Genomic DNA, 40,504 nt, shown 5'->3' with positions numbered 1-40,504 from the left:
TGGTGTTCATGGCGGCGATAATATAGATAATTAGACCAGTCGTCTAGTGTCTTGGTGGCTAGTGGTTGTCTATGGTGTTGAATCAGAGCTTCAGATCACTGTGTATTTCACGTATCAGGCAGCGCGCCTATTCGCGGCACCAGGCGCTGCAGAATACCCAACTTACCGGCAGCTTGTTCATTGGCGTTATTCTCCGACAATCGCTGTCGCCAAGGTTTAAAATTCCACCCAAAAAGATTAGGATCCGGGGACTTACCACGGCTTGACGGCTACTTGCGACTGGCTTTTTAGACATAGAGTCGCAGAGTTTCTGAATCAATGTGGCGCTTGGCTTCTGTGCCTGGCCGCCAAAGTGCGGTCGCCGACCTGAATGATGATCGCTGTGTTGTTATCACTGTGCTTAACTGGCTGTTGGTGAGTCGCAGAACGGAATGCTATCATCCGCCACTGGAAATAGAGTTAATGCTCTAGAGGTGTCAATGAAACTGATCATCACACTCCTGCGCCTGTCGGATAGGGGATGTTTATCCCGTCGTGGCGTTGAGTTACACAGGCGCTTGCTGCTTGCGCTGGCGTTAGTGGCGCCCTTGGCCCATGGCCAAAGCTTTGATGAAGCCTGGCAGCAGCTGCAACAGGTAAGCGATAAGCTGGCGGCATCCAGTGCCAAGGTAGACCGTGCCCGCGCCGAGCGCGACGCCGGGGAAGACATGAACCTGCCAGAGCTATCCCTGCACGGCAGTTACACCCGTCTGGAAAAGCCGCTGGAGATGGATCTTCGCGATCTCAACCCGCTGGCATCCCTCGACCCCAAGACCTTGCCGCCTGCCCTCGGCGCTGCCCTTGGCAGTATTCCCGGTGAACTCTTTATTACGCCCTTTACCGAGCAGGATATTTTCCGCGCCAGTCTGTCGGCTATGTGGCCGATTTACACCGGTGGGCGCATCAGCGCCGCCCAGGGCATCCACGAAGCCCATCTAGCCGAAGAACAGCAACAGCGGGAACTGACGCGGCGCGAACTCTTTACTACCCTGGTGGATCGCTATTATGGCGTGATGGTAGCGGCCGAACTTGCCCGCACCCAGGACAAGCTGGTGGTGTCGCTTGAAAAGCACGTGGAGCATGCCAGGAAGCTTGAAGCCCAGGGGCAAATTGCCAAAGTGGAACGCCTCAATGCCGAAGTGGCGCTGGATAACGCCAAAGTGCAGGCCTCCAGCAGTCGCCGCCAGTATGAAATCACCGAGCTTGCGCTGCGAAGCTTGCTGAAAACTGCGCCTGCGCCCTCGTCAGCGCTGTTTATTGCCCAACGTGAACCCTCGTTGCCGTACCTTGCTGAACTCACGCAAAAAGGTCATCCGGCGCTGAAGTTGTTGGATGCAAAAGAAGCCCAGGCCAATGGCCTGATAGAGGTTGAGCGCGGCGCCTATAAGCCCATGGTATTTCTGTACGGCAATTACACCCTCTACGAAGATGACAGTCTGTTTGCCAAAATGGAGCCGGACTGGATGCTGGGGGTTGGTTTTAAGATGCCGTTGCTGACCCGCGATGGCCGCAGTGGCAAGGTGGAAGCCGCCAGGAGTGCTCTGTTGCAGGCCCGTCATACCAAGGCGCAGACACGCGAAGACTTAAGTTTGCTGCTGGAGCAAAGTTATCGCCAGTTAAAGCAGGCGGAAGAAGAGTATCGTGCCCTGGCCAGTTCCCGCGAACTGGCGCTGGAAAACCTGCGTTTGCGTGAGCTGGCCTTTAATCAGGGCATGTCCACCTCCATCGAACGGGTGGATGCAGAGCTGAAACTCACCGCCGTGGATACCCAGCAGCTGGGTGCCAAGTTTCGTTATGTGCAGGCCTATGCGCGGCTGATGGCCATTTCCGGCCAATTGGATGAATTTATCGGCCAGACCAAACAGGTGGCTATGGGAGATCAACAATGACGACGAATACGCGCCTGATGGCACCTACAGTCCGGGGCCAATTGGATGAATTTATCGGTCAGGCCCAGCGAGCGTCTGCCACCATGGGAGAAAAGCAATGACAGTCAACCGTTTGCTGGCAACTTCTGCACTGGTCGCGTTGGTGATTGCCCTCGGCTGGGGGCTGATGCTGGCTCACACTCCTGCCAAGGCCTCGTTGCAGGGGCAAATCGAAGCCCGTGAATACCATGTGTCGTCCAAGGTGCCCGGCCGCATCGAACAGGTGATGGTGCGCACCGGCGATACAGTGGTGGCAGGGGACTTGCTCTATGTGATTGACAGCCCTGAATTGAATGCCAAGTTGATGCAGGCCGAAGGGGGCCGCGATGCCGCCCGTGCCATGCAGCTTGAAGCCGATGCAGGTGCCCGCAAGCAGCAAATTGCCGCCCAAAAAGAGCAGTGGCTTAAGGCCAAGGCAGGGTTGGCGCTTGCCAAAACCACCTTCGATAGGGTCGATAACCTGTTTCAGGAAGGTGTTGTGCCGCGGCAAAAGCGCGATGAAGCCTACACTCAGTGGCAGGCGGCCAAATACACAGAGCAGGCGGCTCTGGCGGTGTATCAGATGACCGAAGAAGGCGCACGGGAAGAAACCAAGGCGGCCGCCGCCGGTAATGCCCGCATGGCCGAGGGTGCAGTAAAAGAAGTCAGCGCCATTCTGGCCGACAGTCAGATGCGCGCCCCCCGTGGTGGCGAAGTGTCTGAGGTGCTGCTGCAGTCCGGCGAGTTGGCACCGTCCGGGTTTCCGGTGGTGAGCCTGGTGGACATGAGCGATGCCTGGGCCGTGTTCCAGCTGCGTGAAGACATGCTTAAGGATGTGAAAAAGGGCGACGTGAAGCGCCTGTACATTCCGGCGCTTGATGCCAGCGCCGAGTTTAAGGTGAAGCACATCGCCGTGATGGGCGATTTTGCCACCTGGCGCTCCACCGAGAGTGGCCACGACTTTGACCTGCGAACCTTCGAGGTGGAGTTGGTGCCTGAGAAGTCCATCGACGGCCTGCGCGCCGGCATGTCGGCGATTTGGGAATAAGCATGCGAGCCTTGCTGCGCCGGGAACTGACATCGCTGTGGCAAAGCCCCTGGCAGTTGGCGCTGGTGAGCTGGCTGCCGATTTTATCTATGCTTGCGCTGTGGTGGCTGTTCAGTGCTGCGCTGCCACGGCAGTTACCTGTGGCCTGGGTCGACCTGGATAACAGCAGTGTCAGCCGTGAGCTTGGCCGTCATGTGGCGGCAAGCCCGGTGGCAAGCCCTGAGTCCTTTACGCATCTTGATGATGCGATAGCTGCCATGAACCGCGCCGAGGTGTACGCGCTGGTGGTGGTGCCTGTGGGTTTCAGCCGCGAGCTGATGACCGGTGGCGATCCTACCCTGGATGTGCGTTACAATGGTCAGTTTTTGCTGGTGGGCAAGCTGCTGGCGGCCAATTTACAACTGGCCATTGCCGATGCCATGAAGCCTTTGGCCTACACCAAGCAGCTTGCCGCTGGCGCCAGTCCCCATCAGGCCAGAGTGAATATGGCGCCGATTGAAACCCAAACTACGGCGCTGTTTAACCGCAACAACAACTACGTGGGCTTTTTGGTGCCGCCGGTGCTGCTGGCCCTGTGGCAGCTGATGGCCATGTTGGTGTTTGCCAATGCCCTCAATCGGGAGCTGGCAGACGCGCCAGAAACCCCACTGAGCGCCCGCCTTGTTGCCAAGTTTGTGTTTTATACGCCATTGCTGTTGGCTCAGGGGCTGTTTATTCATGCGCTGCTGTTTGGTTTTCTGGCCCTGCCGGTGGCGGGTTCGCCTTTGTGGCTGGTGCCCGCCATGCTTGCTACCTTGCTGGCCATTTTTCTGATAGTGGCGCTCATTTTTCTTATCATGCAGGAAGCCGCGCGGGTGGTGAGTTTTTGCACCGCGCTGTTCGCCCCGGCGTTCGCCTTTATGGGGGTAACCTTTCCGGTGCACGATATGCCTGCGGCCGCCCAATACTGGCGGCTCTTGATGCCATCGAGCCACTATATCGACTCTCATATCGCCCTGGTGAGCTACGGTGTCAGCGGCACTGAACTGCTGCTTAAACTCAGCTCTTTCGTGCCTTTTCTTCTGCTGCTGGTGCCGATTTATGCGCTGGCGGGCAGGGGGCTGCGGGCGAGCGACATGGCCAAGGTTGTGAATGAGGAGCCAGCCCTATGAGCCTGCTGCGACTCATTTTGTGTGAGCTTAAAGCCATTGTCAGTGATAAGGCGATTGCCGTGACCCTGTTCGGTGGGGTGTTGTTTTATGCGGTGCTTTATCCCTTGCCCTATCTGCATCAGGTGCCCACGGAGCAGGCTCTGGTTGTGGTGGATTTGGATAACACCAGCTTAAGCCGCACCCTGGTTCGCCATGCTGATGCCAGTCCGAAAATCCGGGTGGCAGCAGGCGCTGGCAGTGTGGCAGAGGCAAAAATGCTGATTGCCAGCGGCGACTTTCATGGTCTTTTGGTGATCCCCCTAGGCTTTAAGCGAGACCTGCTTTTGGGGAAGGGCGCGACCTTGAGTTATGGCGGCGATGCCAGTTACTTCCTGGTGTACTCGGCGTTGGTGGAAGGTCTGGTGTCGGCAGGGATGGATGCGGCCAAATCGGTGCAGCTGCTGGGATTACTGAGCCGCGGCGAGTCCTTTACCGGCGCCACCCTTTCGCTTGCGCCCATGCACCTAAACGCGGTACCTGCCTATAATCCGAGCCTGGGTTACATCCCCTATGTGGTGCCCGGGCTGTTTCTGCTGATTTTGCATCAGACACTCTTGATTGGTACCGGCATTTTGGGTGCCGGTCAGTGGGGCGGCAGTGGTCAGCCCGGTGCGAAAGGCGAAACAGGCGAGAGCGGTTATTGGACTCAGGTTTCGCCCCTGAAACTGCTTCTGGGTCGCAGTCTCGCTTTTGGACTCTTGTACCTGGGCTTCGGTGGTTTTTACCTTGGCTGGTGTTATCACTGGTATGGGGTATCTGTGCAGTCTAGCCTTGGTCAGATGCTGTTGTTTGCTCTGCCGTTTTTGCTTTCTACCCTGTTTGCCGGTATCGCGGCCAGTTGCTTGTTCAGCCGCCGTGAACTGCCGACGCAGGTGATGCTGCTGGCTTCTATGCCCATTTTGTTTGTCAGCGGCTTTGTTTGGCCGCTGTCGCTTATTCCTGAACCCTTGGTGCTGGTATCCAAGGTGATTCCGGCGGTACCTGCGATTTTCGGTATGCTGAAACTCAATCAGCTCGGCGCGGGATTTGCGGCGGTGATGAATGAGTGGCTTATTCTGTGGGGGCTTGCGGCTGTGTATTTTGTGCTGGCATTCGCGGGGCTCAGGTGGCGGCGTAATCGGCAGTAGCTTCAATGGAAACTGAGCCAACAAGCTGGTTGCCGATATCATCATCGAGCAATAAAAAGCCCCGCATCGCGGGGCTTTTTATTGAAATAGCTAAAGCTTACTCGGCCATACCTTCACGCAGGTATTTGTGCAGCTCTTTGGCTGCCTTGGAATCGAGCGCCCTGGCTGGTTCGGGCTCTTCCTTTGCGGCTTCGGCGGCAACCTCTTTGGCCAGAGCACGCACCAGCTGACGCAGTTTTTGCCTGTCCAGAGCCGGATGAGCCTCAATCAGCGCCTGAATTTCAGCGTCACCTTCGCTCAGCAGTCGGTCACGCACCTTGTCCAGCACGTGCACCCGGGCCGCTTCGGTATTGTTGCGGTTAGTCACCTTATCCAGTGCTGCCGTAATGGCGTCACTGTCGAGATTACGCATCAACTTACCGATAAACTGCACCTGACGACGGTGCGCCTCAGTATTGGGTTTAATTTTTTTAGCGGCCATAAGGGCATCGAGCAGGCTTTCATCCAGCTCGAGTTTGTCCAACTGGCTCTTGCTCAGGCTCAGCAGGCGTTTGCCCAGCTCCTGCGCCGCATGGGATTCCTTCTTAAAGGACGTCTTACTGACGTAATCATCGTCCTCATCGTAAGGCTGTTTGAAATTCTCGGGATCGCCGACGACATTCATTTACTCAAAACCTCTTTTACGCAATCCGGCAATATTACCATTAAGCCGTTAAAGGCGCGAATATGTCCGCTCAATAGCAGTGAAAAGTCGCCATTTCAGCCGGAATTGTGGATGTGATTTGCAGGTGGCCTTTGTTATGCTTAGCCCCATTACGACGTTAACCAGAGTAAACCAGTGTCATCGAACAAGATTGAAGTGGAAATGGAGGCCCTGAAAGACGCAGTGGCCATGGCTTTGGAATATGCCCATACGCTGGGTACCAGTGCCGCCGAAGTGGCGATTTCCAAACAGCAGGGCCTGTCGGTGTCGACCCGCCTCAAAGAGGTGGAAACCGTCGAGTTCAATAAGGATGGCGCCCTGGGGATCACTGTATTTCGTGATGGCTGCAAGGGCAGCTCGTCCACTTCTGACTTAAGCCCTGACGCCATTCGTCAGGCGGTAAAGGCGGCCGATGATATTGCCCGTTATACCTCCTCTGATCCCTGCAATGGTTTGGCCGATGCTGCGCTGATGGCGAAATGTTTTCCGGATCTGGACCTCTATCATCCCGAGAGCCTGACTCCGGATGAGCTGACAGAGCTTGCTGTTCGCGCCGAGGCGGCAGCGCTTGAGGCCGATCCGCGCATTAAAAACTCCGATGGCGCCAGTGCCAACGCCCACACGGGTATTAAGGTATATGGTAACAGCCACGGTTTCCTCAATGGTTACTGCTCGTCCCGTTACTCTTTAAGCTGCGTGGTGATTGGCGAAGAAGACGATGGCAATATGCAGCGGGACTACGACTACAGCATTTCCCGCCGTTATGGTGAGTTGCTGGCCCCTGAATTGGTGGGGCAGAAGGCCGCCGCTAAAACCCTAAGTCGCCTTGGTGGCCGTAAGATTGCCACCGGCAAGATGCCGGTACTCTTTGCCCATGAAGTGGCCACTGGTCTGATTGGCCACCTTATCAGCGCCATCAGTGGCTCAAGCCTTTACCGTAAATCGAGCTTTTTGCTGGATTCGCTGGATACCCAGGTGTTCCCCGAGTGGCTCAGCATCCGCGAAGAGCCGCATCTGCTCTCAGGCCTTGCCAGTGCCCCCTACGACAGTGAAGGGGTGGCCACGGTCGACAGAGACATTATCCGCGATGGCGTGCTGGCGACTTATCTGCTTACCGCCTATTCATCCCGTAAGCTGGGCATGACCAACACGGGTCATGCCGGTGGTATATACAACTGGACCTTAAGCGATAGCGGCATGGACTTTGACGCGCTGGTGCGCCAAATGGGTACCGGCCTGATTGTCACTGAAGTGATGGGGCAGGGGGTAAACATGGTGACCGGTGACTACTCCCGTGGCGCGGCCGGCTTCTATGTGGAAAACGGTGAAATCCAGTATCCGGTGGAAGAGATCACCATTGCCGGAAATCTGAAAGACATGTACCGCAGCATTCAGGCGGTGAGTCAGGACAGAGACCTGCGCTCTTCTATCCGTACCGGCGGCATCTTGCTGGATGCCATGAAGGTAGCGGGCAACTGAGCCGTAAATCACCGTATTCAAGCCCCGCTGTGCGGGGCTTGATATTTTGGAGCCAGCCATTGCGGTACCGCTGAGTAATGCCAGCAGGATGAAAGTGCCTTTCTTCCATATTCAGGTTTTTGATTAATTGTATTTTCATTCGTTTTTCAGTGTTGGCGTTGCACTGCTTTTATCGAATGGGAAACATAAAAAATGTTTTGCAGTGACACATTGGATCTGGATCTTGTGCCTTTGATTGCCGTATGCTTGGCGCGTTTTTAACCAAGAGGAAAAACCATGGCAAAAGCGCACGACCACGGCCGCGGCGACATCCGCGATAACGCCATCAAGGCACTGGTTACATCAGAGCTGTTCCGCCAACGGGTGGAAAAACCAAAGAAAGGCAAAGGCTCTTACAATCGTAAGGCACGCAACCAAAAGGGGCATCAGCACAAGGGCGATGCCCCTTTTGATTTTTTGGGTCTGTGTTTGCTGCGTTGCTGATAGCGCCTGCTTTTTCTTCAGTTTTTGGCCATAAAAAAACGGGCACAGGGCCCGCTTCTTCATTCGATAACCTCAGTAAACAACACTGAGTATCAGTCTTCCAATGCCACCAGTTCGGCCCAGAGATCGTGCTCGTCAGACGCTACTATGCGGGCGCGTACCATATCGCCCGGGGTCAGTTCGGTTTCACCGTTGATAAACACCATGCCGTCAATTTCAGGGGCATCGGCGTAAGAGCGGCCGATGGCACCTTCTTCGTCCACGTCATCAATCAGAATATCCAGCTCGCGGCCAACCAGACGGGCCAGGCGCTCGGCGCTGATCTCGGCCTGCACTTCCATAAAGCGCTCGTATCTGTCTTCTTTGACTTCTTCACTGATAAGCTCACCCAGGGTATTGGCCACAGCGCCTTCCACCTCGGAGTACTTGAAGCAGCCAACGCGATCCAGACGCGCTTCACGCAGGAAGTCCAGCAGCATCTGGAAATCTTCTTCGGTCTCGCCGGGGAAGCCGACGATAAAGGTCGAACGAATAACCAGATCCGGGCAGATCTCACGCCAGCTCTTGATGGCGTCAAGCTGACGATCAACGCGGCCGGGGCGCTTCATCATCTTGAGTACCCGTGGGCTGGCGTGCTGCAGCGGCAGGTCGAGGTACGGCAGAATGAGGCCTTCGGCCATCAATGGGATCAGTTCGTCAACCCAGGGGTAAGGGTAAACGTAGTGCAGACGTACCCAAGCGCCCATTTTGCCAAGCTGGCGGGCGAGGGTGGTGATGTCCTGCTTCACTGGCATACCGTTCCAGAAGTCGGTGCGGCCGCCCTTGTCTTTGCCGTAGGCGGAGGTGTCCTGACTCACGACCAGAATTTCCTGTACGCCGCTCTCGACCAGACGCTTGGCTTCATCGAGCACGCTGCCTACGCCGCGGCTGTCCAGATCGCCACGCAGCGCCGGAATAATACAGAAGGTGCAGCGGTTGTCGCAGCCTTCGGAAATCTTCAGGTACGCGTAGTGCTTGGGAGTCAGCTTGACGCCGGTCTGGGGAATAAGCGAGGTGTAAGGATTGTGCTCAGGCTTGGGCACATACTTGTGCACGTGATTGAGTACCGCTTCATAGCTGTGGGGGCCGGTGATTTCCAGCACGTCCGGATGTACTTCGCGGATTTGGTTTTCCTTGGCGCCCAGACAGCCGGTAACCAGTACCTTGCCGTTTTCTTCCAGTGCTTCACGGATAGCATCTAGCGACTCTTCCACGGCAGCATCGATAAAGCCACAGGTGTTCACAATCACCAGATCTGCGTTGTCGTAGCTGTTGGTCACTTCGTAGCCGTCGATTCTGAGCTGAGTCAGGATACGCTCTGAGTCCACCAGGTTTTTGGGGCAGCCCAGGCTGACGAAGCCAATGCGGTTGCCGCTGGCGGTATCTGCGGTGGCCTCAGCCTCTGCGGCCAGAGTTTTGGCTGGCGTTTCGAGGGTGGTGGTCTGCTTGGGATCAAAGGTTTCTACTGTCTTGTTCAAGGCGCGCGTTCCAAAAATGACTCAGGTGTTCCGGGCCCGTGACCCGTTGCTTGATAGAGCTTAGCGGGTAACCGGCAAAAAAGTGCGCGCGATTATACCGCAGATGCATTAAAGGTACAGGGTGTGTGGCGAAAATTTGTTCACATTAAGGCGGGAAATTTTTTTGAAAATAAATAACCCCTTTTTCTGAAAGGCCCGTTTATAAGGGCAGAAAGAAATGAACACCAAGGAGTATTTCATGAAAAAAACACTGACTGCATTGTGTCTTGGCGCCCTGATGACGGGCTCGGCTTTGCCTGTTGTTGCGGCTGAATTTCCGACTCTGGACACCACAGGTGTGGCTGAACTTACAGTAACGCCGGATGTGGCTATTATCCAGGTCGAAGTGGTGAGCAAGGGCAAAGAGCCGCTGGATGTGAAGCGCAGTTCCGATAAGGCGGTGGCGGGTTTTATTCGTCGTCTTGAGGCTGCAGGTGTCAAGCGTGAACAGATTGAAAGCGCCAATCTGATCATCAACCCCGATTACAAGTTTCACAAGGATGCCGAACCTCAACTGCTGGGCTATAGCGCCAATCGACAGGTCACTGTGCGTATCACGGATTTGGCTCGGGTAAACGATATCCTCGATTCTGCGCTGACCTCCGGCATTAACCGGGTCGGCAACATTCGTTTCGAACTGAGCGATGACATGGCGGCGCGTGAGAAGGTGCGTCAGCTCGCCATTGATGATGCCCGTACTAAGGCCGAGGCGCTGGCCAAGGGCTTTGGCGCCAAAATCCAGGGAGTGTGGCATATCCGCTATTACGATCAGGGCCCGGTTCGCCCGGTGATGTACAAGGCCGCAGCAATGGAAGCCGATAGCGGCGTGGGGGAGAGTTATCAGTCTGGCGACATTACCCTGTCGGATCGGGTTGAGGTGACTTACCGTCTCCGTGACTGAGTTTTTGTGATGTAAATCTCAAAACTGAAAGGGGTTAAGGTAGGTGCAATGGAAATGACCTACCTTTTGTTCACGTTTTTTACAATTTATTGATCTGTATCAGCTAACAATAGTTACATGTATTCATAATGCATCTATAAATTTAAAGCCCATCGAGGGCTTTAGCTTAAGACTGGATGTCGAGGATTCCCTATGAAGAACCTGTTGTTAACTCTGCTTATTCCCTTCGTTTCTCTGTCTGTTTCTGCCGCCGATATTGAGGCAGGTAAAGCTAAGTCAGGCTTGTGTGCTGCCTGTCATGGTGCAGATGGGATTTCTTTCGCACCTATGTATCCAAACCTCAAAGGTCAAAAAGCAGCTTATCTGGAAAAACAGCTAAGGGCTTTTAAAGATGGCAGCCGTCAGGATCCCACTATGGCTCCCATGGCCGCTCCTTTGTCTGATGAAGACATTGTGAACATTTCTGCCTATTTCGAAAGCCTGAAATAAATTCTGCGGGGCGTAGCGTGTGAAAAAGGCTGCAAGGCTTTAATCACACGCTACGCCCATTTGATTTGAAGCGATTTCATGGTGGATGGGATTATGGTTTCGCGCTTGCTTATATGGATGCTGCTCAGTTTTGGACTGACGGGGCCGGCGATGGCGTTGTTCGTCAGTGAGCCTAAAGCGCCAGATCCTATCATCCGTTCACTTTTTCCCAATGCAACTTCACTCTCTGACAAGAGTGGAGAACTGAAGGTCAGACGAATAAGCCAGGGAGAACAACTGCTTGGTTATGTGTTCGAGACCAACGATATTGCGCCTTTACCTGCATATTCCGGTGAGCCGGTGAATGTGCTGGTGGCAATAGATCCCCAGGGGCAGTATCTGGGGGCTCGTGTGCTCGAGCATCATGAACCCATTATTCTTGCCGGTATTCCTGAGTTCAAACTGGATCAGTTTGCATCCCAATATCAGGGGTTGTCTGTCAGTGACAACATCAAGATTGGTAAAGGGGGGCGTGAGGATCAAAAGGCCATCGATGGCCTTTCCGGTGCAACTGTAACCGTTATGGTTATGAATGTGGCCATTACCAAAGCTGCGTCCAAGGTTGCACAATCCCTTGGGATCCTGGCGGCAGCCGATTCCGCTGTTGCGCCAAAAGCCGCGGTGAATCTTGAATTTTTTGAAGCTGCGGATTGGTTAACCCTGACAGGAAATGGGGCAATACGCCGTTTGTTGCTCAGCGAAGGGACGGTTGATGACGCCTTTATTGGTACAGAAGCTGAATCGGTTGAGAAACCCGCCGCGGATGAACGGGATCATGTTTTTGCTGAACTCTATTATGCCTTGGCGGATGTGCCAACCATAGGTCGTAACCTGTTGGGTGACAGTGAATACCAATATTTGATGGAGCAGCTGCAACCCGGTGAGCATTATTTACTGGTGTTGGGCAACGGTTATTCTTTTAAAGGCTCCGGATATGTTCGGGGCGGTATTTTCGATCGTATCCAATTACATCAAGGGGATACTGCAACTGCTTTTCGGGATCTGGACCATAGCCGGATTACCGATCTTTACCTGCCGGGGACACCTCACTTCAGTGAAATGTCCGTATTTCGAATTGGCGCAAATGTCGACTTTGACCCAGGCAGTCACTGGGAGCTTGAGTTGTTGGTCAGGCGCCAGATAGGCGCAATCGACAGCACATTCGCCAGTTTTAAAGGCGGTTATGAATTGCCGGAATCTTATCTGAACCGCCCTGTGCAGGCCGTTGCCGAACCTGAACTCAGTTTGACTGATGAGATTTGGCAGGATAAGCGCCTTGAAGTATACGCCTTGGTTGGTCTGATGTTGGTTTTGCTGGGGATTTTGTTTTTCCAGGATCTGTTGGTAAAACATCCTACCTTTTTACACAGACTCAGACGTGGCTTCCTGCTTGTCACTGTGATTTTCGTGGGTTGGGTCTGGGGCGGGCAACTGTCCGTTGTCAACGTATTTACCTTCCTGGGAGCCCTGGCATCAGAGTTTCATTGGGAGCTGTTCCTGATGGATCCGGTGATCTTTATTCTGTGGTGCGGCGCAGCCGTGACAGTGTTGCTGTGGGGGCGTGCTGTTTACTGTGGCTGGTTATGTCCTTTTGGTGCCTTGCAGGAGTTGGTCAACAGTTTCGGGCGCTATATCAAATTGCCACAACTCGAATTGCCTTACTCGGTACACGAGCGACTTTGGGCGATTAAATATCTTATTTTGCTGGGCTTATTTGGATTATCCCTCGACTCATTGGCCTTGGCCGAGCAATTTGCCGAGGTTGAGCCCTTTAAAACAACCTTCTTGCTCAAGTTTGACAGGGAATGGCCATTTGTGGCCTGGGCAGTTTTTCTTATCTTGATAAGCCTTTTTAATCGCAAGACTTTCTGCCGCTACTTATGCCCACTGGGTGCTGCGTTGTCAGTGGGAAATGGGGTCAGGCTGTTCAGCTGGCTTAAACGTCGCCCAGAGTGTGGTGACCCCTGTAAGACTTGTGCCAAAGAATGTGAAATCCAGGCGATAGCACCGGATGGCGTGATCAATATGCGCGAATGCCATTATTGCCTGGATTGTCAGATGACCTATTTCAATGCGGAAAAGTGCCCGCCCTTAAAAAAGCTCGCTTACAAGCAGGCCAAGTACAAGGAAGCACCCATAGAAGCCAGAGTCGTGACCGATTGAGGTCAGAACCTGCACTCAATTGCAATGCCAAGGAGACACTCTAATGCAACACGAAGATCAAAAAGATAAACAGTTGTCAGATATGGGGCTGGAAAACGCTGAACGCAGACGCTTTATGGGTAAAACTGCCCTGCTGGGAGCCGGTGCCGTTGCCGCTCCTATGTCGGCTGCCATGTTTGCTTCCATGGCGAAAGCCAAAGCCGCTGAAGCCTCAGAAAACAGCCCATTCGTTCATCCGGGTGAGCTGGATGAGTACTACGGGTTCTGGAGTGGCGGCCATTCGGGTGAAGTGCGGATCATGGGGTTGCCTTCCATGCGGGAGCTGATGCGTATTCCGGTGTTTAATACGGACAGCGCCACCGGCTGGGGACTGACCAATGAGAGTAAGCGCATCAAGGGTGACAGCGCGAATTTGATGTGCGGTGACTCTCACCACCCCCATATGACCATGACCGATGGTCGTTATGATGGCAAGTATGTGTTTATCAACGACAAGGCCAACTCCCGGGTGGCGCGGATCCGCTGTGACGTGATGAAAGTGGACAAAATGATCACCATCCCTAACGTTCAGGCGATTCACGGTTTGCGGGTGCAAAAGGTTCCGTACACCAAATACGTTATCTGTAATGGTGAATTCGAAATTCCAATGAACAACGATGGTAAGGCATCCATGGATGATGTCAGCAGCTATCGCTCTTTGTTCAACGTGATTGATGCGGAAAAAATGGAAGTGGCGTTTCAGGTCATGGTGGACGGCAATCTGGATAATACCGATGCCGACTACGACGGAAAGTACTTCGCCTCCACCTGCTATAACTCTGAGATGGGCATGACTCTGCCGGACATGATCTCGGCTGAGCGCGATCATGTGGTGATCTTCAGTCTGGAGCGTTGCCTCGAGGCTCTCAAAGCCGGCAAATTCAAGACATACAATGGTAACAATGTGCCTGTCTTGGATGGTCGCAAGGGCTCAGAACTGACCCGTTACATCCCTGTGCCCAAGTCGCCACACGGCATGAACACGTCTCCCAATGGCGAATATTTTGTTGCTAACGGCAAGCTGTCACCAACAGTATCTGTGATCTCCATTAAGCTGCTGGATCAGCTGTTCGCAGATAAGATCCAACCACGTGACACCATTGTCGCTGAGCCAGAGTTGGGCCTTGGCCCGCTGCATACCGCGTTTGATGGCCGTGGTAATGCTTATACCACCTTGTTCCTCGACAGCCAGATTGCCAAGTGGAATGTGGAAGATGCCATCCGTGCCTATAAGGGTGAGAAGGTAAACTACCTGCGCCAGAAGCTGGACGTACATTATCAGCCAGGTCATAACCATACCTCTCAGGGTGAGACCCGTGATTGTGATGGTAAGTGGCTGGTTTCACTGTGTAAGTTCTCTAAAGACCGTTTCTTGCCAGTAGGGCCGCTGCGTGCTGAGAATGACCAGCTTATCGATATTTCCGGTGATGAAATGAAACTGGTTCATGACGGTCCGACCTATGCCGAACCTCACGACTGTATCATTGTTCACCGCAGTAAGCTTAAGCCCAAGAAGCTCTGGACCCGTGATGATTCGATCTTTGCCGAGACTGTGGCACAGGCAGAGCGTGATGGCGTGAACCTGATGACAGATAACAAGGTGATCCGCAAGGGTAACAAAGTCACCGTATACATGACTTCCATTGCACCCAGCTACGGCATGAATGAATTCAGGGTCAAACTGGGCGATGAAGTAACTGTGGTGGTGACAAACCTTGACCAGGTTGAGGACGTTACTCACGGATTCTGTATGACCAATCACGGTGTACAGATGGAAATTGGTCCACAAGCCACTGCATCAATTACCTTTATTGCCGATAAGCCCGGCGTGCAATGGTACTACTGCAACTGGTTCTGTCACGCATTGCATATGGAAATGCGCGGCCGGATGTTGGTAGAGGCCTAAGGAAATGGGGGCAGGCGACTGCCCCTTTTTTTGAGAGAGTTGGGAGAGGATTGCCTTGAGAATAGCCGGCCTTTTGGTTTGGATTATGGCATGGCCTGTGATGGGCGGTGTGATACAGGTATCGCCAACGTCTTCATTGCAGCAGTCAATGGATGAGGCTCCTGAGGGAGCAGTGTTAAATCTGGGCTGCGGTACTTATCGCGGCAACTTTATCGTTAACAAAGCGCTGCACCTAAAAGCGGAAAAACCACATTGTGCGCAATTGGATGCGGGCGGAACGGGTCATGGGCTGTTGCTCAAAGCGTCAGGTATTAAAATCGAGGGGCTCAGCCTGGTTCATTGGGGCCGCAATCTGACCACCCAGGATGCCGGTATTTATTCAGATCAGCAGGCCAGTCAAATCGTGATCCGCAATAACCGTCTTCAGGGAGACGGCTTTGGCATTTGGTTGCAAAAAGGCCAGAATATCGAAGTGATTGGTAACCATATTCGCGGTAACACGGAACTCAGATCCGCTGATCGTGGCAATGGTATCCAGTTATCCAGTGTGCAGCAGGTCAGGGTTGAGGCCAATGACGTTGCCAACACCCGTGACGGTATTTACATCATTTCGAGTCAGCACAATACCCTCCAGGGAAACACCATGCATGACCTGAGGTATGGCATTCATTACATGTACTCCCATTCCAATACCGTAGTCGACAATCTGGCTTATAACACCCGAGCGGGTTATGCGCTGATGAGCTCAAGAAACCTCACCGTAGAGGGCAATCAGAGTAAAGACAGTGAGGATTACGGCTTTCTGATGAATTTTATTACCTCGTCAAATATCCGGGGTAACCGGATTTCCAATGTGTGGACTAAACCTGAAAATAAGGTGGTTGGGCGCGAGGGCAAAGGGTTCTTTGTTTACAACTCGGCCTATAACAATATCAGCTTCAATACCGTGGACACCGCAGAGATTGGGATCCACCTGACCGCTGGGTCGGAGGAGACCCGGGTGTTTGGCAATAACTTCATCAATAATCCGGTGCAGGTGAAGTTTGTTTCCAACACACCCAGAGAATGGAGCGAAGAGGGAACCGGTAATTTCTGGAGTAATTATTTGGGTTGGGATCTCGATGGTGATGGCCGCGGTGATACGGCGTTCGAGCCCAATGATGGTATTGATGGGCTGGTGTGGAAGTATCCCGAGGCCAAAATCCTGTTGGATAGCCCCGCGGTGTTGATGCTGCGCTACATTCAACGTCAGTTTCCGGTGTTGCGCCCCCCGGGGGTGCGCGACAGTTTCCCCATGATGAATCCCATCAGCGATGAATCTGTGTCACAAGCCCTGACGGCAAGGAGTCTCCAATGACCGACGCTATCCTTTCACTTTCAGGGACAGGCCGCCGCTACGGTGAGTTTAGGGCCCTGAGAAACATTGACCTGCAACTGGCTCCCGGGGAAGTGCTGGGGCTGTTTGGCCACAATGGTGCCGGTAAGACAACCATGATGAAGCTGATCCTGGGGGTATTGAATCCCACCGAGGGTCAGGTACGGGTGTTTGGTCAGGATCCCTTGTCCAAGCAGGCTTGGCTTTTGCGGAAAAAAATTGGTTATTTGCCTGAAAATGTGAGTTTTTACGATCAGCTCAGCGGTCGTCAGGTGTTGACCTATTTTGCCCGTTTAAAAGGCGTTTCTGCTAAGGAAGTCACTGAGCTGCTCGAGCGGGTAGGCCTGGGGCATGCCATGGAGAGGCAGGTTAAAACCTATTCCAAAGGGATGCGTCAGCGGCTCGGTCTGGCGCAGGCGTTTCTGGGAACACCTAAGCTGCTTTTATTGGATGAACCCACGGTGGGACTGGATCCTATTGCTACCGTTGAATTTTATCATAGCGTTGATGCGCTGCGGGCCGAGGGTGCCAGCATCATTTTGTGCTCCCATGTGTTGCCCGGAGTAGAGCAACATATCGACAGAGCCATGATCCTCAGTCAGGGACGCGCATTGGCGCTCGGCACCCTGGATGAGCTCAGGCGTGCAGCCGGTTTACCCGTTGCCATAAACACCAAGGGATTGAATGGTTCGCTGTGCAACGACAGCCGCTTCAGCCACCTGTGGGTAGGGCCTGACAAGCTACTGGTACCCGAAGGGGAAAAGCTCCATATCATGGCACAGCTGCTCGCGCTGGATGGACTTCAGGATTTGCAGCTGGAGTCCGCCGATTTGGGCCGGTTATACCAACACTTTATCGGACTCAATGAGTCTCAGTCCCCCGAAGGAGGCCGCGTATGAGCCCCGTTTTGGCCGTAGCCATCAAGGAGTTTCAGGATGGCATCAGAAACCGCTGGTTGGTGTCTATTACTCTGGTGTTTGCGTTATTGTCGCTGGGGCTCAGCTATTATGGTGCGGCGGCATCCGGAGCTCTGGCACCGATCCCCCTCTCTTCGACGCTCGCGAGTCTTGCCAGTCTGGCGGTGTTTCTTATTCCGCTGATCGCGCTTTTGCTCAGTTACGACAGTTTTGTCGGAGAGCAGGAATCGGGCACCCTGTTGCTGTTGCTGACCTATCCACTCAGTCATACCCAATTGTTATTGGGCAAGTTTTTTGGGCAGGGCAGCATTATTTCTCTGGCAACCCTGCTGGGTTTCGGCAGTGCGGCTCTGGTGCTTGTGCTGCAAACCGACACTGCTGGTGTGATACCGGCGTTTGGGCTCTTTATTCTGACGTCGGCGCTGCTGGGGCTGTGTTTTATCGCCATCGCGTTTGTGATCAGTCTGTCGGTGGCAGAAAAGTCCAGAGCCGCCGGTATTGCGTTGATTGTGTGGTTTATCTTTGTGTTGGTGTTTGATTTGGCGCTGCTGGCGTTTTTGGTGGGCAGTGAGCAGGGCGCGGCGCAGGATGTTTTAGTGGACGTCATGATGCTCAACCCCACGGATCTTTTCAGGATAATTAACTTGGCGGCGCTCGATACCAAGGACGTGAATGGGGTATTGGCGGTAGCCATCAATGCCAACACGCCTGCCTATGCGTTGTGGGGTAGCATGCTCGCCTGGGTGCTGGTGCCTCTAGGGCTGGCGGCGGCTATTTTTCGTAAAAAGACACTCTGATCAGGGGAAAGAATATGTTGTCTGTGGGTACAAGAACCCTGGGTTTTGCATTGTTGGCATTTTTGCTCGCAGGCTGTAACGAGCAGGCGGGCAGTGATGCCGCAGCCGTGCCCGTTGCAGTGGCAAGCGGCGATGAATGCCATCTGTGTGGCATGTTGATATTGGAGTTTCCCGGCCCAAAGGGCGAGCTCTATCTCAGAAACGACACCGCAGTAAAAAAATTCTGCTCAACCCGGGATCTGTTTGCCATGGTGCTGGATCCTGAATATCAGCATCAGGTAAGGCAAATTTTTGTCCATGATATGGGTAAAAGCCCGTGGCAGACGCCGGACGACAGCGCTTTTATCGATGGCAAGACCGCATGGTATGTGCTGGGTTCGGCTCGGGATGGCGCGATGGGGCATACGCTGGCAAGTTTTGGCGAACGCGAGGCTGCAGAACGCTTTGCCCGGGATTTTGGCGGCAGTATTAAACGGTTTGAAGAACTTACGGTTTCTTCGCTCTGATTTTTGTTGTCATGGAAGAAAGCCCCTGATGGGGCTTTTTCAGTTTTCTCGCATATTTTTGTGCCCGTAACGGCGGCAAACAGTGCCCCTGAAAACCGGCATGCTTCATGGTTACAGGCACTCAGGTATGAAGAACATTTGGCTATTTGGCAGAGCTTCAGCAGGTGAATCCCAACGACAATCCAGAAAGGTCATATAGTTGTTTATAGGCACGCCAATTTTACTATCTGGATATGCTCAGCCCCTGTTTTAGAGTTTGAGTTGGTAAAACGCCAAATCCAGCCAGCGGTCGAACTTAAAGCCCACTTCTTTTAAGGTACCGCTGTGTTCAAACCCCAGCTTGTGATGCAGGGCTATGCTGGCGACATTGGTCGCATCAATGGCGCCCACCATCATATGCAGTCCCTGCTCGGTTGCGGTTTGGATCAGGGCGCGCATCAGTGTGTCGGCAATGCCTTGGCCACGATGATCCGGATGCACATACACCGAGTGCTCCACCGAATACAGGTTAGCGGGAAAGCCGCGAAACGGGCCGTAACTGGCAAAACCTATCAATCTGCCATCGTCATCAAATGCGCCAAGTACCGGGTATTTGCCTTCCTTCTGGGCGAACCAGTCGGCGATACGGGCTATATCTCTGGGTTCGTATTCATACAGAGCCGTCGTGTGAGCTATGGCGTGGTTGAAAATGGCCTGAATGGTGTGGCCGTCGCGGGAAAAATCACAAGGGGCGATGCGCATGGCGTAGCAGGTTACAAGCTGGCTATAGGTAGCCTGCAGTATGCACCTATGGTATGCGACGCGCCAGCGGAAACCCTTTACGCTGAGCCGCAGACTGGCCTGTCATTAACGCAGTGGCAGTATTTTTTCAGATACTGTCTCTACCTTTTGCGTATGGTGAACCGTAAAATAATTTACTGCAACATTTGATTAACAAGGTGATATTGGCTAGTTTATCCCCTACATCATGCAGCTTATCCTGACATTGGTTGCGATTTTGGTGTCTCCGTCAGCATTTTGGCTTACACGCAGATTCGGCTGTTGTGAGCTAAGTGGATTGATTAAACCAAAGATAAAAACAAGGAGCCCACAGTGAGCTTGATTACAAAGACTTCTACCCTGGTACTGGCCCTGGGATTGGCGTCTGTTTCCATGACTGGTAACGCCAAAAATGACAATGCGATTGATCATGCAAATAACAACGCCTCATTCCTGCGTTGTGGAACCAAGCATCCATCATCATTAGAAGCGGAAATGCGTGAAAAGCATTTCCAGACCCTACGTACAGCCAAGGGCAAGCCTGGCGGTGGCACCAGTTATCAGCCGCGTCCCAATGGCAGTGTCGTGGTGGACGTCTATATGCACGTGATCACCGACAACAGTGGCAATGGCCATCTGTCAGCGGGTGACATCAATGCCCAGATCAACGTACTCAACAATGCTTATGCCAGCACTCCCTTTACCTTCCGACTGGTGTCGACCGACTATACCGCCAATAACAGCTGGTACACCGCGACACACGGCACAACCGCCGAAAAAGATATGAAGGCGGCGCTGCGCCAGGGGGATGCGGCAGATCTTAACTTTTACACCAACAACATGAGTGGTGGCCTGCTGGGTTGGGCAACTTTCCCGAGCAGCTATTCTTCAGATCCGGTTAATGACGGTGTGGTTGTACTCTATTCCAGCCTGCCTGGCGGCAGTGCCGCACCTTATAATGAAGGTGATACAGGTACCCATGAAGTGGGTCACTGGCTGGGTCTGTACCACACCTTCCAGGGTGGTTGCAGCGGTAATGGTGACTATGTAGCCGACACTCCAGCTGAGCGCAGCCCCGCTTATGGTTGTCCGGTGAACCGCGATTCCTGCTCCGGCAAACGCTATCCGGGCCTGGATCCTATCACTAACTTTATGGATTACTCCGATGACTCTTGCATGTATGAGTTCTCGGAAGGTCAGGCAAATCGCGCCGACGAACTTAGCTTCACCTATCGCAATCTGTAATGGCGTAAATTAAGAAAAGGCACCTCAGGGTGCCTTTTTTACTTATAAACTATTTAACGACCAATACTGGGCAGCGAGCCTTGTTGACCACCTGTTGTGCCACGTCCGGATGCAGCCAGTGGCTGAACGGGGCATGGTGATGGCAACCAATTACCACCAAATCAACATCCTCCTTCGCCGCCTCTGCCAATATTTGACTGACAGGGTTCCCTTGGTTGATTTGTATCTCCACTCTTTGCTGCGCAGGGAGCCCGGCTAAAAGGTTGCGGACTTTTTCTGTGGCATATGCTGTCAGATGAGCTTGTTGCTCTTCGGGGCTGGCGACAATGATGCCAAAATTGTCTTCATGGTGTGGCTCAGTGGTAATGTCATCCCCATATGGTCGGCTAATCACGTGCAAAAGCCGCAGTGTTTGCCGGTACAGTTCAGACAGTTTAAGGGCGTGTTGAAGGGCATGTGCAGAACTTTCGGAAAAGTCTGTCGGGCACAGGATATATCGGTTTTCCATACTTCCCTCCTTAGCTTGAGTATCTCTGGAAGGGCATCATTAAGTATAGTTGGTGCCTGGCAGAGTAAGCGCCCTGGAAGTACGCAATAGCCGGGCAATTCATTTGCCTGGGTACCCTTATCCTTGGCCCGGTGGTCGCAGAAGGAGCCCTGCATACATCGCTGCAGCTTATCCTGAACTGTAAAGCCGCAGATAAATAAAAGCCCCGGTCTCTACCGGGGCTTCTATGGCAAAATCCTGACGGTTCAGAGCTCAATCAGCCTTAATCCACCAGAGCGTACTGCTCTTTGAGGATGGCAATGATTTCTGCCTTGGGGTTATTGCTGAGTGCAATCTTGCGGCCTGTCACCTTCTCCGCGACGCCGGTGTAGGTGCGGGAGACGTTCATCATGGCATCCAGTGGCAGGGCGTTGTCGCGGGCCAGGGCTTCACGCTCAGGCATCCGGTCTTTATTGAGCAGGATGTCCGGGTCGGGGAAGTGATTCAGCAGGAACTGGCGGAAACCTTCTTTGGAGTTTTCAACAATCTTGCCGTCGCGATAGGCGGCACCATCCCAAATACGGGAGGAGTCCGGCGTGCCTACTTCGTCCATGTAAATCAGCTTGGAATTACCGTTGCGGTCGGTGACATAGCCAAACTCAAACTTGGTATCCACGAACACCTGGTCAAGCTTTGCCAGCGCCTCGGAAATCACCCCGAAACCTTCTTTCAAAAGCTTTTCATAGAGGTCAATATCTTCTTTCTTTTCAAAGCCAAAGGCTTCGAAGTTGGCTTCGATATCGGCGCGGCTGATGTTCACATCATCCTGCTCGGGTACGCCGGGGATGCCGGTCAGAATGCCCTTGGTGGAGGGGGTGATTAAAAGTTCAGGCAGTTTCTGATCTTTTTGCAGCCCCTCTGGCAATGTGATACCGCAGAACACCCGCTCGCCCTTTTGGTAGGCGCGCCACATGGAGCCGGTGATGTACTGGCGAATGATGGCCTCGACCTTGATGGGGCGGGCTTTTTGCACAATCCACACAAAAGGATGCGGGATATCCAGAATGTGGCTGTCGGCCAGGCCATTTTCTTTGAACAGACCAAACCAGTGGTTTGAAATGGCATTGAGGGCCGCACCCTTACCGGGAATGCCACGCAGATCGCCTTCACCGTGGAAGATGCAATCGAAGGCGGAGATACGGTCAGAGATCACCATGATGGCCAGCGGCGTGTCGGCAGGCACATCGTAGCCGCGTTCGCGGATAAGGCGGGCGCTGTCGGCCTCGGTCAGCCAGTAAACGCTGCGAACCTTACCGCTGTGCACGGGTTTGTCGGTACGGATAGGCAGGTCGTTGTTCACGGCCAGTACGGAATCAGCAAGACTCATGACGAGTATTCCTCTGAATGTGTGGGGTAAGGGTTAAATTGGGCAGGCTTATTATGGTGTGTGCCTGTTTCCCGGGATATTGGGCATTGCAGCGCATGATACAAGGCCGCATTTGGCGAAATGCGTTTGGTATCCAGACTGTGATTGGGATGGCTCACTGACTATCTGCCCACTGCAAAAGATGGGGTATTTTACAACGATTGGGAAAATTTGCCATGGCGGCGGTAGCCCATAGCGCTAAAAGACTGTTCGCATCCTAAAGACAGCAAAAGGCCCGCCAATGCGGCGGGCCAGACTGCGGTCAGCAGGCTTGCTTGAGTTTTTCCCGGGTGAGCTCAAAGGCTTCCTGGGTTGTCTCACAGGGTTTTTGCCCAAGATAGCTTACCAAGAGTATGGAAAGGGTGCTGACAATAAACCCGGGTACAATCTCATATATAAGGCTGGATAGGGGCAAGCCGTTATCAAGCAGCGGCACCTGGCTCCACACCAGCACAGTGCCGGCACCAGTTAGTATGCCCGCTACTGCGCCGCCGTGGGTCATTCTGGGCCAGAACAAGCTCAAAAGCACCAGGGGACCGAAGGCAGCACCAAAACCCGCCCAGGCGTTGCCCACCAGAGACAGAATGCTGGCGTTATTATCCAGTGCCAGTAAGGTTGCCACTGCTGCCACGGCAAGCACACCGATACGACCCGCCGTAACCGTGGCTTTTTGATCCATCTCTTTGTGAAACAGGGCGCGGTATACATCCTCCGACAGGGAGCTTGATGACACCAGCAGCTGCGAAGAAATGGTGCTCATGATAGCCGCCAGAATGGCTGCCAGCAGGAATCCACTGATAAGTGGGTGAAACAGGATCTCAGCAAACAAAATAAAGATGGTTTCACTGTCATCCAGTCCCGGCTTGAATTTATTCACATAAGCTACGCCGATAAGTCCGGTTGCCAGTGCACCGATGATAGTGACTAACATCCAGCTCATGCCGATATTGCGGGCGGTTGCAATGTCCTTCACCGAGCGAATGGCCATAAAGCGCACGATAATATGCGGCTGACCAAAGTAACCCAGACCCCATGCAAGGCTTGAGATTATCGCCAATAACCCCATCTGTTCGAAAGAATCGGTCAATGGGGCGATGCTGCGTCCGGCTTGATTAAGCATTTCAGTGCTGCTGTTGAATTCCTGCAGCGCAACCAGCGGCACCAACACCAGGGCGATGAACATGATGCATCCCTGCACAAAGTCAGTGAGACTGACGGCGAGAAATCCGCCAAGCAGGGTGTAGGCCACGACTACAGAGACAGTCAGCAGCAAGCCGGTTTGATAGCCAAGCCCAAACGCAGATTCAAAAAACTTACCACCCGCGACCAATCCGGCTGAGGTATACAGGGTGAAAAACAGGATAATTACCGCTGCAGAAATCATCCGTACTGAGCCGTTTTGCTTGTTAAAGCGTTTGCTGAAGAAGTCTGGCAGTGTCAGGGCGTCATCAGCCGCTTCGGTAAACACCCTGAGCCTGGGGGCGACAAGCAGATAATTAAGCAAGGCACCAAGCAGCAGGCCAGCAGCAATCCACAGGGCATCATAGCCCATGGTAAACATGGCTCCGGGCAGACCCATCAGCATCCAGCCGCTCATATCGGATGCACCGGCAGACAGGGCGGTAACCTGCGGGCTGACCTGACGTCCCCCCAGCATATAGCCGGCAAGATCGTCGGTGGAATTACGATAGGCAAACAGACCAATTGCCAACATGGCAATAAAGTAGATTGCCAGCGAAATATAGCTGGAGTATTCCATTAAAAAATTACCTGTTGCTCGAAGGAATAATATTTCTGATATTGGCTGATAGCCAGGGGAATATATAGCTTGAAAGGATGAGCCAGAAGCAAGCTAATTGTATTGAATAGGTGAGTTTATTTTTGATAGCAGAAGTGTCCAGCAACCTTCTCGTGTCTGGATCCTGTGAATTTGAGGATGGCATGATAATTTTCCTTTATACGTAACTGTTTGAATTTAGTTAAGGAAAAAATCATTTGAAAGCTAACTGAATCAGTATGATTTGAGCTGAATATTTTAGCATTCGAATGATTTTGACCCGGCTATTATGTAATTTTTTGCCTGAATTTTCAAGGCTGGAACAGGATTTGGTAAAATTTGCCAAAATTATTTGTGAGAAGATTTATTGATATTTCCCTACAGGGCAGTAGCTTAGGCTTAAATATTTTTTTAAATTTAAATTGGTAAATTAAATAAATGCTGTCGTAATTTCACTGACGAGAGAAGCTAATTACTCATCAATATTTTAGCGAGTCGGAAGTTGTTGTGGCGACCCGTGAGCGGGTACTTCAAGCCTGCTGAAGGACTGGCGCAGGAGGCGATTGCTGCAATTTACATATATGAAATTTCATATATGATTGGTGCCATCTGTATTGGTGGAGGCGATGATGGACGTAGTGAGCTTCTTCAAGGCGCTGGCAGATGACACCCGGCTTCGGATCCTGATGCTGATTATTGGCGAAACCGAGCTGTGTGTGTGTGAGCTGACCGAGGCGCTGGGGCTGAGCCAGCCCAAAATATCCCGCCATTTGCGACTGCTCAAAGACGCGGGCTTGCTGCAGGACAGACGTCAGGGCCAGTGGGTCTATTACCGTCAGGCAGATAGCCTGCCCGAGTGGTGCGCCGGACAACTTTCCCATTTGGCCAATAAGGGGCCGGACTGGCTCAGTGGTGAGAAACAACGATTATCTGCCATGGGTTGTCGCCCGGGGCGCTGCTGCTGATTGCCTGCAATGACAGGCGCAAGAATGAACCTGCCAAGAAGGTGGGCTTGAGAGGATAATATGGGCAAGATTAAGGTTGGTATCAACGGCTTTGGCCGCATGGGCAGACTGACACTGCGCAGTGCCTGGGGCAATGACGAATTCGAATTTGTACATATCAATGATCCGGCGGGAGATGCCACAACGCTGGCGCATCTATTGGAGTTTGATTCAGTGCATGGCCGCTGGGCGCATCCGGTGGCGAGTGACGGTTGCAATATTCTGATTGGTGACACCCGCATCTCTACCAGCATGAATAAGCGCATCGACGAAACCGACTGGTCCGGCTGCGATCTGGTAATTGAAGCCTCAGGTAAGATGAAGACCAAGGCAGTGCTCGAAGCCTATCTTGCTCAGGGGGTTAAGCGGGTGGTGGTTACGGCGCCGGTGAAAGAAGAAGGTATTCTCAATGTGGTGATGGGCATCAACCATGAACTCTATCGCCCCGATGCGCATCCGATTGTTACCGCGGCCTCCTGCACCACCAACTGCCTGGCGCCTGTGGTTAAGGTTATTCACGAGGGGCTTGGTATCAAGCATGGTTCTATGACCACCATTCACGATATCACCAATACCCAGACCATACTGGATGCCCCCCATAAGGATCTGCGCCGCGCCCGTGCCTGCGGCATGAGCCTTATTCCCACCACCACCGGCAGCGCCACCGCCATAACCCATATTTTTCCGGAGCTGAAAGGTCGTCTGAATGGCCACGCTGTGCGGGTGCCGCTGGCCAATGCCTCGCTGACTGACTGTGTATTCGAAGTAGAGCGTGCCACCACTGAGGTGGAGGTCAATGCGCTGCTGCAAGCCGCAGCAGAGGGAGAACTGAAAGGCATTTTGGGCTTTGAGACCCGGCCTTTGGTGTCCATTGACTACCGCACAGACCCCCGCTCCAGCATCATAGATGCCCAGTCCACCATGGTGGTTAACGGTACTCAGGTGAAGCTCTACTGCTGGTACGACAACGAATGGGGCTATGCCAACCGGGTGGCCGAGCTTGCGCTGATGGTGGGCCGGATGGATAAGGCCTGACAGCCATGTTTGCCAGCCGCAATACGCTGACGCCCGAGCAGCGCCAATACCTGTTGGTGACCGCCAACTACTGGGCCTTTACCCTTACCGATGGCGCGCTGCGGATGCTGGTGGTGCTTTATTTCCATCAGCTCGGTTATGCGCCGCTGGCAATTGCCATGTTGTTCCTGTTCTACGAGTTTTTTGGGGTGGTGACCAATCTCGTTGGTGGCTGGCTTGGTGCCCGTATTGGGCTTAACCGCACCATGAACATAGGCATGGGGCTGCAAATTCTGGCGCTCGGTATGCTGCTGGCGCCCGCGGCCTGGCTCACCGTGCCCTGGGTGATGGCGGCACAGGCGCTTTCGGGGATCGCCAAAGATCTCAATAAGATGAGCGCCAAGAGCGCCATAAAGACCCTGGTGCCCAAAGAAGGGCGGGACGAAAAGCTGTTTAAGTACATCGCCCTGCTCACCGGCTCGAAAAACGCCCTCAAGGGCGTGGGTTTCTTTGTTGGCGGCGCACTCTTATCACTGCTTGGATTTACCGGTGCCGTGGCAATTTTGCTGCTACTGCTGGCAGTGATTTGGCTGGGTGGTCTCAGTGGCCTCAAACAGGAACTCGGCAAGGCCAAGAACAAACCCAAGTTCAAAGATATTTTCTCTAAAAGTCGCAATATCAACATCCTGTCGGCTGCCAGGCTGTTTTTGTTTGCCGCGCGGGATGTGTGGTTTGTGGTGGCCTTGCCTGTGTATCTGGCGGTTCAGTTTGGTTGGGACCATTGGCAGGTGGGCAGCTTTCTCGCTCTTTGGATTATTGGTTATGGGCTGGTACAAACATTGGCGCCGCATATCACCCGCCGCTCAGCGCGAACGCCGGGTGGTTTAGAGGCCGTGCTCTGGGTCAGTCTGTTAATGTTCACTCCGGCTATTATCGCTTTGGGGCTGGATTGGGGGCTCTATTGGTTGCTGGCCGGGCTGCTGCTCTTCGGCGTATTGTTTGCCATTAATTCATCGCTGCACAGTTTTTTGATTGTTCACTACGCCGATGAAGATGGGGTGTCGCTGGATGTGGGGTTTTACTATATGGCCAATGCCGCTGGGCGGCTGTTTGGCACTCTGCTGTCTGGGGCTCTGTTTCAGCAATGGGGTTTGACAGCCTGTTTGTGGGTGAGTGCCGCTATGCTGTTGCTGACCATGTTGATAAGTTTGGGATTACCCGGGCGGCTGGCAGGGCATTCGCCCAGTTAAATGGAGTAATGTATTTTGATTGTGATCCATTACTCCGGCAGTAACGTTTTACATTATAAGATAGCTGCTACACTAGTTGCATACATTCAAAACAGGGGCTTGCATGGCCGCGTCAATTGATTTGTACTGCTTAAGGGAGGCGTATATTGGGTAAGCTTTTTGCTGAACGCAAGCAAGATGCACCGCTTGAAGAGGTGATTTCAACCGCGCCCGCCTGGATTATCGGTATCATTGATGATGAGCCTGCTATCCACGATGTCACCCGGTTGGCCCTGAAGCATGTGCGTCTTTTCGGACGGCCACTGGAGTTTGTATCAGCCTTTAACGCCAGTGACGGGTATGAGCTGGTGAAGAACAACCCTGACATGGCGCTCGTGCTGCTTGATGTGGTAATGGAAACCGATGATGCAGGCCTGAAGCTGGTCGATCGTATTCGAAATGAGCTGGGCAATAAGCTGCTGCAAATTGTTCTGAGAACCGGTCAGCCCGGCTATACCCCTGAAGAAGAAGTTATCCTCAAATACGAAATCAATTCCTACAAGACAAAAAGTGAACTGACCCGCAATAAGCTTTTTACCGCAGTGGCAACAGGGCTCAGGTGCTTCAGTCAGATGGATGCACTGGAGCGCAGTCGGCAGGGGCTTAAATCGGTTATCAATGCTGCCGCCAATCTGTTTCAGGAACGTTCAATCCATGAATTCGCCAGTGGTGTGCTGGAACAAATTGATGCCTTGTTTAATATCAAAGCCGATAGTTTGTTTTGCGTATCCCAACGACCATTGAATGGTCCTTTCTCGATTGAGTCAGGTAATCAGGAGTTTTTGGTGGTGGCTGCCAGCGATAAATTCCGAGACTTTTATGGCAAAAATCTGGAAGAACTGGCACCGGAACTTGAGCAGCGCCAGCTGGTGCATCAAACGCTTACAGCAGGCCAGCATGTGTTTATGCCCCATTGCAGTTGTCTCTACCTGTCGACACCCTCCGGTTGGCAAGGGGTGATAGTGGCGGAAAATGCCAGTGGCTTGACCAAGGTGGATCAGGAGCTGCTGAAGGTGTTCTGTCTCAATGTTGCTTTGGGGCTGGAGAATGCCAAGTTCTTCTCACATTTGAATAAGGCCGCATTCTTTGACGAGCTTACCGGCCTTTATAACCGTGCTGGCATGGTGGAGTATGGCGCCGGATTTCTTAAAAAAGGCAACTGGAGCAGTGCCAGCTTGTATATGCTTGATATCGATTACTTTCATCAGATAATCGAGTCTCTTGGCTATGAAGTGGGCAACAGTATTCTGGTGAAAATGGCCAAAGTGTTGCGGAAGGAATTTGCGACTAAAGCTATGGTGGCCAGGTTACATGCCGATGTATTTGCGGTGCTGTTGCCCGAAGGCCGACTGACCGCCCATGAACTGGCGGTACGCTGCGCCAAGCCATTAATGATAGACGAACAATCAATACGATTCGGAATGACGGTAGGCAGCTCGGTTCATGAAGCAGGGGCTAAGATCGATATCGAGCGCATGCTGCGCCATGCCGAATCGGCGCTCAAGGTAGCCAAAGAACACAGGCGTGGCTCAGGTGAAACTTTTAATAAGAGTTATGAGCAAGCATCCCGCGACAGCATGACAATTCTCAGCAATTTACGTATAGCGCTGGACAATCGGGAGCTTTATCTGGTGCTGCAACCCAAGGTGAACATCCACAATGGTGATGTGATGGGATACGAGGCGCTGATCCGTTGGCATCATCCCGAAAAGGGCAATATTCCACCGGGAGCCTTTATCCCAGCAGTGGAAAAGTCAGGCCTGTATTATTCACTGGATCTGTATGTAGCACGGGCTGTCTGTGCGCTGATAAATGAACACCCTGAACTCAAAGTACCAGTTTCTATTAACATCTCAGCTAACTCCCTGCACCATGAGACCTTTGTTGATGATCTTAAGATGGAGTTTATTAAGGCTGGAGTGGCCTTCGATAAAGTAGAGCTTGAGGTGACAGAAAATGCGCTGGTGCACTCCGACAGAGCTATCAGCGAGTTGCACCGCTTATCCGAATCAGGCTTTATCATTTGCCTCGATGATTTCGGCGCGGGCTTTTCCTCACTGGGATATTTGCTGAGGTTGCCAATACAAGTGATAAAAATTGACCGGGCATTCATTTCTCACCTTACCGACAGTGAAGAAGCCATAGCCGTTCTGCAGGGCATTCTGCGCATCGGACGCGATCTGAACAAACAGTTGGTAATTGAAGGTGTTGAAACTGAGGCTCAGCTGGCGCTGCTGAAATCCATGAAAGTAGAGTGTGTTCAGGGCTTTTATTTTTATAAGCCGTTACAAATCAAAGAAGCCTTGTCACTGCTCAATAAGGCAGGCAGCTGACTTACGCTTGATAATTGCCAATATATTGCAGCATTAGCCGCAACGTTGCGCAGAGAAAGGCTTTAACAGAGCCGCTTAAGTGATGCCAACGTGATGGCAGGAGGCCTTATCATGGGGATGACACTGACGTTTTATGGCGCCACCCAAGAAGTAACCGGTTCTTGCCATTTACTCGAGCTGAACGGTAAACGGCTGCTGATTGATTGTGGCCTTATCCAGGGGCGTAAAGAGCAGGAAGCCCGTAACCGTGAACCCTTTCCCTTTGAGCCCGCCAGTATCGATGCGGTTGTCCTCTCCCACGCCCATATCGACCACTCTGGCAGGCTGCCCCTCTTGGTCAAACAGGGCTTCAGCGGCCCGATTTTCACCCACAGTGCGACCCACGAACTTTGTGCCATTTTGCTGAAAGATGCTGCCATGTTGCAGGCTAAAGACACAGAACGGCAAAACAAAAAGCGCCTGAAAAAGGGTCTTGAACCACTGGATGTGCTGTTTGATGAAGAGGATGTGGACAATGTCATCAGTCGCATTATTCCCCTCGATTATGGCCTTCGGTTGGAGCCTGTTCCTGGTGTGACTGTTACCTTGCGGGACGCTGGCCACATTCTTGGTTCTGCGCTGCTGGAGCTTGAGTTGGATGATGGCATGCATCGCAAGAAGCTGGTGTTCTCAGGTGATCTTGGCCGAGCCGGTATGCCGATTTTGCAGGATCCCGTCCTGGTAGACAGTGCCGATTTGGTGTTGATGGAATCGACCTATGGCAACCGTTTGCACCGCAGTTGGGAGGCCACCCTCGCCGAGCTTAAAGTCATATTTGCCCGGGCCATCAGCGGCAGCAGCGGCAACATTCTCATTCCCGCTTTTTCCGTGGGGCGGGCACAGGAACTGCTGTATCTGTTTCACCTGTACGCCAAAGACTGGGATTTGTCCCGTTGGACCGTGTGTCTGGACAGCCCGATGGCGATTGAGGCCACCAAGGTTTACATTCGCCACTACCCACTGATGGACGATGACTTTAAACGCTTTGTCCACCAACATCCCGGTAAGCACCCGTTGCTATCGGACGTCGAGTTTATTGTTGGTACTCAAGACTCGATTGCGTTGAATGAGGTGCATCAGGGGCTGATTATTATCGCAGGCAGTGGCATGTGTAACGGTGGCCGCATCCGCTGCCATCTGGAACACAATCTGTTCAGGCCAGAGTGCGACATCATCATCTGCGGTTATCAGGCCGAAGGTACGCCGGGGCGTGCATTGGTGGATGGCGCAGACAGCCTGACCATCAACGGCCAGTCAATCGACGTCCGTGCGCGGATCCATACTGTGGGTGGCTTATCGGCCCATGCGGATCAGGCTGAGCTTATCCGTTGGTATCAGCATTTTGCCCACAGGCCGCCGTTGGTGTTGGTGCATGGTGAAAAAGAAGCTCAGGAAATCCTGATGGCCACCCTGGAAAACTCCCCCGAGCCTCCCAGCGCAGTTGCGGCGGCGAGCTTTGCTGACAGCCTTGATCTTGCAGCACTTCCGGCACTGCAATGGCGCTGGCAAGGGCAGGCGGAGCATCAAGCCGACGAATAGCGCTGGCGTTGCTGCGGACCTTACTGCATCATGTTTTCTTTGACGCCTTGGGGGGAACAGAGTGGACGCCGTATCGCTGCGCACGGGCCTGATTTATGTGACTGTTGCTGTGCTGTTTTGGGGCATGTTGCCCATTGCGTTAAAACTGTCGGCCGCCTTTATTGACCCTGTGACCCTGACCTGGTTTCGCTTTTTGGTGGCGCTGCTGGTGAGTCTGGCGGTGCAGTGGCTCGGCGGCCGTTTGCGCCAGTTTGCCATGCTTGGTCGCCGCGACTGGGTGATGTTGCTGGCGGCCTCGCTATTGTTGATGTTCAACTACGTTTCCTTCGTCTATTCCCTCGATTATCTGGCGCCCGGTGTGGCACAGCTCAGTTTCCAAACCGCGCCCTTTTTCCTTGCTTTTGGTGGCGTGCTGTTTTTTGCCGAGCGCTTGAAAACGGTGCAATTGGCCTGTTTCGCGCTGCTGGCGCTGGGCATGTATTGCTTTTTTGCCCCCAGACTCAGCTTTGATGGCGGCACAGGCGAGCTGCTGCTCGGCTTGTTGATAGTGCAGGCATCGGCACTGGCCTGGACCAGTTATGCACTGCTGCAAAAGGCACTGATCCCCAAGCTGTCGCCCGCCAATGTACTGCTGTTTATTTATGGTGCCGGAATTCTGGTGATGGCGCCGCTGTGTGACTTCTCATCCTTTGCCACCATGGAAAGGGGCGATTGGCTGGTGGCCATTTTCTGTGCCATCAATACCCTGGTGGCCTATGGCTGCTTTGGCCAGTCGATGAAGTATTGGCCTACAGCTCAGGTCAGCGCCATGCTGGCGTTGACGCCGGTGGTGAGCTTTACCCTCACCGCCATTGTGGTGGCACTGAACTGGTGGCCCGGGGTCTTTGTCTCAGATAGCCTTACCACGCTGAGTTTTGGCGGTATAGCGTTGATAGTTGTCGCCGTGGCCGCATTGCAATTGCTGCCCAAATATCTGGCGGCGAAAGAGGCCCGTGCGCTTGCCCTGTCTCAGGCCAGCGTTCAGGCCGCTGTGGCAAAGGAATCGCGTCAATGACCTACGCTGGCAAGGGGGCTGCTTTGCCACAGTTTCAGCGGCCCTTACAGCTAAGTCATATTGATGCGGTGGTGTTCGATCTGGATGGCACCCTGGCCCATTCCAATCCGGATTTTCCTGCCATGCGCGCAGCACTCGGGCTGGCTTCCGGTGCCGATATTCTGGCCCATGTGCAAAGCCTGCCAGCGGCGGCGCAGCCTCAGGCGCTCAACATAGTGCATCAGTTCGAGCTGGAAGCGGCTGCCAATGCCAGCTGGATTGATGGTGCGGCTGAGCTGCTGAACTGGCTCCATGGTGAAGGCCTGCCAACAGCCGTGCTGACCCGCAATATGCGCGAGGCTGCCAGGCACACCTTGAGTCGACTCGGGCTTGACGTCGATGTGCTGTTGACCCGTGAAGACGCCCCAGCCAAGCCAGATCCCACAGGGCTATGGCAAATTGCGACGGCCTGGCAGCTCCCACCGGCTCGGGTGCTGTATGTAGGGGATTATCTGTTTGATTTGCAAACCGCAGCTCGGGCAGGCTGTCCGTCGGCCTTGTATTGCCCGCAACAGCTGCCGCCATTTGCCTCTATGGCCGATATGCTGGTTCCCTGCTATTTTGGCCTGATTGAGGCATTCAGCGTGAGTCGGAACGGTTAATCCACAGCAGTCTCAGGCTATCGGCAATACCAAACAGCCAGGCCGCAGCCAGCAGATATAGCCCCTGTTGGGCGCTTTCCATCGTCAGGGTGCGGGTGTGAATTTCGGCCATCAGTCCGGTAATATCCATTGGCAGTCTGCCCGCCAGCAGATCATCCGCCATTTGTTTTGAGACCGACAGAATATCGGTCAGCATCAGAGACAAACTGATGGCTGTGACAATCAAAATAGTCCACCCGAGGCGCTTTTTATTCAGATACAGCTGGCCACTGCCGGGGCACACAAACAGATTCAGTAGCACGGCCTTAAGTTCAGGGGACATAAACGGTTATAGCCTTCGGCACGGGAATTAGAGCAGCATACCAGCTCAATGCTGATGGGCAAGTCTCAGTACTCAGAGGTTTGATAGGAGAAAACGATGAAGTTCAAATGGATATTCGCACTGGCATTGGCAAGCCAGCCCCTTTTGGCCGCCGAGGGGCCGTCATTTAACTGCGATAAGCTTGGACAAAACCCGGCTGCGGCAGAGCGCCTTATTTGTGAGGATGCTGAACTTGCGGCATTGGACCGACAGCTTGCCAAGGTATACAGCGCCGCCCGCGAAAAGGCGCACAACGAGCAGCCTCCGATGCTGAAAGCCGAGCAGCGTGGCTGGATAAAGGGGCGTAATGAGTGCTGGAAGAGCAGCGACCTGAAAACCTGCGTGAAGGACAATTATCTGCTGCGCATCGCCGAGTTGCAGGCGCGCTATCGCTTGCTGGCCGAACGTGGTCCCTTCTTTTGGGATTGCGGCGCAAACGGGGAGCTGGCAGTAAGCTTTTTTGATACCGAGCCGCCTACGCTGATTGCTGAGCGGGGTGACAGTGTGTCGCTGATGTACATTGAGCGCAGTGCCAGCGGCGGCAAGTATCAGGGCCGCAACGAAAGCTTCTGGGAACACCATGGAGAGGCTAAGGTAACCTGGGGCTATGGCAGCGAGCCATTCAGTTGCAAGCTGAAAAACTAAGGAAGGTGCGAATAAGTCCCGTGCTTGCTCTGCGTGAGCTTACAGTGGATAGATGCAAGGCACGGTTCGCAGCGAATGGCCCTAGTCCTTCGCAAGAACTGTTTCCCTAAGCCTGCAGCAATAAAAAAGCCGCCTCTGGGGCGGCTTTTTTGCATCCGACGGCTTACTCGCCAATCAGTGCCTTAATCATCTTTTGACCAATTTCAGTGTGATGCTGCATGGTCGAGAATTGCTTGGTCACACCGTATGGGCCAAAGGCATACACGGGAACCGGCGCGGCAGTGTGCGTACCTGTACCCCAAACCACGTTTTGGTCGGCGGCCAGTGCACGGCCAATCAGGTTGGCATGCACTTCGTCGGCGTAAACGTAGAACTCTTTGAAGTCGTTCACTTTAGGGAACACGGTGGCAGACAGGTAGCTGTGGCCATCGACCCAGTACTCGTTGGGTTCGCGCAGGGCAACCGGGGCGGCCTGCTCGGGTGTTACCTTGAACTGGCTGTACTGGTTAATGGCGGCAGCCCACTGATCGCCAGTGGTTCCGTCGAAGACCCAATCGGCGCTCACGCTGTCCATCATGTTGTAGAAGGTGCCGCTCTGGGCGTACAGCTTGTCGAGTTTATCGAGGCTGCCGAAGTTGAAGTTGGGCTGGTAGTCGGCTCCCTGCATGCCATCGCCTGGCAGGCTCTGGGCTTGTGGCAAGTCTTTGCGGCTGTAGCTCAGGCCGAAGCTGCCGGTTTCGTGGTCGGCGGTCACCAGCACCAGGGTATCGTTACGCTCTTTGGCCCACTCGTACACGGCGTCCACAGCTTCATCGAAGCGCAGCAGTTCGTTGAGCATCCAACCTGCGTCGTTCACGTGGCCGGCCCAGTCAATCTGGCCGCCTTCGATCATCAGGAAGAAACCATCGGGGTCCCTGGAGAGGATATCCAGCGCTTTCAATGTCATGTCGCGCAACGAAGGCTCTTTGCAATCACCGGCTTGCTGGCAGGCCTTGTAGGCGATGGCATCCATCATGCCGGAGTTGGCAAACAGACCCAGAAGCTTGTCGCCATCGGCGGCAGCCAGTTGCTCTCGGTCAAACGCCAGCTGATAACCTTTGGTGTCCCTGGCTTCTTTCAGCAGGTTGCGGTCGTCCTTACGCTTGGACTTTTTCACCACGGAAGCTGCAGCGCCCAGGGCAGCAAGTTCTGCCTTCACAGTACCGTTGCTGTTGGCATCCTGCGGGATAAATTCGCGGGCACCGCCTGAGAGCATCACATCGACCAGAGCCTTATCGATCATTTCAGCGGCGATGGCTGACTCGTAGCTGCGGTGTGGCTGGTGAGCCGCGAAGGCTGCCGGAGTGGCATGGGTCAGACGGGTATCGGATACCAGACCTGTGGCCTTACCCTTGGCTTTTGCCATTTCAAGAATGGTTTCAACTACGTAGCCCTCAGCATCCAGGCCAATCATTTCTGAACCTGCTGGTTTGCCGGTGGCGAGCTGGCTGGCAGAACAGGCGGAATCGACCACCAGGCTACCGTCAGGGCCGTTGAGTGACAGCCCCATTTGTCCGGCGTCGCCCAGGCGCTTGAGCGCGGTTTGGTTGCCCTTGCTGTTGTAGGTAGAGGCGGGGGCGCGGCGGGCGTATTCCTCCAGCAGACCTACCTGCTGGGCACCCATGCCGTCACCAATCATCAGAATGACATTTTTCACCGAAGTGACTTCTGCAGGCGCCACTTCTTTAATGACCTCAACTTCCTTAATTACTTCAACGGTTTTTTCATCGTTGCAGCCACTCATCAGGGCGGTGGCGATGGCGATTGCCAGCAGGCTTTTATGCTTCATTATCAGCTGTCTCTTTATCCATGAGGGGGAGGTGAAAACACCCCAAAGTCTGGTGGGACAAGATGACAAAATGACGACAATTTTATTGCAGTTTGAGTAAAGGCTCGTATTTATTGCGCTGGAATATCATGCGGTTAACTCACAAGAGTACCTTGCATACCACTTTACGCACCGCCACTGGCTGTTCGCCGGTACCCGGCATATGCATGTCTTCCGGCATAAAAATGGCGAACATATTGGCCTTCAGCGGGATAAAGCAGGCGGCCTCTCGGTTCTGCTCATAATCATATTCAACAAAGTCATGGGCCTCGTTGTAGGCCGCCAGTGGCTGTTGCTGCTCCAGAGGCAGATAACCAAAGGCTTCTTCACCACTGACCACAAATTGTACGTCGGCATAACGTTTGTGGGTTTCGAAGGGCTCGGTTCCGGCTGGCTGAGTGTGGTAGTCGTTGATGATCGCAAACAGCTTATCGCCGTCGATGGTGTGACGCCCTTTTGGCAGCGCCGTCAAATCTGTGCTGGCGAGAAACTCCAGTGCTGCGGTAATGCGGGGGTGCAGGTTTGTGTATCTGTGGCGGTTTTCCAGTTTATCAACAATCATTTTAGGCTCCGGGTGAGCAAGGCGCAGTATTCGGCGCTAATCAGGGGGAAGTGGCGGCAAGTATAGCGCTTGAGACCTGCCAAAGGCAGCGTCTTTGGAAACGGTTCTGCAGATTTTGGTGCAGGGCGCAAATGGTGTAAGGTGCTTCACTTCCCGGAGATAAGATTCAAGGACAGGCGTTGAAGGCACTGAGACTGCTGGCGGGCAAAACCGCCATGAAAACTATTTGTGAGCAAGGGCTTAAACCTGAGCTGTTTTCGCGCCTGCTGGCGGCCTCGGGCGGCCCCAAGTGGATTGGGATTGCCGGGCTGGACAAATATCTTTTCAATGAGTTTTTCAAAGAGCGCCAGACGCCGCTGTATACCCTGGGCGCATCATCGGGTGCCTGGCGCCTTGCCTGCCTTGCCCAGCAAGACAGATTGGCGGCCTACGCCCGTCTGGAAGACTATTACATTGGTCAGCGTTATGATGTAAAACCCAGCCGCGAAGAAGTGAGCCGCCAGGTGAGCGGTATAGTGCAGGCTATTCTGGGTGACACAGGTGCGCTGGAACTGCTGCAAAATCCGGTGATACGCTCACATTTTGTGGTTTGCCGCGGCAAACACTTAAACCGGGTTAATGGAAAATTGCCGCTGGCGCTGGGATTGTCTTTGACCGCCGCCACCAATGCTCTCAGTCGCCGCAGCCTTGGCTGGCATTTCGAGCGTCTGGTGTTTTCTCAAAAAGACAATGAATCGCACTTTCGCCTGCTCGAGGATTTGCCCACCATGCAGTGTTTGTTATCTGCACAGAACCTCAATGATGTGCTGCAGGCCACCGGTTCCATCCCACTGCTGCTGGCACCGGTAAAAGCCATTGCCGGAGCTGGGCAAGGGCACTTCTATGATGGTGGAATTACCGACTATCACTTTGATTTCCCACTTGAGCAGCATCAGGGACTCACCCTGTATCCACACTTCTTCCCCGAGGTTAAGCCGGGCTGGTTTGATAAGTCGCTGCCCTGGCGTCAGGCGGAAAATTATCATAACGCCTTGTTGTTGGTGCCTTCAGCTGAATATATAGCGTCCCTGCCCTATGGAAAGCTGCCTGACAGGGATGATTTCAAAACTCTGGACACCGACACGCGTCAGCGCTTTTGGCGGAACGCTATCGAAATGAGCGAGCGACTGGCGGCAGAATTCCACGAGGCATTCCATGGCGGGAATCTGGTACCCGAACCATTTGGCGAATGAAACTAAGCCTTCCGACTGCAGGTCTAATGCTTAAGGCTGATTAATTTTTGCTCAAATGCTTGCTGTGTCGCAAGCCTGCTAAAATTTGATCAGAACAGTAGTTTTACTCCGCAGCTTGTTGCAGGAGGTTACCATGCAGTCACAGAAAATGGCGTTATTGATCCATGATGCCTTACTGCTGCCAGATGGACGGCTTGAGTTGAGGGTTGTTGAGCCGCGTTACCTGCGCATGGTTGCCGAGGTGATTAAGGGTTATTACCCGCTGGCCTTTGCAATGCATAAGGCCAATGGCTCTCCACCTTGCTATCCGGAAGCGACACAATGCGAAATTATCGACTTCAACCAACTGGAGGATGACTCCCTCAGCGTCATTATTGAGGGGAGGCAGCGGGTGAGGATACTGTCGGCGCAGCCGGACAAAGATATGCTTTGGAAAGTGCACACCAGGCCGTGTCACAACTGGGATAAAGAACCTATTGATGGTGAGTTTGAAATCATCAGCGCTGCTTTAGAACAGTTTTATCAGGTAAATCCTGATCTGTTTGGTTTATATAATGACATACATCTGGAAGATGCTGCCTGGGTCAGCCAACGTTGGCTCGAGGTGCTGCCTATGTACAGCCAGGATAAGTTTTTGCTTGTCAATCAGCCTGATTGTCACAAGGCGATGGATTTCGTGCTCAAGCTAATCAAATCCCATGCTGGTTAAGCCGGACAGGGCGGGGCGTTTGCCCCGCCCTGTCTTTATCATTACACTGAGCACCCCGTTCTTAAAGGTTTTTTCACGTGACTGATAATGCCGGTGGCGCCCGCGCCGCTCAGCCTTCCTATGTGGTCCTGCCAAGGGATAACCCCGCTCGCAGCGTGTTCGAATTCCTCTGCAGCCATTTTGCCCGTATTGGCGAAGAAATATGGCGTGCCCGCATTCTGGAAGGCAAGGTGCATTGGCAGGATGGCAGTCTGATTGATTTGCAAACTCCTTACCGTGCCACTGCACGGGTGTATTACTACCGTGAAGTGGTGGCCGAAACCCGCATTCCGTTTCAGGAACAGATCCTCTATCGCAATGACCACATGATGCTGGTGTACAAGCCGCATTTTCTGCCGGTCACCCCTTCAGGTAATTACGTCAATGAATGTCTGGTACACCGCTTGCGGATTGCCACCGGCATAGATACCGTTTCACCTGCCCACAGGCTGGACCGTGAAACCGCAGGGGTGATGCTGATGAGTCTGAACCCTGAAACCCGCCACTGCTATCACAATTTGTTTTTAAGCGGCCGCATCCGTAAGGACTACGAGGCCGTTGCCAGACTGACCCCCGAGCTGATGACGAGCCTGGACGAAGGGCTTGAATTACCCAAGCACTGGACCGTGAAAAACCGTATGGCCGAGGCCGAACCGTCGTTTTTGATGCGGGTGGTGGCGGGTGAGCCCAACAGCCATTCTGAGATTTCACTTCTAAAGCACCAGGGCGATCGCGGTTTGTTTGAACTCAGTCCGATCACCGGCAAAACCCACCAACTGCGGGTACATATGCAAAGCTTGGGAATGCCGCTTGAGAATGATCGTTTCTATCCTGAACTCATGCCCAAATCAGCCGACAATTTTGACCGGCCACTGAAGTTGGTTGCCAAACGACTGCGCTTTACAGACCCCCTTAATGGTGAAGATATCGATATTGGTTGTCAGGGTTTTGTCTGCGAGTTTGCCTGACAGATGATGAGTCTGCGTGTTTGCTTTAAGGGACTGATAATTTGGTCTGTTGTTTAAACACATGCGTGAGCTTTGGCCCCCGCCTACTCCTAACCTCTTGGCCGCTGGAGTGTTTTTGTTCACTTATCTGTAAGTATTCCTGCAGTTTGAACAGATACCTTTTGTGATTGATCATTATGGTATAGGGTTAATGTTTGCCTGTTCGGGGCACCTTCCCTAGGTCTCGATAGTCATAACAACTTATTTGTTTCATTTGTTTTTATTTGCTGGTGTTACCGGCAATATCTGAGCGCCAATCCCGGGATCGGAAGTTGGCTGTTTGGTTGCAGGTATATCCTTTTTAAGCGCTGTTGATACGGCTTGCCTGTGCATGTGCGCTTCAATGAGTTTGTGCGCCGCTCCCACGAGGAGCGCTCCATGCCCCTGGTGGGTGATGAAAAGCGCCGGAGGCGATTTTAAGTGAAGAGAAGTAACAGTCCGTCTGAAGATAAGCAGACTCCGGGTCAGGAGCCAGGCAGTAAGGTCACTGAGGATAAGGCCGGACGAGGTGGTTTTCGTGGCCGCCGGTATTGGTTACCGGCGTTGATGATCAGCACCTTGGTGATTGTGCTGTGGTGGTTAATAAGACCCTGGTTGTTCGTATTGGCTCCTGCCATAGTGACCAGCGAACCGCTTGAGATGCGCTCTCCTGCAGCCGGAATGGTCAATACGGTATTTCACAAGCGCGGCGATTTTGTGAGTTCGGGAGATCCGCTGTTGGAGTTGAAAGACCTGACGCTGGATGCACAAATTCAGGGACTTGCACGTCAATTGGCGCAGATGCAGCAGTTTCGTGACCTCGGCGCTGAGA

Annotated in this window: 36 protein-coding genes (1 of these 36 only partly in view); 27 read left to right on the top strand and 9 right to left on the bottom strand. The window is 53.3% G+C overall.

The annotated features are described in order from the left end of the window. Positions 1-431 precede the first annotated feature (431 nt). From ABYK60_RS02710 to ABYK60_RS02695, 4 genes are all read left to right on the top strand, one after another. Positions 432-1,928, top strand: coding sequence for a TolC family protein (locus ABYK60_RS02710; protein ID WP_372870385.1), 1,497 nt, complete (start codon positions 432-434; stop codon positions 1,926-1,928). A gap of 97 nt (positions 1,929-2,025) precedes the next feature. Beyond that, complete coding sequence (locus tag ABYK60_RS02705) at positions 2,026-2,994, top strand: HlyD family secretion protein (RefSeq protein WP_372870384.1); 969 nt, start codon at positions 2,026-2,028, stop codon at positions 2,992-2,994. A gap of 2 nt (positions 2,995-2,996) precedes the next feature. Beyond that, entirely contained in the window at positions 2,997-4,145 is a 1,149-nt protein-coding gene (locus ABYK60_RS02700; RefSeq protein WP_372870383.1) for an ABC transporter permease, read from the top strand. Further along, positions 4,142-5,311, top strand: a complete 1,170-nt coding sequence (locus ABYK60_RS02695; protein WP_372870382.1) for an ABC transporter permease — start codon at positions 4,142-4,144, stop codon at positions 5,309-5,311. Before ABYK60_RS02700 ends, ABYK60_RS02695 begins: the two co-directional genes overlap by 4 nt. Before the next feature lie 97 nt (positions 5,312-5,408). Here ABYK60_RS02695 and yjgA read toward each other — a convergent pair whose 3' ends face one another. Next, a complete protein-coding gene (gene yjgA / locus ABYK60_RS02690) occupies positions 5,409-5,975 on the bottom strand; it encodes a ribosome biogenesis factor YjgA (protein ID WP_372870381.1) in 567 nt (188 codons plus the stop codon). 174 nt (positions 5,976-6,149) lie between these two features. On the opposite strand from yjgA, the gene pmbA reads away from it, so the two are divergent. Next, positions 6,150-7,493, top strand: a complete 1,344-nt coding sequence (gene pmbA / locus ABYK60_RS02685; protein ID WP_372870380.1) for a metalloprotease PmbA — start codon at positions 6,150-6,152, stop codon at positions 7,491-7,493. Between the two features lie 276 nt (positions 7,494-7,769). Next, on the top strand, positions 7,770-7,976 hold the full coding sequence (locus ABYK60_RS02680; protein ID WP_372870379.1) for a ribosome alternative rescue factor ArfA: 207 nt from the start codon (positions 7,770-7,772) through the stop codon (positions 7,974-7,976). Between the two features lie 92 nt (positions 7,977-8,068). On the opposite strand, the gene rimO is transcribed toward ABYK60_RS02680, so the two are convergent. After that, positions 8,069-9,493, bottom strand: a complete 1,425-nt coding sequence (rimO, locus tag ABYK60_RS02675; protein ID WP_372870378.1) for a 30S ribosomal protein S12 methylthiotransferase RimO — start codon at positions 9,491-9,493, stop codon at positions 8,069-8,071. 238 nt (positions 9,494-9,731) lie between these two features. Between rimO and ABYK60_RS02670 the strand changes: the two genes are divergently transcribed. The 8 genes from ABYK60_RS02670 to ABYK60_RS02635 all read left to right on the top strand — a co-directional run bounded on the left by ABYK60_RS02670 (position 9,732) and on the right by ABYK60_RS02635 (position 18,664). Beyond that, positions 9,732-10,433, top strand: a complete 702-nt coding sequence (locus ABYK60_RS02670; RefSeq protein ID WP_372870377.1) for an SIMPL domain-containing protein — start codon at positions 9,732-9,734, stop codon at positions 10,431-10,433. 192 nt (positions 10,434-10,625) lie between these two features. After that, the gene (locus tag ABYK60_RS02665) at positions 10,626-10,922 is read left to right on the top strand and encodes a cytochrome c (protein ID WP_372870376.1); all 297 of its coding nucleotides are present in this window, start codon (positions 10,626-10,628) and stop codon (positions 10,920-10,922) included. Positions 10,923-11,072: 150 nt separating this feature from the next. Next, positions 11,073-13,124: a transcriptional regulator NosR gene (nosR, locus tag ABYK60_RS02660; protein WP_372870375.1), complete on the top strand. Its 2,052-nt coding sequence runs from the start codon at positions 11,073-11,075 to the stop codon at positions 13,122-13,124. Between the two features lie 43 nt (positions 13,125-13,167). Beyond that, positions 13,168-15,069: a TAT-dependent nitrous-oxide reductase gene (gene nosZ, locus ABYK60_RS02655; protein ID WP_372870374.1), complete on the top strand. Its 1,902-nt coding sequence runs from the start codon at positions 13,168-13,170 to the stop codon at positions 15,067-15,069. An 85-nt stretch (positions 15,070-15,154) separates the two neighbouring features. Further along, a complete protein-coding gene (locus ABYK60_RS02650; protein ID WP_372870373.1) occupies positions 15,155-16,426 on the top strand; it encodes a nitrous oxide reductase family maturation protein NosD in 1,272 nt (423 codons plus the stop codon). After that, positions 16,423-17,343 (top strand): ABC transporter ATP-binding protein, encoded by a 921-nt coding sequence (locus ABYK60_RS02645; RefSeq protein WP_372870372.1) that lies wholly within the window; start codon positions 16,423-16,425, stop codon positions 17,341-17,343. The genes ABYK60_RS02650 and ABYK60_RS02645 overlap by 4 nt, the downstream gene beginning before the upstream one ends. Next, positions 17,340-18,158 carry an ABC transporter permease gene (locus tag ABYK60_RS02640; RefSeq protein ID WP_372870371.1) on the top strand — a complete coding sequence of 273 codons (819 nt, stop codon included), beginning with the start codon at positions 17,340-17,342 and terminating at the stop codon, positions 18,156-18,158. Before ABYK60_RS02645 ends, ABYK60_RS02640 begins: the two co-directional genes overlap by 4 nt. 14 nt (positions 18,159-18,172) lie before the next feature. Beyond that, positions 18,173-18,664 (top strand): nitrous oxide reductase accessory protein NosL, encoded by a 492-nt coding sequence (locus ABYK60_RS02635; RefSeq protein ID WP_372870370.1) that lies wholly within the window; start codon positions 18,173-18,175, stop codon positions 18,662-18,664. A gap of 249 nt (positions 18,665-18,913) precedes the next feature. On the opposite strand, the gene ABYK60_RS02630 is transcribed toward ABYK60_RS02635, so the two are convergent. Continuing rightward, the gene (locus ABYK60_RS02630; protein WP_372870369.1) at positions 18,914-19,405 is read right to left on the bottom strand and encodes an N-acetyltransferase family protein; all 492 of its coding nucleotides are present in this window, start codon (positions 19,403-19,405) and stop codon (positions 18,914-18,916) included. 351 nt (positions 19,406-19,756) lie between these two features. Between ABYK60_RS02630 and ABYK60_RS02625 the strand changes: the two genes are divergently transcribed. Next, entirely contained in the window at positions 19,757-20,668 is a 912-nt protein-coding gene (locus ABYK60_RS02625) for a zinc metalloprotease (protein ID WP_372870368.1), read from the top strand. 49 nt (positions 20,669-20,717) lie between these two features. Here the strand turns inward: ABYK60_RS02625 and ABYK60_RS02620 are convergent, their stop codons facing one another. The 3 genes from ABYK60_RS02620 to putP form a co-directional block, all read right to left on the bottom strand. Beyond that, on the bottom strand, positions 20,718-21,176 hold the full coding sequence (locus tag ABYK60_RS02620) for a universal stress protein (RefSeq protein ID WP_372870367.1): 459 nt from the start codon (positions 21,174-21,176) through the stop codon (positions 20,718-20,720). 262 nt (positions 21,177-21,438) lie between these two features. Beyond that, positions 21,439-22,542 (bottom strand): phosphoribosylaminoimidazolesuccinocarboxamide synthase, encoded by a 1,104-nt coding sequence (locus tag ABYK60_RS02615; protein WP_372870366.1) that lies wholly within the window; start codon positions 22,540-22,542, stop codon positions 21,439-21,441. A gap of 301 nt (positions 22,543-22,843) precedes the next feature. Beyond that, the gene (gene putP / locus ABYK60_RS02610) at positions 22,844-24,340 is read right to left on the bottom strand and encodes a sodium/proline symporter PutP (RefSeq protein WP_372870365.1); all 1,497 of its coding nucleotides are present in this window, start codon (positions 24,338-24,340) and stop codon (positions 22,844-22,846) included. A 644-nt stretch (positions 24,341-24,984) separates the two neighbouring features. Between putP and ABYK60_RS02605 the strand changes: the two genes are divergently transcribed. The 7 genes from ABYK60_RS02605 to ABYK60_RS02575 all read left to right on the top strand — a co-directional run bounded on the left by ABYK60_RS02605 (position 24,985) and on the right by ABYK60_RS02575 (position 33,271). Next, on the top strand, positions 24,985-25,323 hold the full coding sequence (locus ABYK60_RS02605; RefSeq protein ID WP_372870364.1) for an ArsR/SmtB family transcription factor: 339 nt from the start codon (positions 24,985-24,987) through the stop codon (positions 25,321-25,323). Positions 25,324-25,383: 60 nt separating this feature from the next. Continuing rightward, the gene (locus ABYK60_RS02600) at positions 25,384-26,397 is read left to right on the top strand and encodes an ArsJ-associated glyceraldehyde-3-phosphate dehydrogenase (RefSeq protein ID WP_372870363.1); all 1,014 of its coding nucleotides are present in this window, start codon (positions 25,384-25,386) and stop codon (positions 26,395-26,397) included. A gap of 5 nt (positions 26,398-26,402) precedes the next feature. Next, complete coding sequence (arsJ, locus tag ABYK60_RS02595; protein ID WP_372870362.1) at positions 26,403-27,626, top strand: organoarsenical effux MFS transporter ArsJ; 1,224 nt, start codon at positions 26,403-26,405, stop codon at positions 27,624-27,626. A 146-nt stretch (positions 27,627-27,772) separates the two neighbouring features. Further along, on the top strand, positions 27,773-29,998 hold the full coding sequence (locus ABYK60_RS02590; protein WP_372870361.1) for an EAL domain-containing protein: 2,226 nt from the start codon (positions 27,773-27,775) through the stop codon (positions 29,996-29,998). Between the two features lie 111 nt (positions 29,999-30,109). Then, a complete protein-coding gene (locus ABYK60_RS02585; RefSeq protein ID WP_372870360.1) occupies positions 30,110-31,576 on the top strand; it encodes an MBL fold metallo-hydrolase RNA specificity domain-containing protein in 1,467 nt (488 codons plus the stop codon). A gap of 61 nt (positions 31,577-31,637) precedes the next feature. After that, complete coding sequence (locus ABYK60_RS02580; protein ID WP_372870359.1) at positions 31,638-32,630, top strand: DMT family transporter; 993 nt, start codon at positions 31,638-31,640, stop codon at positions 32,628-32,630. Then, positions 32,627-33,271 carry an HAD family hydrolase gene (locus tag ABYK60_RS02575; RefSeq protein WP_372870358.1) on the top strand — a complete coding sequence of 215 codons (645 nt, stop codon included), beginning with the start codon at positions 32,627-32,629 and terminating at the stop codon, positions 33,269-33,271. The genes ABYK60_RS02580 and ABYK60_RS02575 overlap by 4 nt, the downstream gene beginning before the upstream one ends. On the opposite strand, the gene ABYK60_RS02570 is transcribed toward ABYK60_RS02575, so the two are convergent. Next, a complete protein-coding gene (locus tag ABYK60_RS02570) occupies positions 33,249-33,593 on the bottom strand; it encodes a hypothetical protein (protein ID WP_372870357.1) in 345 nt (114 codons plus the stop codon). The genes ABYK60_RS02575 and ABYK60_RS02570 overlap by 23 nt on opposite strands. Positions 33,594-33,689: 96 nt before the next feature. Here ABYK60_RS02570 and ABYK60_RS02565 point away from each other — a divergent pair, with 96 nt between their 5' ends. Continuing rightward, positions 33,690-34,277, top strand: a complete 588-nt coding sequence (locus tag ABYK60_RS02565) for an MliC family protein (RefSeq protein ID WP_372870356.1) — start codon at positions 33,690-33,692, stop codon at positions 34,275-34,277. Between the two features lie 163 nt (positions 34,278-34,440). Here ABYK60_RS02565 and ABYK60_RS02560 read toward each other — a convergent pair whose 3' ends face one another. Then, positions 34,441-36,105 (bottom strand): alkaline phosphatase, encoded by a 1,665-nt coding sequence (locus tag ABYK60_RS02560; protein ID WP_372870355.1) that lies wholly within the window; start codon positions 36,103-36,105, stop codon positions 34,441-34,443. Positions 36,106-36,244: 139 nt separating this feature from the next. Beyond that, a complete protein-coding gene (locus tag ABYK60_RS02555; RefSeq protein WP_372870354.1) occupies positions 36,245-36,706 on the bottom strand; it encodes a YhcH/YjgK/YiaL family protein in 462 nt (153 codons plus the stop codon). A 179-nt stretch (positions 36,707-36,885) separates the two neighbouring features. On the opposite strand from ABYK60_RS02555, the gene ABYK60_RS02550 reads away from it, so the two are divergent. The 4 genes from ABYK60_RS02550 to ABYK60_RS02535 all read left to right on the top strand — a co-directional run. Further along, on the top strand, positions 36,886-37,938 hold the full coding sequence (locus ABYK60_RS02550) for an alpha/beta hydrolase (protein WP_372870353.1): 1,053 nt from the start codon (positions 36,886-36,888) through the stop codon (positions 37,936-37,938). A gap of 133 nt (positions 37,939-38,071) precedes the next feature. Beyond that, positions 38,072-38,647: an LON peptidase substrate-binding domain-containing protein gene (locus ABYK60_RS02545; protein WP_372870352.1), complete on the top strand. Its 576-nt coding sequence runs from the start codon at positions 38,072-38,074 to the stop codon at positions 38,645-38,647. Positions 38,648-38,724: 77 nt separating this feature from the next. Continuing rightward, complete coding sequence (locus ABYK60_RS02540; RefSeq protein ID WP_372870351.1) at positions 38,725-39,654, top strand: pseudouridine synthase; 930 nt, start codon at positions 38,725-38,727, stop codon at positions 39,652-39,654. Positions 39,655-40,113: 459 nt separating this feature from the next. Further along, on the top strand, positions 40,114-40,504 hold the 5' portion of the coding sequence (locus ABYK60_RS02535; protein ID WP_372870350.1) for an HlyD family secretion protein. 659 nt of this gene lie beyond the right edge of the window; 391 of the gene's 1,050 nt are visible here — the first part of the coding sequence; the start codon lies at positions 40,114-40,116; its stop codon lies off the right edge, out of view.

Origin of the sequence: Shewanella sp. (assembly GCF_041630135.1) — a bacterium.
GTDB lineage: Bacteria > Pseudomonadota > Gammaproteobacteria > Enterobacterales > Shewanellaceae > Shewanella.
The sequence above is the reverse complement of the archived record's forward strand: the minus strand, read 5'-3'. Positions and strand labels throughout refer to the sequence as shown.

Bases quoted from the DNA above. Each gene is read 5' to 3' on its own strand.
- ABYK60_RS02650 (WP_372870373.1), top strand. From the start codon at position 15,155: ATGGCATGGCCTGTGATGGGCGGTGTGATACAGGTATCGCCAACGTCT.
- ABYK60_RS02605 (WP_372870364.1), top strand. From the start codon at position 24,985: ATGATGGACGTAGTGAGCTTCTTCAAGGCGCTGGCAGATGACACCCGG.
- ABYK60_RS02555 (WP_372870354.1), bottom strand. From the start codon at position 36,706: ATGATTGTTGATAAACTGGAAAACCGCCACAGATACACAAACCTGCAC.
- ABYK60_RS02585 (WP_372870360.1), top strand. From the start codon at position 30,110: ATGGGGATGACACTGACGTTTTATGGCGCCACCCAAGAAGTAACCGGT.
- ABYK60_RS02665 (WP_372870376.1), top strand. From the start codon at position 10,626: ATGAAGAACCTGTTGTTAACTCTGCTTATTCCCTTCGTTTCTCTGTCT.
- ABYK60_RS02680 (WP_372870379.1), top strand. From the start codon at position 7,770: ATGGCAAAAGCGCACGACCACGGCCGCGGCGACATCCGCGATAACGCC.
- ABYK60_RS02710 (WP_372870385.1), top strand. From the start codon at position 432: ATGCTATCATCCGCCACTGGAAATAGAGTTAATGCTCTAGAGGTGTCA.
- ABYK60_RS02575 (WP_372870358.1), top strand. From the start codon at position 32,627: ATGACCTACGCTGGCAAGGGGGCTGCTTTGCCACAGTTTCAGCGGCCC.
- ABYK60_RS02640 (WP_372870371.1), top strand. From the start codon at position 17,340: ATGAGCCCCGTTTTGGCCGTAGCCATCAAGGAGTTTCAGGATGGCATC.
- ABYK60_RS02705 (WP_372870384.1), top strand. From the start codon at position 2,026: ATGACAGTCAACCGTTTGCTGGCAACTTCTGCACTGGTCGCGTTGGTG.
- ABYK60_RS02695 (WP_372870382.1), top strand. From the start codon at position 4,142: ATGAGCCTGCTGCGACTCATTTTGTGTGAGCTTAAAGCCATTGTCAGT.
- ABYK60_RS02570 (WP_372870357.1), bottom strand. From the start codon at position 33,593: ATGTCCCCTGAACTTAAGGCCGTGCTACTGAATCTGTTTGTGTGCCCC.
- ABYK60_RS02645 (WP_372870372.1), top strand. From the start codon at position 16,423: ATGACCGACGCTATCCTTTCACTTTCAGGGACAGGCCGCCGCTACGGT.
- ABYK60_RS02670 (WP_372870377.1), top strand. From the start codon at position 9,732: ATGAAAAAAACACTGACTGCATTGTGTCTTGGCGCCCTGATGACGGGC.
- nosZ (WP_372870374.1), top strand. From the start codon at position 13,168: ATGCAACACGAAGATCAAAAAGATAAACAGTTGTCAGATATGGGGCTG.
- ABYK60_RS02700 (WP_372870383.1), top strand. From the start codon at position 2,997: ATGCGAGCCTTGCTGCGCCGGGAACTGACATCGCTGTGGCAAAGCCCC.
- arsJ (WP_372870362.1), top strand. From the start codon at position 26,403: ATGTTTGCCAGCCGCAATACGCTGACGCCCGAGCAGCGCCAATACCTG.
- ABYK60_RS02630 (WP_372870369.1), bottom strand. From the start codon at position 19,405: ATGCGCATCGCCCCTTGTGATTTTTCCCGCGACGGCCACACCATTCAG.
- ABYK60_RS02620 (WP_372870367.1), bottom strand. From the start codon at position 21,176: ATGGAAAACCGATATATCCTGTGCCCGACAGACTTTTCCGAAAGTTCT.
- ABYK60_RS02560 (WP_372870355.1), bottom strand. From the start codon at position 36,105: ATGAAGCATAAAAGCCTGCTGGCAATCGCCATCGCCACCGCCCTGATG.
- ABYK60_RS02545 (WP_372870352.1), top strand. From the start codon at position 38,072: ATGCAGTCACAGAAAATGGCGTTATTGATCCATGATGCCTTACTGCTG.
- ABYK60_RS02615 (WP_372870366.1), bottom strand. From the start codon at position 22,542: ATGAGTCTTGCTGATTCCGTACTGGCCGTGAACAACGACCTGCCTATC.
- nosR (WP_372870375.1), top strand. From the start codon at position 11,073: ATGGCGTTGTTCGTCAGTGAGCCTAAAGCGCCAGATCCTATCATCCGT.
- ABYK60_RS02600 (WP_372870363.1), top strand. From the start codon at position 25,384: ATGGGCAAGATTAAGGTTGGTATCAACGGCTTTGGCCGCATGGGCAGA.
- putP (WP_372870365.1), bottom strand. From the start codon at position 24,340: ATGGAATACTCCAGCTATATTTCGCTGGCAATCTACTTTATTGCCATG.
- yjgA (WP_372870381.1), bottom strand. From the start codon at position 5,975: ATGAATGTCGTCGGCGATCCCGAGAATTTCAAACAGCCTTACGATGAG.
- ABYK60_RS02635 (WP_372870370.1), top strand. From the start codon at position 18,173: ATGTTGTCTGTGGGTACAAGAACCCTGGGTTTTGCATTGTTGGCATTT.
- ABYK60_RS02565 (WP_372870356.1), top strand. From the start codon at position 33,690: ATGAAGTTCAAATGGATATTCGCACTGGCATTGGCAAGCCAGCCCCTT.